Source organism: Stenotrophomonas sp. Br8 (assembly GCF_014763005.1).
Taxonomy (GTDB): Bacteria; Pseudomonadota; Gammaproteobacteria; order Xanthomonadales; family Xanthomonadaceae; genus Stenotrophomonas; species Stenotrophomonas lactitubi.
In genome coordinates, this window is record NZ_JACGTN010000014.1 from 1 (window position 1) to 57,531 (window position 57,531).

The window sequence follows — 57,531 nt, forward strand, 5'->3', positions numbered from 1 at the left end:
CGCCCCACCTCTGACAGTTTCCCGGTGTCTGGTAGATCCACGCCATGCGTGGATGAATCTCCATCGAAATCGAATATTTCGAATATTTCGAATTGGGATCGAAGAGCATCCACGCATGGCGTGGATCTACGTGTCGACCAAGGTCGACACCCACCAACAGCAGCGTGGTCGACACCCACCAAGAGCAGGCCATGCCATCCCGACAGATCGCGGAAATCTGTCGAAGGCGGGGTGGGTCCGGTTGCGGGGGTGTCCGCGGCATGGGCCCGAGGCATGCCTCGGGCGGGTTGGGCAGGATGCCCAACCCCGGTCTTGCCGTGTGCGCAGGACAGCGCACACGTGCAAGCCGCGGCCAAGCCCCCAGGGATGGGTTCACGGCGTCCCCCGCAACCGGACCCACCCCGCCATCCCACCGAATGCCAGCTGTTGCTGTTGCTGTTGCTGTTGCTTCTGAGGTTGCCGGCCAGCGGCCGGCACTACAGCGGGTGCAGGGCGCAGCCCTGCCGATAGACCCGTCAGTACAGCGTGCGCTCCGGCGCACCGGCCGGTGGCGGGGTGTACTGGTACAGCCAGGTTTCGGTGAGGGTCTTGCCGCCACTGCGCAGGTACAGGCGGATGTCGATCTGCTCGGTGCTGCCCTCCGGCGGCACCAGGTCGAACATCGCACGGTAGCCCTTGATCTCGCGCAACGGCCGCGCCGAGACGATCTCCACCCGGCCACGGCTGGTTTCGACAACCGCTTCGACGTCGGCCTTGTCGATCAGGCTGGCCAGTTCGCCGCCTTCGAAGTCCACCGCGAAACGCCACGAGAAATACTCCCGCTTCTTGCCGATCACCCCACCCAGGCCGGTGCGGCTGGCCACGCAGTGGGCCAGCGGCGTATGCGCCGGCGGCTGTGCGCCCCAGTACAGCCGGTAGCCGACCAGCAGTTCCTGGCCCGGCTGCGGCTTTTCCTTCGGGTTCCAGAAGGCCACGATGTTGTCGAAGGTTTCATCGACGGTGGGAATCTCCACCAGCTGCACCGAGCCCTCGCCCCAGTCACCCTTCGGCTCCACCCACAGGCACGGGCGCTTCTCGTAGAACACGCCGTCGTCCTGGTAGTGATCGAAGTTGCGGTCACGCTGCAGCAGGCCGAAGCCACGCGGATTGCGGTCGACGAACATGTTGAAGCGCAGGTTGCGCGGGTTCAGCAGCGGCCGCCAGATCCATTCGCCAGCGCCGGTCCACAGCGACAGGCCGTCGGTATCGTGGATCTCCGGCCGCCAGTCCCAGCCCATGCGGCGGTCGTTCTCGCCCACCTGGTACATGCTGGTGCAGGGCGCGATGCCCAGCCGCTCGATGGTCTTGCGCGGGTACAGCGCGCTGTCGATGTCCATCAGCAGCACATCGCCGTTGGTGACGGCGAAACGGTAGGCACCGGCCACGCTGGGCGAATCCAGCAGCGCGTAGACGATGATCGTGTCCGAGTCGGCCGCAGGCTGTTCCAGGTAATAGGCGATGAAGTCCGGGAATTCCTCGGGCTTGCCCATGCCGGTGTCGATGGCCAGGCCACGCGCGGACTGGCCGTACTGGCCTTCCTTGCCCACTGCGCGGAAGTAGCTGGCCCCCAGGAACGCGGCGAAATCGCGGTCGGTGTCCTTGCGCGTGTTCAACCGGAACCCGGCAAAGCCGAGGTCGGCCGGCAGCTCACCGTTCTTCAACCCGCTCTTGCCGTAGTTGAACGCGGCGCCGTCATAGGCCAGTTCCTGCGCCTTGCCGTCGACCACGTCGTACATGCGCACGGGCGAATGGAAGTACAGGCCCAGATGGAAGAACTTGGCCTGGAATTTTCCCGGCTGGTCGGCCCACAAAGCATGGTCCTGGCGGTAGCCGATCGACTGGTACTGATCCCAGTCCAGCGCTTCCAGCTTGCCCGGCAGTACCCGCTTGTGGCTCTGGTACGGCGCCTGTGCCAGCGCGCGCGCCTGACCCTTCAGAGTGGCGAAATCGAACGGCTGCGGCTGGCCAAGCCGGCGCAGCCCGAGCTGGCCACTCTTGCTGGCCGCACAGGCCGGCAGTGACGGCAGGCCGAAGGCGGCCAGGGCCAGGGAGGCATTGCGGATGAAGTCGCGTCGTTGCATGCAGGCGCGGGAGCAAAGGGAAGGTCGGCCATCATAGGCAGACAAACGTTAACGGGCAGCGGTGGAATCGATGCGCTGTTCAGCCTGCGCCAATGCCGCGATGCGTGCGTCGAGCTCCTGCAGGGCCGGCGCCTGTGGCCCGCGCTGGGCCAGCAGCAGCTGTCGTGCCTCGGCCAGCACGCTGCGGGCCTGCGCGGTCTGGCCGGCCTCCTGCAGGGCCTGCCCCTGTGCCAGCAGCGCCTGCGGCAGCAATGCGATGTGATCGGGCTGGCGCCAGATCGCCACCGCACGGGCATAGTGCGCCGCCGCTGCCGAGGGGTCGTCGCTGGCGCTGGCCCATTTCCCCAGGGCGAACTCGCCGTAGCCGATCTCACGATGATCCGGGCCCAGCGCGCCGAGCAGCTGTGCCTGCACCTGCCGCAGTTCCTGGCCGGCCGATGCGTGCTGGCCACGCTGCAGGGCCAGCAGCGCGCGTGCGCGGCGTACCACCAGCGCCTCCGGGTGGCGAGGGCCCCATGCATCCTGCGCGGCCTGCCAGGCCTGCTCCAGCTCGGCCGCTGCCGCCTTCGTGTCGCCCTGGCGGGCCAGCACATCGCCCAGTTGCCGATGCAGGCTGATCACCTGCGGGCTGCTGGCATCGGCGCGCTGGCCGAGCAGGGCCAGCGCCTGCCGGTAGCCGGCCAGCGCGGCCGGCAGGCGTCCGGCGGTGGCGTCCAGCGCAGCGAGGTCGGCCAGTGATTCAGCACGCCCGAAGCGCTCGACGAGCCCTTGGTGGCGCAGCGCCAGCGCCTGCTGGAACGACCGGCGCGCCGCATCGGTGTCACCCAGCTGGGCCTGGCACCGTCCGAGCTGGCTGTGGAATTCGGCTACGGCCGCCGGCAGGGCCGCCGCCTCGCTGGCCGCCAGCGGTTGCAGCGGCTGCAGGTGCGCCAGGCACTCGCGCCCGCGGCCGAGCATGCGCAACGCGCGCCCGCGCTGGGTCACTGCCTCGATCTGCAGCGCCGGCGGCACCTCGCCCACCTCCTGCAGCAGCCGGCGCTGCTGGTCCAGGGTCTGCAGCGCCAACTGGTAGTCGCCCAGGCCGATGCGCAGGCGGCCGATCACCCCTTGCAGCTCGGCCAGCGCCAGCGGCTGGTCAGCCAGTTCGGCTTCTCCCCGTTGCTGGCCGGTGGCCAGCAGCTGCGGCACGTCGAAATGGCCGTGGCGCTGGCTGGCCGCCTTGTCGAACAGGCCGACGGTGAAATCCTGCATGGCCTGCGCACGTGCCATTTCCACCCGCGCCTGGCGCGCCTGCCACAGAGCGATGGACGTGGTCAGCAGCAGCGCCAACACCGACAGCGTCGCCAAGGCCACGCCCCAGCGATGGCGGCCAATGTACTTGCGCACCCGATAACCCACGCCCGGCGGTCGCGCCTGGATCGGCTGCCCCTGCAGGTAGCGGCGCAGGTCGCCGGCCAGCGCTTCGGCCGAGCTGTAGCGCTGCTGCGGATCCTTCTGCAGGGCTTTTTCCAACAACACGTCCAGATCGCCACGCATTCGCCTCGCCTGCCGCTGCAGGGCCCGTTTCGGCGCTCCCGGCTCGGCGGCCAGCCGTTGCAGCAGCGCCGACGCGCGCGGTGCCTGCACATCCAGGATCGAGCGCTCCCATTCCGCGTCGCTGTGCCGTCGCAGGCGATAGGGCTTGTGCCCGGTGACCACCTCGAACAGCACCACGCCAAGCGAATAGACGTCGGTCAAGGTCGTCACCGCCTCGCCACGCACCTGCTCCGGCGCGGCGTAGTGCAGGGTGAACGCGCGGATTTCGGTGGCCGGATGGGCTGCGTTGGGATCGTCGTGGTCGAGCAGCTTGGCGATACCGAAGTCGAGCAGTTTCACCGTGCCATCGGCGCGTACCAGGATATTGGAAGGCTTCAGATCCCGGTGCACCACCAGGTTGGCATGCGCATGGCTGACCACCGCGCAGACCTGCAGCATCAGCTGCAGACGCGTTTCCAGCGGCGGTTGCAGGCGCCGGCAGTAGTCGCTGATCGGCTCGCCTTCCACGTAGTCCAGCGCCAGATAAGGCTGCCCGTGCTGATCCACCCCGGCGTCCAGCAGTTGCGCCAGATGCGGGTGCTGCAGGCGGGCCAGGATCTGCCGCTCGCGGCCGAAGCGCTGGCGCAGGCCGGGATCGGCGACGCCGCTGCGCAGCAGCTTCAGTGCAACCTGGCGCTGGTACAGGCCATCACAGCGCTCGGCCAACCATACCTCGCCCATGCCACCTTCGCCGAGCGGGTGCAGCAACCTGTAGGGACCGACCTCGCTGCCGGCCCGGCCCGGCGGTGTGGTGGTCCACAGCGGCTGTGCCATGAACTCGTGGCTGTCGGCCTCCTGCTGCAGCAGGTGTTCCAGCTCGCGTCCCAGCGTCGGGTCCTGCGCGCTCAAGCGCTGCAGGCGCAGCTGGCGGGCGGCGGGTGCCAGCTCCAGCAGCTGGTCCAGCCAGGACGACAATTGCTGCCAGCGGGCGGTATCCATGATGTGGGTCGCGGCGACTCAGTCGCTGCGCATCGCGGCCAGCAGGAACAGCCGCGCTTTCTGCCAGTCGCGGCGGATGCTGCGTTCGGAGCGCTGGCTCAGCTCGGCGATCTCCAGCTCGGACAGGCCCGCGAAGTAGCGCAGCTCCACCACCTTGGCCAGGTGCGCATCGACGGCCTGCAGGCGTTCCAACGCAACATCGAGGGCCAGCAGGTCCTCGTCCAGGCGCACGCCGCTGCTGCTGTTCTCGGGAATCTCGGCCACCCGCTTGAGGTCGCCACCGCGCTTGCGCGCCAAGCGGTTGCGCGCGTAATCGACGACCACGCTGCGCATCGCCGAGGCTGCATAGGCGAAGAAGTGCGCACGGTCCTCGAAGCGCGCCGCACCGCGGCTGCCCAGCAGCTTCAGGTAGGACTCGTGGACCAGCGAGGTGGCATCCAGGGTCCGCCCCTGCTGCCCGGCCAGCTGCCGCCGGGCCATGCTGTGCAGCTCCTGGTACAGGGTGGTCAGCACGCGGTCGAGCGCGGCGCGATCGCCACCGCGCGCAGCATCCAGCCAGACGGTGATATCCGGTCCTTCATCCATCGCCAACGCCCCCGCAGCGGATGTTGGCTGGACTATAGCGCTGCGCGTGTGCAGCGCATGAAGACGTTCAGCGCTGGCAGCGGCTGCACCACACGCTGGCCCGCTGGCCGATCATCGCGTGCTTGAGCGGGCGGCCGCAGCTGGGGCACGGCAGGCCATCGCGGCCGTACACCAGCAGCTCCTGCTCGAAGTAGCCCGGCGCGCCGTCGGGGCTGATGAAATCACGCAGGGTGGTGCCACCACGGGTGATCGCGTAGTCCAGCGTTTCCTTCACTGCCGTGGCCAGCCGCCGGTAGCGCTCGCGGGTGACCTTGCCAGCTTCGCGCAGCGGGCTGATGCCGGCCTTGAACAGGCTTTCGGCCGCGTAGATGTTGCCCACGCCGACCACCACCGCCTGGTCCATCAGGAAGGTCTTCACCGGCGCGCTGCGGCCCCCGCTGCGCGCGAACAGGTAGTCACCGTCGAAGGCTTCATCCAGCGGTTCCGGGCCCAGCCCCTGCAGCAACGGATGGATCTCGCCGGCCGGCTGCCAGAGCAGGCTGCCGAAGCGGCGCGGGTCGTTGAAGCGCAGCAGGCGGCCGTTGTCCAGACTGATGTCCACATGGTCGTGGGCGCGCAGCGGGGTGTCGCCGGGCAGCACGCGCAGGCTGCCGGACATGCCCAGGTGCAGTACGGCACTGCCGATGGCGGTATCCAGCAGCAGGTACTTGGCGCGGCGGCGCACGTCTTCGATGCGCTGGCCGGGCAGCAGCTCGGCCACTTCCGGCGGGATCGGCCAGCGCAGGTCGGCACGGCGCAGGATCACCCCATGCACGCGGCGGCCCTGCAGGTGCGGCGCCAAGCCGCGGCGGGTGGTTTCTACTTCGGGCAGTTCGGGCATGGGACGATTCTATGCCCGCTCAGCGTGGTGGTGCAGCCAGTTCCCGCGCATCCAGGAACCCATCACCGTTGGCGTCCTGCTTGTGGAAGCGCTGCACGATCGTCTGCCGCTGCTGTTCGCGGGTAATGGCCCTGCCCTTGCCGCCGGGCAGTTCATCGGCGCTCAGCACGCCATCGCCATTGCGGTCCATGCGATCGAAGGCGTACAGCATCCACTGCAGGTACTCGGCTTCACTGACCTTGCCATCTCCGTCGCTGTCCATGCGCTGCAGGTAGCTGGCGGTATCGCTGACCTGGGCCTGCACGGCAGGCGCCCACACTGCGACCAGCAACAACACCGTCAGCGCAGCCTTCATCCGCCCACCAGGGTGTAACCCTTCAGTCGCGCGGCATAGGCCTGCAGCGCGGCAATGCCGCTTTCCTCGGCCTCGCGGCACCAGGCCTGCAGTTGACGCAGGCGCTCGGCGGCATCGTGACCACGCGCTTCCAGCAGCGTTGCCAGGCGCGCGCGATATTCCACCAGGGTACGGATGCGCGGGCGCTGGGCGACCCATTCGCTGAGCTGCGCGCGGCTGTCCGGCTTCAACCAGCGGCCGTCGTTGACCAGGCCACGACGCAGCCTGCGCGGCAGCAACCGCCGCAGCTTGGCACCGGCGTGTCGTGCTTCCTCGCGCAATGCCGGCATGAACACGTTGCGCTGGTAGTCGGTCATCGCCTGGAAGCGATGCGACAACAGGGCTTTCAGGGTGTCGGCGTCGGGCACGGCGATGTTCGGGCGCACGTCCATGGCCGGCGCCACCCGCAATACCTTGGCCAGGCGCAGGGCCTGCAGCAGGCGGATCGCGCTCCAGCCGATGTCGAACTCCCAGCGCCGCATCGCAAAGCGCGCCGAGCTGGGGAACGCATGGTGGTTGTTGTGCAGTTCCTCGCCACCAATCCAGAACGCCCACGGCGTCAGGTTGGTGGAGGTGTCGGCCGACTCGTAGTTGCGGTAGCCCCACCAGTGGCCCAGGCCATTGACCACGCCGGCGGCCCAGAACGGAATCCACGCCATCTGGATCGCCCACAGGGCGATGCCCGGCAGGCCGAACAGCACCGTGTTGATCGCAAACAGCAGCACCGGGCCGAAGGTGGCATAGGGGGTGTACAGGCGGCGCTCGATGGCGTCGTCCGGCGTGCCGCGACCGTACTGTTCGATGTCCGCGCGCATGCCGCGTGCTTCGCGGTAGAGCTCCACGCCGCGCCAGAACACCTGGCCGATGCCACGGGTGACCGGGCTGTGCGGGTCGTCCTCGGTTTCCACCTTGGCGTGGTGCTTGCGATGGATCGCCACCCATTCCTTGGTGATCATCGAGGTGGTCAGCCAGGTCCAGAAGCGGAAGAAGTGCGCGACCACCGGGTGGAAGTCCACGCCCCTGTGCGCCTGGCTGCGGTGCAGGTAGAGGGTGACCGAGAAGATCGTGAGCTGGGTGAAGACCAGCAGCACCAGGGCCAGCTGCCACCAGCCCAGGCCCAGCACGCCACCGGTCAGCAGGGACATCAGGGCATCAGGCATGGCGGCTCTCCAGAGCGACACAGGTATGGAAGACATCATGGGCGCTTGCGTTGCAAACTGCACCTTGCACCGCTGGATTGGCAGCGCCATTCCGTGGCTTCGTTCACAGTTGGGGACCCGTGTTGTCGAGCCTTGATCCGCGCATCCGCGCCGTAGACCCTGCCCCATCCGCCGGGGACCTGCCGCCCTTGATCGAACTGGACCGCGCCAGCGTGATGCGCGGCCAGGTGAAGGTCCTGCACGGGCTGAGCCTGCGCATCGCGCAGGGCCAGCACACCGCCCTGCTCGGCCCCAATGGCTGTGGCAAGTCCACCTTCATCAAGCTGATCACCCGCGAGCTGTACCCGCTGGCGCAGGCCGACGGCACGGTGGCGGTGAAGGTGCTGGGGCAGAACCGCTGGCAGGTCGACCGGCTGCGCTCGCAGCTGGGCATCGTCACCGGCGACCTCAGCAGCAACCTGGCCGACATGCCGGGGCTGACGGTGGAGCAGGCAGTGCTGTCGGGGTTCTTCGCCAGTTACATGGTGCCGGCGTTCCGCGAGGTCACCGCCGACATGCGCGTGCGGGTGGGCGAGACCCTGGCGATGACCGGCGCATCGGGCCTGCGTGAGCGTGCCTACGCCGAACTGTCGGCCGGCGAGACCCGCCGCGTGCTGATCGCCCGTGCGCTGGTCAACCGGCCGCAGGCGCTGCTGCTGGATGAACCCTCCACCGGGCTGGACCTGGTGGCCCGCCAGCAGTTGATCGCCACCATGCGCGTGCTCGCCCAGCAGGGCATCACCCTGGTGCTGGTCACCCACCACATCGAGGAAGTGATTCCCGAGATCGAGCGGGTGGTGCTGCTGCGCGACGGCCGCGTGCTGGCCGATGGCGCGCGCGCCGAGCTGCTGCGCGACGAACCGCTGTCGGCCGTGTTCGGCGGTGCGATCACGGTGGTGGAACAGGAAGGACGGCTGACCGCCTACGCGGGGTGATCGACATGCCACTGTAGAGCCGAGCCTATGCTCGGCTGCTCTTGGCCGCGGGAACGGCAGCCGAGCATAGGCTCGGCTCTACAGAAGACGGTGCAGCGGGCCGGACATCCGGCCCGCCACGCCTTGCTTCAGAACCGCAACGCCAGCGCGCGCGACTCGATCGGTGCCATCCGGCTCTGGTCCTGCAGCTGCAGGTCGCGCAGTTCATAGGGCGCACCGAAGCCGGCAGGCAACGCGGCCTGGTCGAAGGGCAGCACCAGCGCGCCGCGGCCCGGGCCATCGAACCACGCTGCCGCATGGGCCTGCGCCACAGGCTGCAGCTGGCCGTTGGCTGCGGTGGCATACAGCGTGCCGCGCGCCTCGTAGCGGCCAGCGGCGGCCACCTGCAGCGGCAGGCTGACCTGGCGGCTGCCCGGATCGGGCATGGCCTGGCCGACGAAGCGGGCGGTCGGCCTGGCCACCGCGAAGGCAACCTTGCCATCGCGCAGCACGCCGTCGGCCTGGGCAAACACCTGCAGCTCCCACAGGCCCTGTGCGTTGCTGGCCTCGGCCGGAATCCTCACCTGTGCCCGCAGGCTGCCATCGGTGGTGCGCAGCAGCCGCTGCGGCCAGCTGCGGCCATCGGGTGCAACCAGCAGCGCTTCACCGCCAAGGCTGCCGCGCCGTGTGCGCAACGTCGCCGCGCTGGCCCCGTCTTCCAGCAGACGCGCCTGCAGCTGCACGTTGCCACCGGCCAGCACCTGCGCCTGGCTGGCCTGCACTTCCAACCGCAGCGGGCTGTTGGGCTCCAGCACCTGCACCACGTAGCGGCCCTGCGCCTGCGCGCTCTGCAGCCGGTAAGCGCCAGCTGCGCTGGTGGTACCGGTGCGCAGCATGCTGCTGCCATCGCTGACCGGCATGCCCGCATCCTGCAGCTGGCGTGCATCGACACTGCGCGCAACGCTGCTGCGCCCCGCCGGATCACGCACCTGCAGCGCGCTGGCCGGCAGCGCGCGGGCGCCCGGCGCCGGGCTGAGCTGGATCACCGCATCGGGTGCGCTCAGCGGCAGTTCCAGGCCGCGCTGCAGCTCGGCACCGTCGACCTGCTGCCAGTAGCTGCGGCTGATCGCGGCCTGGGGGCCGGGGGCCTGCAGTGGCTGCGCCGGGTCCAGCGCCCAGGCGAAGGCCAGCGGCGCGTGCTCGCTTTCGTCGGCCGGCAGCGGCGCGGCAACCAGGCCAGCGGGAATCTGGTCGCCAGCGGCGACGCGCAGCGGCTGCGCGGCCTGCGCCGATGCGGTGGAAAGGACCGCAAACACGGCGGTAGCCAGCAAGGTGGAATGGATCGTCATGGTCATCTCCCTCACTGGGTCAGGTCGTTGCGCAGGATGCCGCCGAGGCCGAAGCACTCGCGGCGGCTCTGGTTGTGGCTGAGCGGCTCGGCGCCCTGGGTGCGCGCCTTGTCGGTGAACCACAGGGTGCCGGCCGCCTTCTGGCTGCTGCATTCCAGGAAACCGTCCGAGCACGACGACAGCCAGTTCTGGGTGAACTCCAGGCCGACGTTGGCGGCATAGCCACCGCAGTAGCTGTTGCTGTCCCACACCGCCGATTCGACATCGCTGCCGACCACGGCGCGGAACGGCTTGGGCAGGGCCGGGCGGCCGGCGGTGCCGTACAGGTTCTGCGCGTTGTAGGTGGCCATGTGTCCCACCTGCTGCATGCGCACGGCATCGCTCTTGTAGCCCAGCAGCCAACCCAGCGAGGTCTCGAAGGTATTGCCGTTGAGCACGGCGTCGGCCAGCGGCGTACCTGCCGACGAGGGCGCCAGCGCAGTGACCTTGCGCACCCGGTTGATGATCTTCGGGTAGCGGCTGTCGTAGGTGGGGTTGGACAGGATCCAGCGCATCACGTTGCCGCCGTTGGAGTGGGTGATCACCACCAGCTGGGTGATGCCACGGCTGTCGATGAAGCCGGTGAGCTGGTTGGCCAGGCAACCGGCCGCTTCCGGCTTCCACATGTACTGGGTGAAGTCGCAGTTGATGACCACGTAATTGCTGCTGTTCGGCAGGCCCTGGCGGACGGTGTCGATGATCGCCGGCTGCCAGTAGTCCTGCGTGGCATTGGTCTGCGCGCCGGTGCCATGCACGAAGGCCACGCCGTAGACGTCGGCGGCCTGCGCCGGGGCGGCGGCCAACCCCAGGACGAGGGCCAGAACGGTACTTCCTGTTGCGGTGCTGCGCATCGCTTCTCTCCCTTTCAGCGGATCCCCCCGGCCCGGCTGTGACCTGATGCTCATGGCGGCAGCGCGTGAAAGTCCGTGCGCTGCGCCCGGATTCAGGAGATTGCCGACAATTGATGACTGTTTTCATCGCCCAGCGTCTGACCATGCCGGGTCTGGCCGTATGACTGATGGACGCTGCGGCCGGCAATCGAGGCTGCGATCATGGCCAGCGAGTTCCCAGCCCGAGTCTGCCCATGTCGTCGATCCTCCCCCCTGCCCGTCCGTTGCTCGGCCTGGCCATCGCGCTGTCGCTGGCCGGCTGTGCCGCCACCGCCAGCAAGCCGACCGCGGTCGAAGCCAACATCACCACCAAGGCCGTGGGCTACCTGGACAAGACCGCAGTGCCGGCCAGCATCGATCTGGTGCCTGCGCCACCGGCCGCCGGCTCGGCCGCCTTCGCGCTGGATGAGCAGGTCAGCCGCGAGGCACGTGCGCTGCGCGGCAGCCCGCGTTTCGCCCAGGCAAGTGTCGATGCCGAATTGGGCTTCCCGGAAGGCGCCAACCACTTTTCCTGCGCCGCCGACATCGACGTCGATGCAGTGAAGACCCCGGCCCTGTACCGCCTGCTGGAGCGCAGCCGCATCGACGCCAGTGCTGCCACCAAGGCCGCCAAGAACAAGTACCAGCGCCCGCGTCCGTTCATGGTCAACGGCGAGCCGACCTGCTCGCCGAAGGATGAGGAGGGTCTGCGCAGCAACGGTTCCTACCCGTCCGGCCACACCTCGATCGGCTGGGCATGGGCATTGATCCTGTCGGAGATCGCACCGGACCGCGCCGATGCCATCCAGGCACGTGGCCGCAACTACGGCGAGAGCCGCCTGGTGTGCAACGTGCACTGGCAGAGTGACATCCTCGAAGGCCGCTTCATGGGCGCAACCGCCGTTGCCCGCCTGCATGACAACGCCGCGTTCAACAAGGATCTGCTGGCCGCACGCAGGGAAATCGCTGCCGCGCGCAAGGCCGGCCTGCATTCCAGCCGTGACTGCGCCACCGAAAACGCGGTGCTGAAGGTGCGCCCGCAGAGCGCGCTGTAAGCCATGCCTCTGTAGAGCCGAGCCATGCTCGGCTCAGAGCAGCCGAGCGCAGGCTCGGCTCTACAGGAAGCAAAAAACAGAAGGGCCGGCGTTGCGCCGGCCCTTCTTCATTGCATTACCGCAGCAACCGCATCAGAACTTCGCGGTGAACTCCACGCCCCAGGTACGCGGCTCGTTGAGGAAGCCGGTCAGGTTGTTGAAGTCGATCGCGCCGACCACGCGGGTCTGGTTGGTCAGGTTGCGGCCGAACACGGCCACGTCGTACTGGCCGTAATCCCAGTTGTAGCCCAGGCGCAGGCCACCTTCCAGCGAGCTGCGGCCACGGAACTCCGGCGACTCGTAGATGAAGAAATTGACCGCGCTGCGGTAGGCCCAGTCGGTGTAGGCATACAGCTCGCTGCCATCGCTGAGCGGGAAGCCCACGCGCAGGGTTGCGTTGTGGATCCACTTCGGCGCCTGCGGCAGCGGATTGCCGTTGACCAGGGCGTAGGTGCCGCCATTGATGATCGTGGTCGGGTCGGTGATGGTGCAGCCGCCACCGCAGACCGCCACCGCCAGGTTCTTGTCCTTGATCTCGGTGTCGTTGTAGCTGCTGCCGAAGGTCAGCAGGACGTTGTCGGCCAGATAGGCCTCCAGGTCCAGCTCGACGCCCTGGCCGATGGTCTTGTCGGCGTTGAGCAGGGTGGCGGTGTTGTTGGTGCCGCCGACGGCGATCAGCTGCTGGCCGTCCACGTCGTAGCGGAACACGCTGAAGCCCAGGCGCGCGCGACGCTCGAACAGGTCGGCCTTGATGCCGGCTTCGTACGAAATCACTTTCTCCGAATCGGCCTGCGACAGACCCGGCGCGAACGCCAGGCGACCCTGGATCGACGGTGCACGGAAGCCCTTGGCCACGCGTGCATAGGCATTGACGTTGTCGGTCAGCTTGTACACGCCGCTGACATCCCAGCTGACGTCGTTGACGTCGGTGTTGGCCAGGTACGGGCCACTGACCGGGGTACCGAACGGCACGGCCTGCAGCACGCTGGCGCTGAAGTCCTTCTTGTCCTGCGTGTAGCGCACACCGGCCCGCAGCTTGAAGCGGTCGGTGACATCGAAGTCGCCCGACGCGAACACCGCCCACGCCTTGTTGCGCTGCTGCTGCACCACGTGGCCGGTCTGCGGATTGCCCGGCGTCAGCGAGTCATAGTTGAAGTTGTTGATGGTGACGTCTTCATCGAAGTAGAAGACGCCGGCCTGCCAGTCGAAGCGGCCCCATTCGTTGGATTCCACGCGGAATTCCTGGGTCCACTGGCGGTGGTGCGGCAGGCCGTCGGCCGACTCGGACGAGAACGGAATCAGGCCCGGGCCGGAGTTGCCCGCGCCGAGGAACGCTGCGCCGTAGCCACCGTCGATGTCGCCACGGTTGAGCGATTCGGCGGTCTCATAGCCGGTGATCGAATGCAGGGTCACCGAACCGAGGTTCCACTGCAGGCGCGCGCTGCCGCCCCAGGTTTCCAGGTCGGAGAAGTTGACGCCGTCATTGGCGACCTTGTCGCGGTCGAAATTCTCGACCAGCGAATTGCCGCCCTTCTCGATGATGTTGGCGCGGAACAGGCGGGCGGTGCCGTTGAGCTTGCGCTTGTGCAGGTTGAACAGCGCTTCGAAATCATCGCCTTCGTACAGGAACTGCACGCGGCCGGCGGCTTCGTCATAGCCTTCGAAGCCGCTGTTGGGCGCACCGGCACGGGTGTTGTCGACCCAGTCGTCGCGCCGCTGGTAGATGGCCGACACGCGTGCGGACCAGCGGTCGGTCAGCGGGCCGCCGTAGGCGCCCTGCACATTCCAGCTGTTGTAGGTGCCATAGCCCACGCGCACGTAGCCATCGGCATCCTGCGACGGACGCGCCGAATCGAACTTGACCACGCCGGCCGGGGTGTTGCGCCCGAACAGGGTGCCCTGCGGACCGCGCAGCACTTCCACACCGGCCAGGTCGAACAGCGGGAAGCCCTTCAGCAGCGGGCTTTCCTGCACCACATCGTCGTACACCAGCGAGACCGGCTGCGAAGCGTTGAGGTCGAAATCGGTGTTGCCCAGGCCGCGGATGTAGAAGCGCGGGAAGGCACGGCCGTAGGAAGACTCGATGTTGAGGCTCGGCACGCGCGCAGCAAGGAAGCGGATGTCATCGCCCGCCGAACCGAGCACGTCGAGCTTTTCGCCCTGGATCGCGCTGATCGCAACCGGTACGTCCTTGGCGTTCTCGACGCGACGCTGTGCAGTCACCTGCAGCGCATCGAGGGCGACCGGATCCTTGGCGGCGGGGGTTTCCTGGGCGGCTGCTACCAGCGGCAGCAGGACGGAAAGAGCGACAACGAGCGGGCGCGCGACCGGAGAGCGGCCACGGGAAGTACGGGTCGGAGACATGGCGGTAGGCTGTGTTTGGAGGGGTGGTAAAACGGCGCTACCAGATAATTGTTGCAATACAGCACCTCCCCCGCAAATGCCGATCGTTCATGGCCGCCTCCCGCGCCGCCGGAAGCTGCCGCTAGACTCGGGGTTTTCCCCCGCAACGGACCTGCTGCGATGACCCAGTGGTACTTCCATGCTCCCGGCCAGGCCGACCGTGTCGGTCCGTTCGACGAGGAGGCCGCGCGCCGCTTCGCACAGGCCAATCCACGCGCGTTGGCCTGGTGCCAGGGCATGACAGGGTGGACACCGGTGTCCGAAATCGTCGACCTGCATCAGGCCGGCGCCGTCACGGCAGTTCCGCCGCCGATGCCCGCAGCCGCAACAGCATCAACCGGCGGCCGTGCCGACCGCATCGATTTCCGCATCGTCGGCCATGAAATGCAGTTCGTGGAAATCGAACTGGACCCTGGCGAAGGTGCGGTGGCCGAGGCCGGCGCGTTGATGTTCAAGGACGCTTCGGTGCAGATGGATACCGTCTTCGGCGGCGGCGCACGCGGTGGCCAGGGCAGCGGTTTCATGGACAAGGTGATGGCCGCCGGCAAGCGCGTGCTGACCGGTGAGAGCCTGTTTGCCACCGTCTACACGCAGACCGGCCAGGGCCGCGGCAAGGTCGCCTTCGCCGCGCCCTATCCCGGCACGGTGCTGGCGATGAAGCTGGACCAGCACGGCGGTCGCCTGATCTGCCAGAAGGACAGCTTCCTGGCGGGTGCGCGCGGCGTGCAGATCGGCGTGCAGTTCCAGCGCAAGATCATGACCGGCCTGTTCGGCGGCGAAGGTTTCATCATGCAGAAGCTGGAAGGCGACGGCTGGGTGTTCATCCATGCCGGCGGCTGCGTGGTCGAGCGTGAGCTGGCCGCCGGCGAACGCCTGGATGTCGATACCGGCTGCATCGTCGCCTATCACCCGACCGTGGACATGGACGTGCGCCGGGTCAAAGGCATCCGAAGCGTGCTGTTCGGTGGCGAAGGCGTGTTCCTGGCCACCCTGACCGGGCCGGGCAAGGTCTGGCTGCAGTCGCTGCCGTTCTCGCGCCTGGCCGGGCGCATGTGGATGGCCGCGCCGCAGGGCGGCGGCAAGAGCCGCGGCGAGAGTTCGCTGCTGGGCTGAGCGGGCCGGAGGCTGGACACCGCGCCGGTTCTGACCGCGGGATATCGGTAGGTGCCGACCTTGGTCGGCACTGGATTGTGCAAGCGCCGGCCAAGGTCGGCATCTACCGCCAGCATTTCATGAATGGGGAGTCGCCCCACCCTGCCCGCTCCGCCACGCCTTCGGTATGCTGGCGCCCTTTCCTGAATCCGGCGCCGCGAGCGCACTGCCGATGAGCCTGTTCCGCCCCCGTGTGCTGCTGTCCGTCGCCCTGCTCGGCCTGCTGGCCGGCTGCGGTGGTGAAGAGGTCCGCCCCACCCCGCCCGCGCAGCCCACCCTGGTGCCGCAGGCCAAGCCGGTGAAGATCGGCATCGCGCTCGGCGGCGGCGCGGCCAAGGGTTTTGCGCATATCGGCGTGATCAAGATGCTCGAGGCCAACGGCTTCGAACCGGTGGTGGTGTCCGGCACCAGTGCCGGCAGCGTGGTCGGCGCCCTGTATGCCAGCGGCATGGACGCCTTCCAGATGCAGAGCAAGGCGGTGGCGCTGGATGAAGCCAGCATCCGCGACGTACGCCTGTTCTCCGGTGGCCTGGTGCAGGGCCAGAAGCTGCAGGACTACGTCAACGAACAGGTGGCCAACCGCCCGGCCGAGCGCCTGAAGAAGCCGTTCGCTGCCGTCGCCACCCAGCTGGAAACCGGCGAGCGTTCGATCTTCGTGCGCGGCAACGTCGGTCAGGCGGTGCGCGCGTCCAGCAGCATCCCGGGCGTGTTCGAGCCGGTGAAGATCGGTGGCCGCAACTACATCGACGGCGGCGTGGTCAGCCCGGTGCCGGTGGATGCCGCGCGCCAGCTCGGCGCCGAATTCGTGATCGCCGTGGACATCTCCAGCAAGGCCAGCGGCAAGGCGCCGACCGGCATGCTCGGCATCGTCAACCAGTCGATCTCGATCATGGGCCAGCGCCTGGGCGAGCAGGAACTGGCACGCGCGGACATCGTGATCCGGCCGAAGGTGCTGGACATCGGCGCTGCCGATTTCAGCCAGCGTGGCACTGCCATCCTGGAGGGCGAGAAGGCCGCGATGGCGGCGATGCCGCAGATCCGCGCCAAGATCCAGCAGCTGCAGAAGGCCCGCGCCGCCGCATTGGCGCCGGCACCGGTGGCTGCGCCGAAGTGCGACGAGCCTTCGCGCCTGGGCAAGCTGATGGGCCGCAAGGAAAAGTGCTGAAGCACGCGGATTGATCGACCGTGGCGCTCAGCGCCGCGGCGGTGGGTAGCCACTGGCCAGGCGTCGCTGCCGGCGCCGCTCATCGACCGCCCGGTCGTGCCGCTGTGCGCTCAGCTGCAACTGTTCCATCGCGTCGCCCGGCAGCCACAGCTGCTGCTGGGCACGGGTGATCGCCACGTAGGCTGCGCGCACCGGGCTGTGCAGCGCGCGCGCATCATGGCCGCTGTCGAAGCAGCACGGCGCCATGGACACCGTGGCGAACTGCAGGTTCTTGGCATGCTGGGCCAGGCACAGCACGATGCTGGCCTCGCCCGCATCGACCAGCTGCCCGAGCAGGCGCTGCAACGCTGCAGCATCGAAGCCACCGGCAAACAGCGCGGGGATATCCGCCTGTCCACGCTTGGCGCAGACCTGCACGAAGCTTTCCCAGCGTTGCCCCGGGCCGCCACCGGCGGCGCTGCGCCATGCGTCGATCGGACCCTCCACCTCTTTCAACAGCGCCTGCCGCGATGCCGGGTGCAGATGCACGCGCGCGCCGCGGGCAACCAGCTGGTTGGCTTCCAACAGCATCCGCCACAGGCTGCCGTACACGCGGGCGCCGGTGCTGGGTACCACCGACCAGTCGTCATAGCGGCGCAGGCCGGTGGCGCGGTCGCTGGCCCCCATGAACGGTGCCGGCTCGCCGAGGTCGTCCAGCACCAGCGACTGGTTGACCAGCGCATCGACCTGGCGTCCCTGGCGCACCGACTGGTGCATCTCCAGCGTTTTCGCCGATGACCAGCGCTGTACACGTCCGCTCAACCGCTGATGCGGATCGCCCAGGCTGACCACGCCGGGCGCGTGGGTAGCCAGCAGCTGTTTCCATGCCGGGCTGAGATCGTGCGCCTCATCGACCAGCACCATTCCCAGCGACACCGGCAGCGGCACGCCACGCAGCGCCAGCCATTTGCCGATATGCCCGGCATCCAGCCGCAGGCAGCCGCCCTTCTGAACGACCGCATCGAACATGCAGCGCCAGACGAACTCCGTGGCCGCAATGAACGGCGTGGCTTCCAGCTGCGCTGCGGCCAGCGAACGCTGGAAATGCCAGGCCTGCAGGTTCGGCGCTGACGATGCGCACCAGCGGTTGATGGCGTCCAGGGCGATCATCAGCACCTGGTCCGGCCGGCGCGCGCCGATGGCTGGCAGACCGAGGCGGGCAGCCGCTTCGCGCAGGGTCAGCGTGCTCTGCCGGTAGGTGGGTACGAAGCCGCCGGTCAGGCCGTTGGCGGCGGCGTGGCGGGCGATCGTGTTGGCGAACTCGATCTGGGTCAGCAGGCGCGTGCCGGCGTCAGCCGGCAGCCGCGCGCGGAATGCCTCCACCTGGCCACGCGTAGGCGCCACGTAGGTGTAGCGGCCCGGGCGTGCCTGCAGCAGCGCCAGCACCAGATGGCCCTTGCCGGTGCCGGCGTAGGCCTGCAGGTCGATCAGCTCATCGGGATTGGCCGCGATCGCACGCAGCACGCGTGCCTGTTCGGAGGTGAACAGGCCGTTGTGCTGGGTCGCGTGCGCTGTCTGTCCGTCATCGCCGGCGTCTTCGTCATCGCCTTCGGCGAGCGATGTCGCCGGGAAATGGATGGTGTGCTCTTCCAGGGTGATCCTGCAGGCCGCCTGGAAGTCCGCGCCGGGATACGCGTGCGGCGACGCTGCCAGCACTGTCTCCATCACTTCGTCCGGTGCCAACAGCACGTCCTGCGCGGCCAGCACGCCCAGCCACGCTTCCAGCGCCCGCGCATCCTGTCCAGCGCTGGCCGCCAGCTGCGCCTGCGCAGCATGGCCATCATCCGCAGCGAACAACGCACAGGCATCGTGCAGCACGCGCTGCAGCTGGGCGGCCTGTTGCTTCTGCCGGCGACACAGCATGGCCACCAGCAGGCCGGCCTGCTCCAGCGGGGTGTCCGGCGGCGTGCCGTCGGTCAGGTGCCGCAGCAGGCTCTGCTCGCGCAGCGGAAGGAACACCAGGGAAGACGTCGAGGATGGGGTATCAGACATGCCGGAGCCAGAAGGAATCACTGCGCTGCCTGCATGTTGACGGCCGCTGCGGGGCACGATGCTCGGCCAGCGCGCGCGCGCCGTCAAACATCACGGCGCCCCGCTCATTCAAGCTGCGACAACGGCAATGCCTGGAAACCCTTCACCGTGCGCAGCACGAAGCTGGAATTGGCATCGGCCACACCGCCGGCGTTGAGCAGCCTGTCCAGCAGGAAGCGCGAGAAGTGCTCCAGATCGCGCACATAGACGTGCAGCAGGTAGTCCATGTCGCCGGTCAGGGCGTGGCAGGCCACCACCTCGTCCCAGCCTTTCACGCTGTCGACGAAATGCGCGATCGCGGCCTGGTCATGCTTTTCCAGCTGCACGCGCACGAAGGCCTGCAGTCCCAGCCCCAGCTGGCGCGGCTCCAGCCGTGCGCCATAGCCGGTGATCACACCCTCGCTTTCCAGCCGCTGCATGCGCCGCAGGCAGGCCGAGGGCGACAGGTTCACTCGGGCCGCCAGCTCGGCGTTGGTGACGCGTCCATCGCGCTGGATTTCGTCCAGCAGGCGTATATCCGTGCGATCGAAGTGGACTTCTCCAGCCATTGCTGCCCCGCAACATGGTGAGTACGCAATGATATTGCGCCAAGGGCACTGAATCGCGCAACTTTTGCAACCCTGTTGCGCGCCCCCTGCCCTAGCATCGTGGGTATCCCGTCAAGGAGTCTTCCATGGACCTCGCCCAGCCCCGCCGCGTCGAACACCAGCAGACCGACAAGGGCTACGTGCCGGTGTACACCACCGCGCTCGTCGAGCAGCCGTGGGACACCTATACCGCCGACGACCACGCCACCTGGAGCACGCTGTACCAGCGCCAGCGCGAACTGCTGGTCGGCCGCGCCTGCCAGGAGTTCCTGGATGCGCAGGACGAAATGGGCATGAGCGCGCACATGATCCCGCGCTTCGACCAGCTCAACGAGGTGCTCGGTGCGGCCACGGGCTGGACCCTGGTGGGCGTGGAAGGCCTGCTGCCAGAGCTGGATTTCTTCGATCACCTGGCCAACCGCCGTTTCCCGGTCACCTGGTGGATCCGCCGTCCCGACCAGATCGACTACATCGCCGAACCGGATCTGTTCCACGACCTGTTCGGTCACGTGCCGCTGCTGATGAACCCGGTGTTCGCCAACTACATGGAGGCGTACGGCCGTGGTGGCGTCAAAGCGCACGCGATCGGCCCCGAGGCGCTGCAGAACCTGACCCGCCTGTACTGGTACACGGTGGAGTTCGGCCTGATCGACACGCCCGACGGCATGCGCATCTACGGTGCCGGCATCGTCTCGTCGAAGGGCGAATCGCTGTACTCGCTGGAGTCGGGCGCACCGAACCGCATCGGTTTCGACCTGCAGCGGATCATGCGCACGCGCTACCGCATCGACACTTTCCAGAAGACCTACTTCGTCATCGACAGCTTCGAACAGCTGATGCAGGCGACATCGCCGGACTTCACCCCGATCTACGCCGCACTGGCCGACCAGGCGCACCTGCCGGCGGGCGATGTGCAGGCTGAGGACCGCGTGTTCCAGGCCGGTACGGGCGAAGGCTGGGCTGATGGTGGGGATGTGTGAGTAGGCAGCAGAGGTCCGGCTGAACTTCAAAAGCGTCTGCAGCTTTTGAAGTTTAAGGGGCCTGGTTCAGGCCTCCGGTATCCTGCAGGCCATGACCGATGTGTTTACCGACCTGCGGGTTACCGACGTTGCCTTCAACGACGACTTCGTCCTGTTGACCCTGGCCGATGGCCGCCACACCCGGCAGCCGCTGCGCTGGGCGCCAGCCCTGTTCGAAGCCAATGCCGAACAACGTGCGCAGTGGGTCACCACCGCCGACGGACTGGGCGTGAACTGGCCGGCGCTGCTGCCGGCGCAGGAGCGCGGCGTGGTCGATGTTCCGAACCAGGTGTGGGATGACCGCTATGAAGCCGCCCTCGCCCGCCTGCAATCGCATGCCTGGTCGCTCGATGCGCTGTCTGACGAAGACCAGCAGCTGGTCGCGCTGTGGCGCATGGAAGCAGACATCAACAACGGCGGCTTCATGCAGTTCCTGTGCAACTGGGGCGACCCCACCTGCCAGCTGGCGCTGCGCGCATTGCAGGCGATGGGCGCAACACAGACGCACACGATCCTGGCGGGCATGCGCGGGCTGCTGGATCGTCTGGAAGACGACCCGGCGATCAAGGAACTGACCGACCTGTACGGCGCGATGAGCGAAGACGAGCAGCAGGCGCTGGAGGCGTTCGAGGACGACTACTACGCCCGCCCGGAAGACCTTGCGCGATTGGGCCTGAAGCATTTCGGCGCGGAACCGTTGTAGAGCCAAGCCGAGCATGGGCTCGGCTCTACAGATAAGCGCAGACCCGTGTAGAGCCGAGCCCACGCTCGGCTGCTTTTCAGCTACCGCGGATACGCCAGCAGCACCACCAGATCCTCTTCGCCCACCTGTTGCAGCGCATGCGTGCTGCCCGTGCGGGTCAGCAGCGCATGGCCGGCTTGCACATCATGCTGCTTCCCATCCAGCACGTAACTGCCCCGCCCGCTCACGATGTAATAGATCTCGTCCTTGTGCTGCGGGTGCAGGCCGATGCCCGCGCCCTTGTGCAGCACACGCTTGCGCAGCACGAATGGCAGGCCCTGCGCATCGGCGAAGAACGGATACGCCGTGGTCGGCCCGGCGCCGCCGTGCGGGCCCGCTTGCGCGCGCGCCAGCGTGTCTTCGTGCACCACCTGCGAGCGTCGCGCAGGATCGCCGCCCTGCCCTGCACCCATCACATCGCAGTCGATGTCGCGTACCAGCGCCGGTTGCAGCGTCGGTAACACCTGCACCGCCTCGCGCAGCACCAGGCACGCCACCGCAGTGGCACCGGCCGCGCTGAAGTGCGTGCCATCGGCCTTGTTCTGCTCCGGCACGAACAGGAAGTACGGGCGTGCGCCCTGCTCGCCCAGCGCGCGGATCCATCGTGTGCTGCGGTCGTTGAGGTCGATCAGCGCGACGTGTTCGCGTGCGGCCAGCTGCTGCATCGCCAGCGTGTAGCGTGCGTGCGTATCCAGCAGCGAACCGAAGTCGTACAGCAGCCGCGCCACCGGCGTGACCAGCACCGGTGTGGCGCCCTTGTCACGCGCCACCTGCACGTAACGCATCAGCAGCTGTGGATAGTCGCTGTCCGGGTCGGTGTAGCGCGTGGGATCTTCAAACTTCGCGTCGTTGTGGCCGAACTGGATCAGCAACACATCGCCACGACGTAGTTCGGCGGCAATCGCATCCAGGCGCCCTTCGTCGATGAAGCTGCGCGTGCTGCGCCCGCCCTTGGCGTGGTTGTGCACTTCGAAACGCGCCGGGTCCAGATAGCTCTGCAGCATCTGTCCCCAGCCGGCCTGCGGCGCGCGATCGGGGCCGTATTCGGCAGCGGTGGAATCACCGGCAATGAACAGCCGCACCGGCGCCGCATGCACGGCGCTGCACGACAGCAACAGCAGCAACAACAGCCTTCGCATCGCCAGCCCCCTGTAGAGCCGAGCCACGCTCGGCTGTTTTTTGATCAGAGCGCGACAGCCGAGCATGGGCTCGGCTCTACAGATCCGTGCGCGTCAGCGCGCCAACCAGCCACCATCGACCGGCAGCACTGCGCCGTTGACGTAGTCCGACGCCGACGAGGCCAGGAACACCGCCGCACCGGCCAGATCTTCCGGGTTGCCCCAGCGACCGGCCGGAATGCGCTCCAGAATCGCCTTGTTGCGGTCTGCATCGGCGCGCAGCGCGGCGGTGTTGTCAGTAGCCATGTAGCCCGGCGCGATCGCGTTGATGTTCACGCCCTTGCCAGCCCACTCGTTGGCCAGCAAGCGGGTGATGCCGGCGATGCCGCTCTTGCTGGCGGTGTACGACGGCACGCGGACGCCGCCCTGGAACGACAGCATCGAGGCGATGTTGATGATCTTGCCGCTGCCCTGGGCGATGAAATGGCGGCCGGCGGCCTGCGAGATGAAGAAGGCGGACTTGATGTTGACGTTCATCACGTCGTCCCAGTCCTGCTCGCTGAAGTCCACTGCATCGGCGCGACGGATCAGGCCGGCGTTGTTGACCAGGATGTCCAGCCTGCCGAGGCCCTCGATGGTTTCGCGCACCACGCGCTCGACCGGCTCGATGCTGATCAGGTTGGCTTCGATGGCCAGGCAGCGGCGGCCCAGCGCGGTGATCTTCTCGATGGTTTCAGTGGGCGGGGCGATGCCGGCCACCGCGACATTGGCGCCGGCGGCAGCCAGTGCCACCGCGATACCCTGGCCCAGGCCGGTATTGCCACCGGTTACCAGAGCGACTTTTCCTTCCAGGCTGAAGGGATTGGTCATTGCGTATGCGTTCCTTGGTAGAGGCGTGCGTGATGCAGGCAAGCAGCCACCGCACAGCGTGCGCGGCGGCCTGTCAGTGCTTACTTGAGCTGGCAGATGTCCAGCACGTGCATGTCGGTGTAATCCAGGTTCTCGCCACCCATCGCCCAGATGAAGGCGTAGTTGCTGGTACCGGCACCCATGTGGATCGACCACGGCGGCGATACCACCGCTTCGTTGTTCTGGATGACGATGTGGCGCTGTGCGTCCGGCTCGCCCATGAAGTGGTAGACGCGGTCGCTGTCGCCCAGGTCGAAGTAGAAGTAGACCTCGCTGCGGCGGTCGTGCAGGTGCGGCGGCATGGTGTTCCACACGCTGCCCGGCTTGAGCACGGTCAGGCCCAGCAGCAGCTGCGAGGACTGGCAGGTGGCCGGCACGATGTACTGGTAGATGGTGCGCTCGTTGCTGGTTTCCAGCGCGCCGCGATCGAGTGCAACCGCGTCCTTGATCGACAGCTGCTTGGTTTCAAAGCGCGCATGGGCCGGGGTCGAGGCCAGGTAGAACTGCGCCGGGTTGGCGGCATCCTGCGAAGCGAAGACGACGTCCTTGCTGCCCATCGCCACGTACAGGCCATCCTTCGGCCCCAGCGTGTACACGGTGCCATCGACGGTGACCGTACCGGTGCCGCTGCCGACGTTGATGATGCCCAGCTCGCGGCGCTCCAGGAACGGATGGCCGGCGGCGGAGGCCGGTTCGGTCTGCGCGGGCAGGGCCAGCGGGCCGTTGACCGGCGCGGCGCCGCCTAGCACGAAGCGCTCGTAGTGGGTGTACTTCAGGGTCACCGCATCGGCGTTGAACAGGCCATCGAGCAGGTACAGCTCGCGCAGCTGATCGTTGCTGGCGCCCTTGATGGCATCGGGATGGGTGGCGTAATGGGTCTTGCAGTACATGGCTTCTCCAGAGCAGGGGGCGGGCCGATGGTTCGGCCCCGGCACGGTTCACGGTCGATTCTAGCCAGACAGGAAACCGGTGTCATTTTGCGCCGCACGATACCGGTCAGACGGCATCGGCGGGGTGGGGCGGGTTGAAAGGTGTCGCGAGCAAGCTGGCGACCTACCGGACTGATTCTTCTGGACGCGTCGCAAGCAAGCTGGCGACCTACAGGATTGATCCCTGCGGGATCAATCCTCTGGCGGTTGGCAGGAATCGCGCACGATCAGGTGCGGACGCACGCTGGCGATCTGCAGCGCAGGCTGGCCATCGGGCTGGATCAGCATCGCCGCGGCGGTGCGGCCGGTATCGCGGGTATGCCGGCGCACCGAGGTCAGCGACGGCCACAGGCGCGAGGCCAGCGGGCTGTCGTCGTAGCCGACGATGGACAGCTGGCGCGGAATGTTGATGCCGGCGCGCAGCGCGACCTTGTAGACACCGGCCGCCATTTCATCGTTGCCGGTGAAGATGGCGGTCGGCCGACGCTTGCCCAGCAGCAGTTTCTCGGCGGCGGCCACACCGGATTCGAAGGTGTAGCCGGCCTCGATGATGCGATCCTTCGGCAGCTCGATGCCACGCTGCGACAGCGCCTCGATGAAGCCGGCGGTGCGTTCGTGCGCCGAGCGGTAGGCACTCGGGCCGGTTACCAGGGCGATATCGCGGTGGCCCAGCGAAAGCAGGTAATCGGCTGCTTCGGCAGCACCATCGCGGTCGTGGGTGACCACCATCTGCGAGGTTTCATCCAGTGGCAGCGCGGCCACGCGGGTGAAGCGGCAGCCGATCTCGTCCAGCATGTCCGCCAGCGCCTGGTCTTCGGACGCACGCGGCACCAGGATCACCCCATGCAGCTTCTGCTGCTGGGCGAAGCGGCGCACGCCGTCGATGTAACCCGGGCTGCGGCTGTCGCAGGGGTGCACCACCAGTTCGAAGCTGGAGCCACGCAGCGCATCCAGCGCGCCGTACTGCATGTCCACGATGTACTGCGCGGTGGGATTGTCGTAGACCATGCCGATCAGGAACGAGCGGCGGAAGGCCAGGCCACGGGCCAGCGGGTCGGGGGTGTAACCGACCTCGCGCATCAACGCTTCCACCTTGTCGCGCGTGTCCTTGCGCACCAGCGGCGAGTTGTTGATGATCCTTGAAACCGTTTTCTTGGATACACCCGACAGTCGCGCGATGTCATTGATCGTGGCTGCCTTGCCCTTTGCCAATGCCGGCGTAGCGGCATCGTTCTTGTTGCGCACTGACATGTAGTGAACCCGATAAGCCTGGGGATTCCAGCGCGCGCTCAGTCCAGCGCGCGATAGCGGAAGCTGCGGAAGGTTACCGCACCGTTGCCGGCCGCATACAGCGCCGGTTTCAGTGCCAGGAACTTGCCGGCCACATTGTGATGGTAACCGGACACTTCCATCTGAACCGGATACTTCTGCCAGCGCTGGCCATCGGCGCTGGAGTGGATGGTGACGATGTGGCGGTTGTTGGTCACCCGCAGCCAGAGCCGGCCGCCCTTGGCACTGGCCGCCAGCCGGGTGGGGCGCTCCTCGCCGTAGCGGTGCATGACGAACTGCTCGCCATTGCTGCCCACGCCCACGTACAGGCGGTCGCTGTAGAACAGCAGGGCACCGCCGACCGCGCCGGGGGCGATCTCCATCTCCACCTCGAACTGGTACGCCGGGTCGCCGGCGATGGTGGTCAGTGGCGAGGCATCGCGCGGCGTGCTGCCCTTGCCCTGCAGCACCAGGCCGTCGCCGCTGAAGCGCAGGCGCCGGTATTCATCCACCGCCGGGTTGAAGAACGCCCACTGCGGGCCGAGCGTGCGGCCGGTGAAATCATCGGACAGGGCCATCCCGTGCGGCGTCAGCGCGCTGCCCGATGGCTTGCGCAGCGGCTGCCCAAGATCACCGCCCTTGGCCACGAACCAGCCATCGGCGGTCCACTCGATCGGCTCCAGCAGGGCTTGTCGACCCAGCGTCCAGAAGCCGTTCTCGTAGCCGTGGTACATCATCCACCAGCGGCCGTCGGTGCCTTCGATCACCGTGGCGTGGCCGCGCGACCACCACGGTTCGGCAGCCGACTGCGTGCGCATGATCGGGTTGTTCGGCGCGTTCACCCACGGGCCGTGGATCGAGCGCGAGCGCGCGGTGATCACCATGTGCCCGGTCGGCGGGCCGGCGGTGCCACCCACCGCAGTGGTCATGTAGTACCAGCCATCGCGGAAGTGGATCTTCGGCCCTTCCTGCGCATAGGCCTCCACGTCCCAGCTTTCCGGGTAACGCCAGCCGTCGTACACGTGTTTCGGCGTACCCACCACGCTCAGGCCATCATCGGCCAGCTGCACGTAGTCGCCACCGCTGAGGAACAGGTAACGCTTGCCGTCTTCACCGACCGCGTGGCCGGGGTCGATGTAGCCGCCCAGGCCGATGTCGATCGGCGCGCTCCAAGGGCCCGTGATGTCATCGGCCCAGACCACGAAGTTGCTGCGGCGCTCACCAGTGCGCGCCGGGAAGTAGATGAAGTAGCGGCCCTGGTGCTTGACGATGTCCGGCGCCCAGATCGCGCCCACGTTCTGCGTGATCGCATGACCGAGCGGCTGCCAGTTCACCAGGTCGCGCGAGTGCCAGATCGGCAGGCCGGGGTAGGCATCGAACGAGGACAGGGTGAGGTAGTAGTCCTCGCCGTCCTTCAGCACCGACGGATCGGGCCTGTCGCCGGCCAGCACCGGATTCAGGAAGGTGCCATTGCCAAGGTCAGCCTGGCGCTGCTGCTCGATGCCGCGCTTCCACTGCGCGGGCGCGGGATCGGCAGCCAGTGCGGGCAGCGCAGCCAGCAGCAGGCCGAGCAGGGCAGTTGCAGCAGCGCGGTGCAGGGTCTGTGTCATGGGAGCGCCTCCGCTCATCAGGCGCGCAGCGCGGCGGGCAGCCACAGCGACAGCGATGGGAAGAAGGTGACGATCAGCAGCACGCCCAGCGCGGCGAACCAGAACGGCCAGATCGTGCGCATGCTCTGGCCGACGCTGATCTTGCCGATGGCGGTGCCGATGAACAGCACCGAGCCCACCGGCGGGGTGACCAGGCCGAGGCCACCGGTCAGCACCAGCACCAGGCCGAAGTGGATCGGATCGATGCCATAGGCCTTGGCCACCGGCAGGAAGATCGGCGTGCAGATCAGGATCATCGGTGCCAGGTCCATGAAGGTGCCCAGCAGCAACAGCATCACCACGATCATCAGCAGCACCATGAACTGGCTGTGCGCGAACGACTGCAGGAAGTCCACCGCCGCCGCGGGCACCTGCAGGTAGGCCAGCAGCCAGCCGAACACCGCCGCGGTGGCGATCACGAACAGGATCACGCCGGTGCTGCGTGCGGCATGGATGACGGTGTCGAAGAACTCGCGCCAGCGCAGTTGCCGGTACAGCACGGTGGTGACCAGCAGGGCGTAGACCACGGCGATGGCCGCGCTCTCCACCGCGGTGAAGATGCCGGCGCGGATACCCACGAAGATCAGCGCCACCAGGCCCAGGCCGGGCAGGGCGGAGACGATGCGCAGCAGTACCGCGCGCCAGCCCGGGAACACTTCCACGCCATAGCCACGGCGACGCGCGACCACGTAGCCGGTGATCATCAACGCCAGCGTCATCAGCAGCGCCGGCACGATGCCTGCGGCGAACAGGTCGGCGATCGACAGGCCACCGCCGGCAGCGGCCGAGAACAGGATCAGGTTGTGCGATGGCGGCACCAGCAGCGCCACCAGCGCGGCGGTGATGCTGACGTTCACCGCGAAGTCGCGGTCGTAGCCGCGCTTGACCATCTGCGGAATCATCGTGCCACCCACGGCCGAAACATCGGCGATGGCCGAGCCGGACACACCGCCGAAGAACAGCGAGGACAGGATCGAGACCTGGCCCAGGCCGCCGCGCATGCGCCCCACCAGCGATGACGCCAGGGCGATCAGGCGTTCGGAGATGCCGCCGCGCATCATGATCTCGCCAGCGAAGATGAACAGTGGAATGGCGATCAGCGAGGCCGAACCGGTGCCGGCGGAGATCTGCTGGACCAGCACGATGCTGGGGATGTCCAGGTAGAGCAGGGTGGCCAGCGCAGCAGCAGCCAACGCGTAGGCGACCGGCACGCCCAGCAGCAGCAGTGCGGCAAAAACAGCGAACAGGATGGTGATGCCCATGGATCAACGATCTCCTTCAGCGTCGACGGCGTCGGCGTCGGCATCAGCTGCCGTGGCATGCAGCGCCTTCCACGCACGGTTCAGTGCGAACAGCAGCATCAGCGCACCGCCCACGGCCAGCGGCAGGTAGTTGATGCTCTGCGGCAGGTTGGCGCCGGCAGTCTTGATGTCCATGCCATCGAGCAGCAGGTCGGCCGACCAGAACGCGATGAAGCCACCCAGCACGGCCACCACCAGTTGGGTGAACACATCCACCGCCCGGCGCAGGCCGGACCCCATGTAGGCGTGCAGCAGGAAGAAGCCGAAGTGGCGGTTGGTGTGCACGCCGCAGGCCGCGCCCAGGCTCATCGCCGTGGCCAGCAGCAGCAGCGTCACCGGCTCGGTCCAGCTGGGCGAATCGTTGATCACATAGCGGGCGAACACCTGCCAGCCCTGCACCACCACCAGGCCCAGCAGCGCAGCCACGGCGATGTAGATGGCGATGTCGGCGATGCGGTCCAGCAGGCGCTGGCCGGGGCCGGCGGCGGCAATCGTCGTCTCGGTCATGGCAGTGTCCTCAGGCGGCAGCGCGGATGCGGGCGACCAGCGCGGCCAGCTCGGGTTGCTGCAGGTACTGCTGCAGCAGCGGCTGGGCGGCGGCGCGGAACGCGGGAAGGTCCACCTCGTTGGCTTTCACGCCAGAGGCCAGCACCGCGCGGCGCGCGGCATCTTCGGAGGCATCCCATTGCTCGCGCATCACCTTCACCGAGGCGCGTGCGGTCTCCAGCAACAGCTGGCGGTCAGCCGGCTGCAGGCGCTCGAAGCTGGCGCGCGACATCAGCAGCACGTCCGGCGCATACGAGTGATCGCTCTGCGACCAGTAATGCGCCGCCTCGAAGTGTCGGCTGGAATGGAAGCTGCGCATGTTGTTCTCGGCGCCATCGATCATGTGCGTCTCCATGCCGGAGAACGTATCGCCCAGCGACATCGGCGTCGGGTTGGCGCCGAGCAGGCGCATCAGCTGGATGAAGATGTCCGAGGACGCCACGCGCAGTTTCAACCCATGCAGATCATTGGGCTGCACGATGGGATGCTTGGTGTTGTAGAAGCAGCGCGCGCCGGAATCGTAGATCGCCAGGCCGACCAGGTCGCGACTCTCGAAACCCCGCAGCACCGCCTCGGCGATGCCGCCATCGAGTGCGGCGCGCTGGTGCGCCACCGACTCGAACACATACGGCAGGCACAGTGCCTGGGTCAGCGGGAATGCGTTGTTCAGCGCACCGGCATACACGCGGGTGATGTCGATGGCACCGAAACGGGCCATGTCGATCGCTTCCGACTCGCGACCAAGCTGGCCGGAATGGTATTGCCGCAGGCGCAGGCGGCCGTTGCTTTCGCGCTGCAGCGTTTCGCCGATCCACTTCACCGCGGTCACGGTGGGGTAGTCGGCCACGTGCACATCAGTGGCGGTCAGCAGCTGGCCACCGTCGATGGCCTCGGCCGGCCCACGGCCACAGGCCGCGAGCATCGGGGTGGCCAGCGCAGCAGCGCCACCGGCCAGGAAGTGTCGTCGTGTGATCATCTGCGCCCTCCCGCGCGTGTTCACCGGATCGTGCGGCGGTTACCCGGCCGGCACGGCCCTGCAGGCAATCTCGCCGAAGCCGGCAAACCGCACCAGCGCCGTCTGTCCTGCGGTGATGTCATGGATGCCGGTGGCGTTGCCGGTTGCGATCAGGTCGCCGCGCTGCAACGGCCGGCCGCGCAATGCCGAACGGGACAGCGCGAACGCGTACGCCGCGCGCAGACCACCGGGCAGGCGCGTCGCTCCGCCGGTGCCGACCACCTCGCCCTCGATCAGGGTTTCGGCGCGCAGCTCGGTCTCGTCGCGGGCGGTCCAGTCGGCGATCTCCGGCCCCAGCACCAGGCCGTTGTTGTTGCCGAAGTCGGACACCACCACGCGCGGGCCGAGTTGGTTGATCGTCGCCAGCGGGCTGCTGGCCACTTCCACACCGATGTACAGCCGCGCCGGCAGCGCTTCAGCCTGCTCGGGTGACCAGTGCAGCTGTGCGGCCGGAGCGTCCTCCAACAGCTCCAGCACGTACTCCGCCTCGACCGCGCCGAAGCCGCCGACGAACACCGGAATGTCCACTGTTCCACCGGTGGCATTTTTCAGCTGACGCGAGAAAACCGGGCCCAGCAGACGGTCGTCGCCGGATGCATCACGGCGCTCGGCGGCGATGTAGCCGACCTTCCAGCCGACCACATGGTCGTCCCAGCTGGCGATGGCCAGATCCTGCACCTGGTAGGCAGCCACCAGGTCAGGCGGGACAAGGCCCGGGAAGCCGGGCAGGGCCTGGCCCGCGCGGCGCGCGGTGGTGAAGGCGTGGGCGATCGCGGCCGCATCGTCCGGCGGCGGCGTCTGCCCATGTATGCCGTGTTCGTTGCTCAAGAACGGTCTCCCTCTGGCGTTGTTGCACTGCCCATCGACAGCGTCTGCAGGAGGTGTATATGGTAAACCGGTGTCATCGCGCAAGCCGCAGCGCATCACGAGCGCTTGCCGGTGACCTCGGCCACTCTGTTGCATCCCGTTGGAGCCCTGCCCACCATGCGTTTTCCCCGTGTGCTGTTGTTGCTGACCGGCCTGCTGTTGGCCATCCCTGCGTCCGCCGTCGATGCGCCGCTGCGCGCGGGCGAGCGGTTGGGCAAGGAGCTGGCTGGTGAACAGATACCCCTGTGGCCAGCCGGCCAGGTGCCCGGTGAAACCGGCACTGCGCGACCGCCGCGCGTGGTCGAGCGCAGCGATGATCCGGCCCACCCTGATCGCTTCATCGACCAGGTCGATGCGCCCTACCTGCTGGTGCATACACCCGCCCACGGCAACGGCCGCGCGCTGCTGGTGATTCCCGGTGGCGGCTACCAGCGCGTGGTGATCGACAAGGAGGACAGCGCGCTGGTGCCCGAGTGGGTGGAGCGTGCCGGCTATACCCTGTTCGTGCTGCGCTACCGCCTGCCGCAGGCCGGCCGCGACCGCCAGGCGGCGCTGGCAGACGCGCAGCGCGCACTGCGCGTGGTGCGCGACCAGGCCGCACGGCGCAGGCTGGATGCCGACAGCGTGTCGGTGATGGGCTTCTCCGCCGGTGGCCACGTCGCCGCACGGCTGGCCACCGGCTTCGATGCGCCGGTCTACCCACCGCGCGATGCCATCGACCGCCTCAGCGCGCGTCCCGCCCGCGCGGTGCTGGTGTATCCGGTGATCGACATGGGCCCGCATGCACACAGCGGCTCACGCGGACGCCTGCTGGGCGAGCAGGCCGATGCGGCGCTGGCTGCGCAGTATTCGATGCAGCAGCACGTACGCGCGGACATGCCGCCGACGCTGCTGATCCACGCCAACGACGACCGCGTGGTCAGCGTGCACAACAGCGAGGTGATGGCGCAGGCGCTGGCCAAGGCGGGCGTCGAGCACGAACTGCATCTGTTCGCCCACGGCGGCCATGGCTTCGGCATGCGCATGCCGCCTGATTCAACGCTGGCCGTGTGGCCGCTGCTGGCACAACGCTGGCTGCAGGCGACGGAGGCCGCACCTTGAACGCAGGGACGACCGACCTGCAGCGCCGTCGTTTCCTGCGCGACAGTGCACGCTGGGCGCTGGCCACGGCCACCCTCGCAGCGCTTCCTGCATCCGCACTGCCTGGACCACGTGCTGACACACAGGTGGTGGCACGCCTGCGTGGCGGCCGCGTGCGTGGCCAGCGCGAGCACGGCGTGCACGTGTTCCGTGGCCTGCGCTATGGCGCCGACACCTCCGCCTACCGTTTCCAGCCACCACGCCGCGAGACAGGTTGGCGAGGCATCGCCGACGCCCTGGAATACGCCGCCTCTGCACCACAGACGGGGGGGGATGGTCCGGGCAGCGAAGATTGCCTGTTCCTCAACGTATGGACGCCAGCGCTCGGCGACGGCGGCAAGCGGCCGATCCTGGTGTACCTGCATGGCGGCGGCTTCAACAACGGTTCCGGCAGCGACCCGCTGTACGACGGCAGCGCGTTGTGCCGGCGCGGTGACGTGGTGATGGTCACCGTCAATCACCGCCTGAACACCTTCGGCTACCTGTACCTGGGCGCGCTGGGCGACCCGCGTTATGCGGCCTCCGGCAACGTCGGCCAGCTCGACCTGGTGCAGGCGCTGCAGTGGGTGCGGGAGCACGCCGCGGTGTTCGGTGGCGATGCCGGCAACATCACCGTGTTCGGGCAGTCCGGTGGCGGCGCCAAGATCGCCACGCTGATGGCGATGCCCGCAGCGAAGGGCCTGTTCCAGCGCGCGTGGACGATGAGCGGGCAGCAGGTCACCGCGGCCGGTCCACGTGCGGCGGCGCAACGCGCTTCGATTGCGATGGACGCGGTTGGCGCGCGCGACCTGCAGGCACTGCTGCGCTTGCCGACGGCCGAGCTGCTGGCCGCCACCCGCGCACGCGATCCTTCGCGGGTGGAAAGCAGCGCGCTGTATTTCGGCCCGGTGCTGGATGAGGTGGTGCTGCCGGTGCATCCGTTCTGGCCACAGGCACCGGCGCAGTCCGCGTCGATTCCGATGGTGATCGGCAACACCCGCGATGAGACGCGCGCGTTTCTTGGCAACGACCCGGCCAACTTCACGCTGACCTGGGAGAGCCTGCCGGCGCAACTGGAGAAGCAGCAGTTCGTCGATCTGCTGCCTTCGGTGGTGATCGCAGAATATCGACGCCTGTACCCGCACTACACGCCGTCAGAGGTGTTCTTCGCCGCCACTACGGCCGGCCGTTCATGGCGTGGTGCAGTGGAAGAACTGGAGGCCCGCGCCCGGCAGACATCGGGTGCCGCACCGACCTGGGCCTACCAGCTCGATTGGCCGTCACCGGTGGAAGAGGGACGTCTGCGTGCGTTCCACACGCTGGATATTCCGCTGGTGTTTGACAACGCGGGTCTGCCCGGTGCGCGCACCGGCGGCGGTGAAGACGCCATTGCACTGGCGGTGACGATGAGCGATGCCCTGATTGCGTTTGCGCGTTCCGGTGATCCGAATCACGCGGGAATGTCGCAATGGGCCCCCTATTCACTGCCACAACGGCAGACGATGCTGTTCGATCGTCACAGCCGCATGGTTGACGATCCACGCGCGGGAGAGCGTGCGCTCTATGCAAAAGTGCCGTTCGTGCAGCGCGGCACGCAGTGATGACACCGCGATGCAAACATTCTGTTAACCCGCCTCGGCTAGAGTCGGTTCATGGAAGCGATGTTCACGCCACCGCCGTTTACCGGCCGCGAACGCTTGATTGCAGGGATCGACGGCGCCGTCTGCCTGGTTGATCCGAAGGCGATCACCGATGCGCTGCAGCGGGTGCTGCGTGAGGCCATCATCGATCCGCTGATCGAACTGCCCCCCTGCGTACGCCGTCCGGTGGATGGTCATTACGCACGCCGTGAACTGCACCGCAGCCCTACGCTGGGCTACAGCGTGATTGCGATGTGCTGGGGCCCGGGGCAGGGCACGCCACTGCACGACCACGATGCGATGTGGTGCGTGGAGGGGGTCTGGCAGGGCGAGTTGATCGTGACCCCGTATGCGCTGCTGGAACAGCGTGGCGAGCGTCACCGCTTCGCCGCGCAGGACACGCTGTACGGGCACCGCGGCAGCGCCGGCAGCCTGATTCCGCCGCACGAGTACCACACGCTGCGCAACGCCAGCGACGAGGACATAGCCGTATCCGTCCACGTCTACCAGGGCGTGATGGAGCGCAGCGCGGTGTTCGATCCGCTGGATGACGGCTGGTACCAGCGCCGGGTGAAGGTGATGGAGACCGAGGCGTCCTGATCGCATTCCGCCGGGCATGGCCCGGCGCTACCAGGGCTTGTGGGCAACCGATTCATCGGTAGCGGCGGCCATGCCCGGCGGAACGCGGAATTCATCGCGGCACGTCCACCACATTGTTGAGGCGCGTCACTTCCTCACCGCCGTCGGCCAGCGCAACGCGCACGCGCAGGTTACTTCGGTCACCGGCCGGCAACGGCAACGACACCACCGTCGTCTTCGGCAACAGGTCAGTCGGTGCAGCCATCGCCGGCACTTCGGTGCGTGCGATCTCGCGGCCCCGCGCATCTTCCAGCACCGCCACACCCACACCGCTGGCCACATGCCCAAGGCCGTGCACCGTCACGTGTACCTGGCGCCCGTCCACCCGTACATCACCACGGCCCACACCCAGGTCCGGGCGTGTTTCCACCGGCGTCCCCGCAGACACACGCTCGAACTCGAATACCTCGGTGCGCCCAGGCTGGAACTGCATCGGAACCGACGCACTCGTTTCCAACTGCACCACGCGTTCGCGCGGCGTGCCGTCGATGCGGCCATCGCCGTCGGCATCCACGCCACTACGCACGCGCCATGACCCGCTGGCCACGTTCCAACCGGTCATGTCAGCGGTGATCACGCGCGCGCCGAGGTTGTGGCTGGTGACCGTGAAGTGCTCGCGCGAGGGCGCATGCACCAGCAGCGCCACCTGTTCGGCGGCACCCTCGCGATCGAAGCGCCAGCTGACGGTGTGCCCGGGCCAACTCTGGTTGCGCTTCAGGGCGATGCCACCCAGCCGTGCACGCTGCAGGAACTCGCTCGGCGCTTCCACCCGGTCGGACCACCAATGGCCTTCGGTGTTCATGTACGCGCGTTGTGCCTTGGCTTGCAGGCCATCGGCATGCAGTGCATCGATGTACTTCCGTTCCCCGCTGGCCTGCCAGGCCATCAGGCTGGCGAAGCCGGTCTTCCCGGCGTCGGCCTCGGCGGTCAGCAGCGGGTACCAGTCCTGCTGCCGGCCGAGCGCCTCCACGTAGTTCTCGCCGAGGTTGGCCAGCGCGCCGGGCCCGCCGCGCTGCACGCGGTAGTCCAGCGCCTGCAGGTACTTCGCGTCGCCGGTCCAGCGCCATGCCGCCCAGAACGTATGCATGGTGTCGCCGCTGCCGGAGCCGTTGTTGAGTTCGCCGCCGCGGGTCTCGCCGGTCGCCCAGTTGATCTCGTTGGGCAGGGTGAAGCGGCCCTTGTCGTCGGTACCGGCGTGGGCCAGATAGCCATCGGCCAGGCCGATCACCAGCCGGCGCCCGGTCGCGTCGGCGTTGTACTGGCCCAGCAGGAACGCCGGATGCAGCACCGGGAACGAGTACGGCTTCTGCCACTGCCAGTTCGGTTCGCGGTAGACCTTGTTGCCACCGAACCAGTTGCTGGAGAACAGCAGATGGCCCTGCGGGTTGCGCAGGATGATGCGCTCGTCGAACGCCTTCACCGTTTCCATCAGTCGTTCCAGGGTCAGCGGATCGCCCCAGTTGAGGTAGAGCATCGCGCTGTTGGTGTTGATGCCTTCCTCGTAGGCATGCAGCTCGTCGGTCTCGATGGTGCTGAGGCCATTGCTGAACATGCCATTGCGGTACACCGCGTCTGACAATGCGGTCAGCGAGGCATTCAGGCGGTCCGGCTGCACGCCCATCAGGGCCAGCCCCGGCCATTGCTGGGTCAGGTCGGAATCGTCGGAGATGCCGCCACCGAAATCGCCGTAGGCCACCTGCCGCTGATCGATCCACCAGTCGACGAACTGCCGCACCTGGGCCAGATCCTGCACCTGATGGAATGCCCACGCCGGTACACCGTTTGGCACCTCCGGCGCGGTGTACGGTGGTCGGCCCTGGCTGTTGTAGCTGATGTAGTTCCAGTACAACCGGCCCAGTTCGTGGTCCGGGTCGACCCGCAGCAGGTCGCTCAGGTCCGCGTATACGCGCGCATACAGGCGCTGGCGCTTGGAGGTGGTGTGTTCCTCCACCAGGAAGCCCCAGTTGTCGCGCACCTGGTTGAAGCGGTCGGCCACGTGCTCCTTGATCGCCTCGGCGCGTGGCTTGAACACCAGCCGCACCTGCGCACCGTCGAGTGCCTTGGCGTCGAAGCCGGGCGCAGCCGAGGCGATGCTCAGCCACAGGCTGTCGGGCGTAAGGATGCGGTCGCGCAGGTCCAGCCACAGCGTGCGCTTCTGCCCGGGTTGCACCGAGACCGAAGCATCGATCATGTCGCGCGCCGGCCAGATCGGATCCTTGATGCGGATGTTCAGCGGGATCAGGCCGTCGTGCGTGGCCGGCAGGTCCAGCGCGGGGATGTCGATGGCCACGCCGTCCAGCCCGTCATGCATGTTTTCCCAGCTGTAGGCCCAGCTGCGGATCAACGGCTGGTTGGCCGGCGCATCGCCCACGCCCGAGGGAATCAACACGTGCACGATCGGTTCCGGCTCGGCCGGCAGCGTGTCGGCGCTGCGGCGCCGCGAGCCTGCGCCCTTCGGCAGCGCCATCACCGTGCTGCGTTCGGCCAGCGGATAGCGGCCGTCGATGTAACGGCGCAGGGTGTCCAGGTTGGTGTAATCGGGCAGCGCCTGGCTGTCGATGACATAGGTCTGTTTGACCGTGCCATCGGGCTCGGCGCCTTCGCTCACGTCGTACGCCCAGATCTCCTGGATCGGCGTTTCCTGTTCAACGTTGCTGAAACGCAGCACGCCCCCGGTCTGTGCCGGAATGTCGTCGACGCTGCGCACCACGCCTTGGGGACGCGTTGCCAGCACCTGCGTGGCGTGCGCCGCATCGCGGCCATGGGCCAGCGTGCCGAACGCCGCACCACGGATCTCCACGCGGTTGACGGTCTCGCCGGCCGGAACGGTGAGGTCCAGGTGCTGGCCGCTTTCCACATAGGTGTTCCAGTCCGGCAACTGGAAATAGTCGCTGCGGCCGGGCAGGCGCGAGCGGTTGTAGACGCCGGGCCACGTGGTCTCGGCGATGCCGTCGGTGGCCTTCCACATCCATGCCTTCAGATCACGGGCATCGGCAAACTCGATCTTGCGGATGCGCGTGCCGGCGGCGCTCAATGCCGGTGGCGGTGCGCCGTCCCAGCCGAAGCGATGGCGCCAGGCGCGATCATCGCTGGCACCGGCAACGGCGCTGGTGACGGCCTTGCCACGCGCGAGCGCACTGACGGCCGCAGCATCAAGCATGCGGTCGTACACGCGGATGTGCTGGAAATCACTGCCGCGCAGGAAGTTGTAGCGGCTCTGCACCTGGTAGGGCGCCATCACCCGTCCGGCCAGGCCGAGCTGGTCCAGCGCTGCATCGTAGTCACCGCTGGCCTGCACACGCGCCACTTCGCGACCATCGACGAACAGGCGCACGCTCTGGTCTTCATCCCAGGCGAAGGCCAGGTGCAGCCATTGGTCCGCGCGTGGCGGCGTGTCCATGCGGAACGACACGCGCGTGCGGGCGAGGTTGGCATCGGTGACGAACGCATCGAAGCCGTGCCCGTTCCAGTCGATGCGCAGCCAGGCCATGTCCCAGCTGCTGTGGTCGGCATAGCCGACGCGGAAGATCACGAACGGTGCTTCGCCCACCGCATAGCGCGCGCGCCAGTCGAAGGCGACGGTGCCGCGCTGGGCAAGGATGTTGCCGGGCGCATCCCAGGCCAGCACACCGTCGTCCTGCCATTGGATTGCCTTGCCGCGCGCTCCGTCGTCGACGATGTCGACCTTGTCGCGGAAGTTCGGCACCGCCTCACCCTGCGCCACCACGGCCTCAAGGCCTTTGCCGGCATCGACATGGAACAGCAGCGTGGGTGCATCGGTGGCGGCCATCGCGGGGCCGGCAGCCAGGGCCACCGCCAGCAACAGGCAGCGGGACAGGGTCGAGCGGTGCGGCATCAGGCGTTTCCTTTCAACGGGCGACGGCCGGCAAGGGCCGCCGGACCGTAGCAAGGCCACGCCGCGACGGCACCTTGCGGCGCAGCAGCGGTCGTGGCGAACGACGGCGTGCCGGGTGGCACGCCGTCGGCGTTGCTCAGAACTTGTAGCGCAGCCCCAGCAGGTACTGGCGGCCGGTCTCGGTGTACTGCAGCGGCAGGCGACCGGTCAGCGGCGAGTACACCCACTCGTCGGAGGCTTCGTTGGTCAGGTTGATGCCTTCCAGGCTCAGTTCCAGCTTGTCGCTGATCTTGTAGCGGATGGACGCATCGAACACCGTGGTACCGGTCATGCCGTGGTAGCCATCGAGGTTGAAGCCGGTCTCCTGGCCCGGTGCCTGGGTCAGGTAGTCATCGCGGTTGGTGGCCGAGATGCGCCCGGCGAACTTCTCGCCTTCATAGAACAGCGTGGCGTTCCACGACGACTTCGACAGGCCGGTCAGGTCGGTCTTCATCACCGGCTGCCCGGCCGCGTTGATGTACTGGATCTTCGATTCCACCCAGGTGTAGTTCAACTGCACGCCCAGGTTCGCCCACTTGCCGGGCAGGAAGGTGAAGGGCTGGGTGTAGTTGGCTTCCACGCCGTGCAGTTCGCCGCCCGGGGTGTTGACCGGCTTGCTGTAGGTGAAGTCATCGGTGGCCGAGGCGCCGGTGCCGACCAGCAGCGACGCCGGCAGGCCGCTGTCGCTGTACGGGCGCACTTCGCGGGTGGTCTGCACGAAGCTCTCGATGTCCTTGTAGAACAGGCCGATGCCGGCCATCGCACCTTCGGCGAAGTACCACTCGAAGCCGAGGTCGACATTGGTCGCACGGATCGGATCCAGTACCGGGTTGCCACTGGAGATGGTGCGTGCACCACCGGCCACCGCCACCGTCGCGCCCGGCGTCAGGCTGCCCAGCCCCGGACGGCTCATCACCTTGGCCGCACCCAGGCGGATCAGGAAGTCCGGAGTGACTTCAGCCACCAGGTTGAACGAGGGCAGGGTGTCGTCGTAGGTGCGGCTGACCGTGGTTTCGACGGTGCCGTTGGCCAGCGTCGACTGCCCGGTGGACGACTGCTTGGTACGCACGTAGCGCACGCCGAAATTGCCCGACAACGGCAACGAGCCCAGTTCGGTGGAGAACTCGCCCATCAGGTAGGCGCCACGGTCCTTCTCTTCGACGCTGCGCACGTTGTTGGCACGCGGGGCGACGGCGAAGGTGCCGCTGTTGCTGTAGATGTCCAGCTGTTCGGCGATCGCGTCCAGGTTCGGCACGACCCAGTTCGACGGACTGCCGCTGATGCCCTTCAGTCCGGCCTGCTCGGTCAGGTCCACCGGCACGATCTTGCTGCCGTCGGCGAAGTTGGGCACGGCCAGTTCGCTGGCGCGGCGCAGTTCGACGGTCTTGAACGTGTAGTCCTTGGCCAGCACGCCGCCCTTCAGGCGGAAGCCCGGGCTGATATTCCAGTTGAAATCGATCTGGCCGGTGTCGAAGTCGTTGTCCACGTACTGCGGACGCAGGCGGATCTCGGCCAGTTCCCAGCCGTTGGGATTGGTCGGGTCGATGCCGTAGTTGAGCACCGGCGCACGGCTGTTGCCACGGTAGTCGTAGCTGTAACCCTTGACGTCGTACTTGTCCATGATGACGGTGGTCTGCACCGGGTTCTCGTGCTTGGAACGCGAGATGCCGAGCTTGCCGGACAGGGTGAAGTCATCGCCGAAGCGGTGCTGGCCGTTCAGCGCGATCTGCTTGAACTCGGTGCTCCACTCGTCGTGGCGGTTCTCGGTGCGGATGTCGACGTTGTCGAATTCGCCGTAGAGCAGTGCGTTGTCGCGTATCTCGCCATTCTTGACGATGGTGGTCGGCTTGCCCGACAGGCGTGCGCTCGCGTTGGCGCCGCGGCTGAAGGAGATCGCTTCGATGTAGTGCTCGTCGCGCGTCGCATCGATCTTCGAGTACAGCGCATCCAGCGAGATCTCGGTGGCGTCGTTCGGCTTCCACTGCAGCGAACCGGTTACGCCCAGCCGCTTCTGTTCGTGTTCCATCTGCACGTAGCGCGGGAAGCGCGGATGGAACACGTTGGCGCCACGCGCGGCGGCGAACGGCGAGGACGCGGCGAAGTTGCCGTTGCTCGGGCCGTTGGCCCAGCGGCCGGTGTTGGAACCCTCCTCCAGCGCCTGGCGCTCGGAATAGGCCACCGACAGCAAGGCGCCGAAGGTGCCATCGGCGAAGGTGTTGGAGACCAGCGCGGCGATGCGCGGGTCGGCCTTCTCGGCCATCGCGTTGTAGCTGGCCTGGCCACTGGCGGCGAAGGTGAAGCCGTCGTAGTCGAACGGACGCGCGGTGCGCAGATCGACAGTGGCGCCCAGCGAGCCCTCCTCGACGTCGGCCGAGGCGGTCTTGCGCACCAGCAGCTGCGAGAACAGGTCCGAGGCGAACACGTTGAAGTCGAAGCCACGGCCGCGGTTGGTGCCGCCGCTCTGGTCACCGGCGCCGACGGTGGTCAGCGCTTCCATGCCGTTGATGCGCACGCGGGTGAATTCCGGGCCGAGGCCACGCACCGAGATGTTGCGGCCTTCGCCGGCCTCACGGGTGATGACCACGCCGGGGATGCGCTGCAGCGACTCGGCCAGGTTCAGGTCGGGGAACTTGCCGATGTCTTCGGCAACGATGGCATCGACCACGCCGGCTTCGCCACGCTTGATGTCCAGCGCCTTCTCCACGCTGGCGCGGTAGCCGGTGACGGTGACCGTATCCAGGTCGGTGGCGTTCGGGTTGGCGCTCTGCTGCTGCGCGCTGGCGTTGCCTGCCAGGGCCAGCGCTACGGCCAACGCGAGCAAGGTAACCGGTGTCTTTTTTTCATGGTTCCGAGAATGCATGCCTTTCCCCTCTCCCAAAGGTCTGGTATCGCGGCTGTTTCAGCGTGATGACACCGCTGGTCAGGCCGGACGTTAACAGCACGTTCCCGATCCGGCATCTTGCACCGCAACAGATCTGAAATGTCTCCAAGACGCTTGCAGGACAATGCTTCCAACAGTTTGGTAGGCTTAGGGCAAGGCCGGGCGGGATTGAAATGACACCGCTAGCCAATTCCACGCCCCACGCGTGGTCCACAACCACGCCGCCCAGTGTCACATGCTGGCGGCACGCGTGAAGGAGCAGAAATGGGTCGTATCGTGTGTTTCGGGGAATTGCTGCTGCGCCTGGGTGCGCCCGGTCGCGAGCTGCTGCTGCAGTCGCCGCAGTTGCAGGTGCACGTCGGCGGCGCCGAGGCGAACGTGGCTGTCTCGCTGTCCCGCTTTGGACATGACGTGGCCATGGTCAGCACCGTCGCCGGCAACGCGCTCGGCGCGCATGCGCTGGCCGAACTGCGCCGGCATGGCGTCGATACGCGCGGCGTGCGCGAAGATGCCGAGGGCCGCATGGGCCTGTATTTCCTGACCACCGGCGCGGTGCAGCGGGCCAGTGAAGTAGTCTACGACCGTGCCGATTCCGCATTCGCCAACAGCACTGCCGCCGACTACGACTGGCCGGCGCTGCTGCAGGGCGCGCAGTGGCTCCACCTGTCCGGGGTCAGCCCGGCGCTGGGCCCGGACGTGGCCCAGGCCACGCTGGCTGCAGCGCGCGCCGCCCGTGCGCTGGGCGTGCGTGTGTCCTTCGATGGCAACTTCCGGCCGAAGCTGTGGCAACGTTGGGGCGGCGATGCGCAGGCGATCCTGCACGAACTGTTCGCGCAGGCCGACATCGTCTTTGCCGATTACCGCGATATCGAAGTCATCCTCGGCCAGCGCTTCGAACAGGCCGACGTGGTCGCGCGGGTGGAAGCGGCAGCCGCCGCGGCATTCGACGCATTCCCGCAGCTGCAGTGGCTGGCCTGCACCCAGCGGCAGACGCTGAGCGTGGACCACCATGCGCTGGGCGCGCTGCTGCTGGGCCGCGATGGCACCCGTGCGCAGGCACCGGTGCGCCAGCTGCAGGGCATCGTCGATCGCATCGGCGGCGGTGATGCCTTCGCGGCAGGCATCCTGCATGGCATCCTGTCCGCCTTCGATGCCGACGCCACCGTGCGCTTCGGCCTGGCCGCCGGGGGCCTGAAGCACTCCATTCCCGGCGATTTCAATCCCGTCAGCGAAGCTGATGTGTTGGCCCTGATGGGCGAGGAGCGATTCGATGTCCGGCGCTGATCCACGCGTTCGTGCGGTACTGAAACTGGCACCGGTGATTCCGGTGTTCACCCCCGATGACATCGACGATGCGGTGCAGGTCGCGCATGCGCTGTTCCGTGGTGGCCTGCCGGTGATCGAGGTGACCCTGCGCACGCCGCGTGCGCTGGAGGCCATCAAGGCCATGGTCGAAGCGGTGCCGGATGCGGTGATCGGTGCCGGCACCGTGCTCGATGCCGCGCAGATGCAGGCCGTGAAGGAAGCCGGCGGCCGCTTCGCGGTATCGCCCGGGGCGACGCCACGGCTGTACGCCGCCGCACGCGATGCCGATCTGCCCTACCTGCCGGGTGTGGCCACCGGTTCGGAGCTGATCGTCGGCCTGGAGCATGGCCTGGATACCTTCAAGTTCTTCCCCGCCGTGCAGGCCGGGGGGGCCGCGATGCTGTCGGCGTGGCACGGCCCGTTCGCTGATGTGCGCTTCTGCCCGACCGGCGGCATCAGCGCGCAGACCGCCAGCCAGTTCCTGCACCTGCCCAACGTGCTGTGCGTGGGCGGCTCCTGGCTGACCACCGCCGCGCTGATGCAGACCCGCGACTGGGACAGTGTCGAGCGCATGGCGCGCGAGGCCGCGGTGCTGGCCAGCTGACCGTTCGGCCGCTGGTGGAGCCGGGCACAGACCCGGCGCTACCGGCATCCGCTCAGCCGCGTGGCGCACCCAGCCGCCGGTACAGGGTGCTGCGATTGATCCCCAGCCGCTTGGCCGCCGCGCTGACGTTGCCCTGGCAATCAGCCAGCGCCTGGCGCATGGCCGCCTCGGTGATCTCCTCCAGCGCACCGCTGGCAGGCAGTGCTGGCGCGGCCACCGTGCCAGCACGCACATCCACCGGCAGCAGCTGCGGATCCACCGCTTGACCGGGCTCAGCCAGTGCGGCCAGCGTGCGCAGGCAGGCGCTCAGCTGCCGCAGGTTGCCGGGCCAGGCATGGGCCACCAGTGCCGCCCGCGTCTGCGCAGACAACACATGGCCGTGTCCCAGCTGCTGCCACAGCGCATCCACCACGGCAGCGCGATCGGGATGCTGCCGCAACGGCGCCAAGGTCACCACGTGGTCGGCGATGCGGTAATACAGATCCGCACGGAAGCGGCCTGCGTCCACCGCCTGCGGCAGTTCGCAGTGGCTGGCGCAGACCAGCGCGAAATCCAGTTTTACCGGCTTGCCACCGCCCAGCGGTGACAGCTCGCGCTCCTGCAGCACGCGCAGCAGACGTGGTTGCAGCGCCAGCGGCATGTCGCCGATCTCATCGAGGAACAAGGTACCGCCCTCGGCCTGCCGCAGCAGGCCCGGGCTGCCCTGGCGGCGCGCACCGGTGAAGGCACCGTCCTCGTAGCCGAACAGTTCTGCTTCGATCAGGCCTTCCGGCAACGCCGCGCAGTTCACCGCGACGAAGGGCTTACCGGCACGCGCGCTGCGCGTATGCAGTTCACGCGCGAAGACTTCCTTGCCGGTGCCGGTCTCGCCCTGCAGCAGCACCGGCAACCCGGCCTGCAGCACACGCCCGGCGGTGGCCAGCTGCTGTTGCTGTGCGGTATCGAACAGCGGCCCCTGCGCGCGCGCCGGCAACGGCGCGGTCGCCACCGGCGTGGCCACACTGCGTCGCGACGCGCGTGCTTCGCGCACGCCATACAGACGACGACCCTGGCGATCAAGCAGCACGCCGTCATCGGCCAGCCGCGACAGCGGTTGTTCGAACAGTGCTTCGTACGGCGTGCGGCCGATGTCCTGCCGATCGAGCCCGAACAGGGACAGGCCAGCACGATTGGCTGCGACCAGGCGACCGCCGCGGAAGCCGAGCACACCCTCGCGCGCACTGCCGAGCAGCGCGGGTTGATGATGCAGGCGCAGCAGCTCGCAGTCGGCCAGGCCGTCGGCGAAACCGCGGTGCTCGATCTGCGCTACCGCCTGCCGCACCAGCGCCAGCGCGTGCACGTGTGGCAGCCGCGCGTCGCCCGAAACATCGAGCACACCCAGGCACTGCCCGTAGGGATCGAGGATCGGCACCGCCGAACAGGTGAGGATGCCGTGCGGGGCGAAGTAGTGCTCGCCGCCACGCACCTGCAGCGCACGTCCGTCGACCAGCGCGGTGCCGATCGCGTTGGTGCCGACCGTGCCTTCGTCCCAGCGCATGCCGGGCATCAGCGCGACACGACCGGCCTTGTCGAGGAAACCGGTGCTGCCTTCGGCATCGAGGATCCAGCCGTCTTCATCGGTCAGCAGCACGATGCTGCCGCTGTGGGTCATTTCCGCCGCCAGTCCATCCAGCTCCGGGCGCGCCTGTCGCCACAGGCGCTCGCGGCGCTGGCGCAGTTCGCGCAGGCGGTGGTCGGTCAGTGGTTCGGCGGCCGGCTGCGCATCCACCAGCAGGCCATGCCGCTGGCAGCGTTGCCAGGAATGCAGGATCGCCTCGGGCACCGCGCCAACCGGAGCAGCGCCGCGCTCGAAGAAACTGCGCCGGGCACTGCCCAGGCGGGGATCGGGAGCAAGCGGGGACACCGACAGCCTCCTGTGTCGCACATTGCGACAGTTGTTGCGGGACCTGTCCCGATTAACAGCACACCCCGCGCCGGCCTGCAACGGCCGCACCTGCTGCACTGCCGCAGCCTGCGCGACACGATGACCGATGGCCGGGCGATGAAGGCGTGATGCAGCGCAGCAGGCCAGGGTTGGCATCGTCCTTGCGCCTGTGGATACACCACGCCCATCACAGGAGCCGCCATGAACGCCGTACCGTCCGCCCGCCCGCATGCCACCGATCCGCGTTCCCTGTTCAAGCCGCGCTATGGCAACTACATCGGTGGCGAATGGATCGCCCCGCGCAGCGGCCAGTACTTCGACAACATCTCGCCGGTGAACGGCCAGGTGTTCACTGAAGTGGCCCGCTCCAACGCCGAGGACATCGACGCCGCACTCGATGCCGCGCACGCCGCCAAGGACGCCTGGGGCCGCACATCGGCCGCACACCGTGCGCTGCTGCTCAACCGCATCGCCGATCGCATCGAGCAGAACCTGGAACTGCTGGCCCACGCCGAGACCTGGGACAACGGCAAGCCGATCCGCGAGACGCTCAACGCCGACGTGCCGCTGATGGCCGACCACTTCCGCTATTTCGCCGGCTGCCTGCGCGCGCAGGAAGGCAGCCTGTCGCAGATCGACGACGACACCGTGGCCTACCATTTCCACGAACCGCTGGGCGTGGTCGGGCAGATCATTCCGTGGAACTTCCCGCTGTTGATGGCGGCCTGGAAACTGGCGCCGGCACTGGCCGCCGGCAACTGCGTGGTGCTGAAGCCGGCTGAGCAGACTCCCGCGTCGATCCTGGTGCTGATGGAGGTGATCGGCGACCTGCTGCCGCCGGGCGTGCTCAACGTGGTCAACGGCTTCGGCCTGGAGGCGGGCAAGCCGCTGGCAAGCAGCCCGCGCATCGCCAAGATCGCCTTCACCGGCGAGACCTCCACCGGCCGCCTGATCATGCAGTACGCCAGCCAGAACCTGATTCCGGTGACGCTGGAACTGGGCGGCAAATCGCCGAACCTGTTCTTCGCCGACGTGATGGCCGAGGACGATGATTTCCTCGACAAGGCGGTGGAAGGTTTCGTCATGTTCGCCTTCAACCAGGGCGAGGTCTGCACCTGCCCGTCGCGCGCGCTGGTACAGGAATCGATCTACGAACGCTTCATGGAGCGCGTGCTCGAACGCGTGGCAGCGATCCGGCAGGGCAATCCGCTGGACCCGAACACCATGGTGGGGGCGCAGGCATCGGGCGAACAGCTGGAGAAGATCCTGTCCTATATCGCCATCGGCCGCGAGGAAGGCGCCGAGGTGCTGATTGGTGGCGACAAGGCCGCGCTCGGTGGCGACCTGGCCGGCGGCTTCTATGTGCAGCCGACCGTGTTCAAGGGCCACAACGGCATGCGTGTGTTCCAGGAGGAGATCTTCGGGCCGGTGGTGTCGGTGACCACGTTCAAGACCGAGGAAGAAGCGCTGCAGATCGCCAACGACACGCTGTACGGGCTGGGTGCCGGCGTCTGGAGCCGCGATGCCGCGCGCCTGTACCGGGTGGGCCGCGCGATCCAGGCCGGGCGGGTATGGACCAACTGCTATCACGCCTACCCGGCACACGCCGCGTTCGGCGGCTACAAACAGTCGGGCATCGGCCGCGAGAACCACCGGATGATGCTCGACCACTACCAGCAGACCAAGAACCTGCTGGTCAGCTACGCACCGAAGAAGCTCGGCTTCTTCTGAGGATTGATCGGGATCAAGGCGCGGGCATGGGGCCGGCGCCATCCTGTCTGCAAGCGCACTACGGAGAAGCACGCATGAATAGAACCATGAAGGCCGCCGTTGTCCGTGAGTTCGGCAAGCCGCTGGTCATCGAGGAAGTCGTGGTACCGCGCCCGGGGGCGGGCGAGGTGCTGGTCAAGATCGAGGCCTGTGGCGTCTGCCACACCGACCTGCACGCCGCCGAGGGCGACTGGCCGGTGAGACCGAACCCGCCGTTCATCCCCGGCCACGAGGGCGTGGGGCACGTCGTGGCCGTGGGAGGCGGGGTAGGGCACATCAAGGAAGGTGACAGGGTCGGCATCCCCTGGTTGTACTCGGCGTGTGGCCATTGCGAACACTGCCTGGGCGGCTGGGAAACGCTGTGCGAAACGCAGCGCAATACCGGCTACTCGGTCAACGGCGGCTTCGCCGAGTACGCACTGGCCGATGCCAACTATGTCGGCCTGCTTCCGAAGGAAGTGGGCTTCGTGGAGATCGCGCCAGTGCTGTGCGCGGGCGTCACCGTGTACAAGGGCCTGAAGGTCACCGACACCAAGCCCGGTGACTGGGTGGCGATCTCCGGCATCGGCGGCCTCGGCCACATGGCCGTGCAGTACGCCCGCGCGATGGGCCTGAACGTTGCAGCGGTGGACGTGGACGACGCCAAGCTGGCCCTGGCCAAGCGCCTGGGCGCGCAGGTCACCGTCAACGCGCGCACCACCGATCCGGCCGCGTTCCTGAAGAAGGAGATCGGCGGCGCGCATGGTGCGCTGGTCACCGCGGTTTCGCCCAAGGCGTTCGAACAGGCGCTGGGGATGGTCCGTCGCGGCGGCACGGTCTCGCTCAACGGCCTGCCACCGGGCAACTTCCCGCTGGACATCTTCGGCATGGTGCTCAACGGCGTCACCGTGCGCGGCTCGATCGTCGGCACCCGCCTGGACCTGCAGGAATCGCTGCAGTTCGCCGCCGAAGGCAAGGTTGCCGCCACGGTCAGCACCGACCGCCTGGAGAACGTCAACGATGTGTTCGCGCGCATGCATGCCGGCACCATCGAAGGCCGCGTGGTGATCGACTTCGCTGCCTGACCCCCTGTGCATGGCCGCCGTGCCCGTTTCCCTCTCCCACGGGTGCGGCGGCCATGCCGATCTGCCGGCAGCGCCGGGCAGCCTGGCGGCCGTACAATGCGCGCATGCCCGCCACGCTCAAGACCATCTTTTTCTCCCTGCTCGCCCTGATCGGCGCGTTGCTCGCGCTGACCCTGGTCAGCAGTGCGGCAGGCTGGCTGCCATCGCTGCTGGGCCTGACGCCGGGAAGCGAGGCGCAGCTCGGCTGGGACCTGGCATTCACCGTGCTCGGCGGCATCGCCGCCATCGCCTTTGCCACCTACTACGCACCGTGCTGGCCACGTGCGCATGGCACCTCGATCTGGTCGTTGCTGGTACTCGGCGCGGGCTATGGCCTGTGGATGATGGGGGGCGATTTCCCACAGTGGTTCGTCATCGGCCTGCTGGTTTCGCTGCCGGTGCAGTTGTTGTTGGGCTGGTGGTTCGGCCGCCGCGCGTCGCGCGATCCGCGCTGAGCGCGCATGGTCAATACTGGCCGCTTCTGCTTCAACGCGTCGATGCCCGTATACGGGTAGTGCCGGCCGCTGGCCGGCAACCTCGATGATCCTGCAGCTGCCGGCCAGCGGCCGGCACTACCGCTTCGACGTCGGCAACGTCTGCTTCAGCGCGTCGATGCCCTGCCACGGATCCGCCTTCAATCGCTTCGCCCGTGCCAACGCCTTGTCCATCGGAAACGCATCGGCAGCGCCGACCCTCGCCAGCTCTTCCCAGCGCAGCGGCACCGCCACGCCCGCGCTCTCGCGCGCACGCAGCGACCACGAACACACGCTTGTCGCACCGCGTGTATTGCGCAGCCAGTCGATGAAGATCACGCCGCTGCGCTTGGCCTTGCTCATCGTCGCCACGTAGCGGTCCGGCGCCTGTTCGGCCATCGCCTGCGCGAACGCCTCGCAGAACGCTTTCGCGTCCTCCCAGTCCGCCTTGGGCAGCAGCGGCACCACCACATGCACGCCCTTGCCACCGGACAACCGCACGAAGCTCTGCAGCCCGGTCTCCTGCAGTCGATCGCGCACATCGCGCGCGCCGCGCTTCACGTCGGCCCAGCTCACGCCCTCACCCGGATCAAGATCGAACACCAGCCGGTCGGGATGTTCGGGATCGGCCACCGTCGCCCCCCAGGGATGCAGCTCCAGGGTGTTCATCTGCACCAATTGCAGCAGCCCGCGTTCGTCATCGATGTAGACGTAGTCCTCGCGCCCGCTCTTCTGCTGCAGCGGCACTGCATGCACGGCGTCGCCCAGGCCTTGGCCGTGGTGCTTCTGGAAGAAGCACGCCTTGCCCACGCCATCGGGACAGCGCAGCAGCGACAGCGGTCGTCCACTGATTTCCGGCAGGATCCAGCGCGCCATCTGCCGGTAGTAGTCGGCGACGTCGCCCTTGCTGAGCTTCTTCTTCGCAAACACCACGCGCTCGGGATGGGTGATGGCAACGTCGTCGCCGTCATCGGCCGATGTTGCACTCATCGCCAGGTCCTCCTTCTTCTTGTCACTGCGCAGTCGCTTGAAACTGGCCTGGCGCAGCAATCCTTCCTTGCCCCAGCCGCGGAACGCGACCTCGGCCACCGTCACCGGCTTCACCCAGCGCACGCTGTCCGCACGGAACGGCACGTGCGACGGCAGCTGCAGCACCGCTGCTTTCACCGCCAACGGTGCAAGCACCGCCGACAGCGCGCGCAGACTTTCATCATCGAAGCCGGTACCAACCCGACCGACATAGCGCAGGCCGCCCTTGTCCGGCGTGGCCAGCAGCAGCGAGCCGAATCCCACCCGCGAGCCCTTTGGCGCGGTGTGGCCGATGATCAGGAATTCATCGGTGTCCTCGTGCTTCACCTTCACCCAGCTGCGTGCGCGGGCGTTCACATAGGGCGCGTCGATCTGCTTGCTGACGATGCCTTCGAAGCCCGCCTTGCCGCTGGCGTCGAACACCGCCGGGCCGTGATCGATGACGTGCTCACTGAAGGCCAGCGTGCCAACAGCATCGCCGATCAGTTCCTTCAGCAGTGCCTTGCGTTCCAGCAGCGGCGCGCGGCTGATGTCGACCCCCGCCACGCCCGGCAGATCGAACACGATGTAGCGCAGCGGTTGTTTCGAGCTGCCGTCGATCACCCGCTGCAGCGCGGCGAAGTCGCTGCGGCCGTTGTCGTCCAGCACCACCAGTTCTCCATCCAGGCGTGCATCGCGCACGGGCAGCGCCTGTACGGCCTGCACCACTTCGGGAAAATCCGCCGTCCAGTCCAGGCCATTGCGCGAGCGCAGTTTTACCTCGCCCTCATGCAGATCGGCCAGCATCCGGTAGCCATCCCACTTGATCTCGTGCAGCCAGCGCTCGCCGTCCGGTGCGCTGTCGCGATGATCGGTGAGCTGTGGTTTGAACTGACGCGGGTAGTCCTTGTCACGCGCTCCGTCCAGCTTCAGCGCGCGCGCACGCCAGCGTGCATCGGCCTTGCGTGGGTGTGCGGTACGCGGCGCTGACGCTGCCTTCTTCGTAGAGGCGCGGGCCGCCTTCGCAGATTTGGTTGCCGGCGCGTGCAGCAGATCATCCGCTTCGGCATCCCGCGCCTGCTCGTCGTCGCGCTTGATCAGCAGCCACTGCACCTGGCGCCCCTTCATCGCCGTGCGTACCAGCTTCCAGCCACCGGCCAGACGCTGCCCATGCAGCACGAAGTCGATTTTGCCGGCCGCCAGTGCCTGCAGCGGATCACCTTCGCAGGCCCAACTGCCGTGGTCGAACACATCGACGTGGCCGGCGCCATAGTGTCCTTCGGGAATATCACCTTCGAAGCCGGCATAGGACAGCGGGTGGTCTTCCACCTCCACCGCCAGGCGCTTCTCACCCACCCGCAGCGACGGCCCCTTCGGCACCGCCCAGCTCTTCAGCACGCCATCCATTTCCAGGCGGAAATCGTAGTGTCGGCTGCTGGCGTGGTGCAGTTGAACCACGAAGATCGGCCGTCGCTTCGGGTTGCCCCGTGCAGGCGCCTCATCCGGCTCGGGGGTCTGCCCGCTGCCTCCGCCCAGTCGACGCTTGCGCCGGTACTGATGCAACGACATGGCTCAACCTGCCTTGCGTCGCGCGGCGGTCTTCTTTGCAGCCTTCTTCGCAGGGGCCTTTTTTGCCGGTGCCTTCTTCGCCGCTGTCTTCCTGGCCGGTGCCTTGCGAGCTGCTGCCTTCTTTGCCGGCGTGCGCTTGTTGGCATCCAGGCTCTTCTGCAGCAATGCCATGAAGTCCACCACGTTGGTGCTGGCGTCCTCGCGCGGTGCCGGCTCGTCCTCCACCTTGGTGGTCCCACCCTTGGACTTGATGCGCTTGTTCAGCACCTGCTGCAGGCGCTCGCGGAATTCATCGTGGTACTGCGACGGATCCCAGTCGCCCGCCATCGACTCGATCAGCTGCTCGGCCATCGCCGTTTCCTTGCTGGTGATGCGATAGTCGGCGAGCTTTCCACTGGGCAGCTTGTAGTCGTCAGGCTCGACCAGTTCCTGCGGATAGCGCAGGATCATCAGCACCAGTGCGTCGTCGTTGGGCATCACCGCGCACAGGTACTCGCGCGTGCGCACCACCACCCGTGCGATACCGACCTTGCCGGTGCTGCGCAGTGTTTCCCGCAGCAGCACGTAGCCTTTCTCGGCTTTTTTACCCGGCACCAGCAGATAGGGTTTTTCGTAGTAGCGTGGATCGATCTGCGTGGCGTCGACGAAGGTCTCCACCTCCACCGTCTCATGGCTCTCCGGGGCCGCCGAACGGATATCGTCTTCCTCCAGCACAACGTAGCTGCCTTTGTCGTACTCGTAGGCTTTGACGATGTCCTTCCACGGCACTTCTTCGCCGGTGTCCGCGTTGACCCGTTCGAAGCGGATCGGTTTGCGGTCGCGCGAATCCAGCATGCGGAAGTGCAGGTCGACCTTGCGTTCACCGGACATCAGCGAGACCGGTACGTTGAGCAGGCCGAAGGAAAGTGTGCCGGTCCAGATCGGGCGGGCCATGATGCGCACCTGGGTTTCAGCAGGGGTAGCCAGCTTCAGCCGGCCGCCGTGAAACGCTCGTGTCGACAACGTGCACGCCGTGCGGGTAGTGCCGGCCGCTGGCCGGCATCCCACGCATCATCGAGCTGCCGGCCAGCGGCCGGCACTACTGCAGCAGCGGCCTCACCGCAGCGGCCGGGATATGGTCCAGCGCGCGCCAGGCATCTTCCACCACCGGCTGCGCTTGTGCCCAGTTCAGGCGCGACTGTCCGCGCATCTGGTCCCAGTGCTCGGCCAATTCGCCACAGGTATCGGCGCCACCGCCACGCGGCCAGTCGGCGGCGTGCGTGGTCAGCGCGAAGGCATATACCGGGCACAGGTCGCGCCAGTTGCGATGCCCCTGTGCGCGGCGTTCTTCGTAGTCGCTCAGCATGTACTGCAGGTAATCCTGCGCCACCGCTTGGGGATCCTCCGTGCGGCGGGTCCGGCGCTGCGCGCTGCGCTGGCCCAGCGGATCCAGCAGGGCGTTGAACACGGACGGGGCGGGGCGTTCAAGACGGGGCATGGCCGGCTCCTGCAGCAGGGCGGGTGGGCAGGAATACGCGCGGTGCCGTTATCCAGTCGTGACAAAGATGTTCATGACGCCAGGTTCGCAGTGGCTTTACTTCGTCCGCGCTGTAGTGGAGGCCTACCGGAGGAATGCCCCATGACCACCACCCGTGACCCCCTGCGTGAGAACCACACCCCCGAGCCGGGCGAGCAGCGCGGCAAACACGATCTGGCCGACGCCGAGGACCGCGGCGCGGGCATGTCGACACCAGACGAGGGCGCCTTGCCCGTCGTGCGTCGACCTGAACAGGCCGCACAGGACCGCAAGGACTGTGGCGATCGCAATCGCGGCGGCCAGGAAAGCCCGCTGAAGCGGCGCGAGCGCAAGCAGCATGCCAGCGACAACCAGGACGAGGCGCTGGAAGAGACCTTCCCGGCCAGCGACCCGACCTCGCCGTTCGTGCCAGCCAAGGCCCCGGATTGATCGCCACGCCGGCCAGGGCCTCCGTTTGACGGGTAGTGCCGGCCGCTGGCCGGCAACCTTATCCCCTGCACGGAGCGTTGCCGGCCAGCGGCCGGCACTACCGCTTCAGCGCCATGACCACTGCAGCCCCACGCTGGCGCGGCGGTCCGGCCCCGGTTCGAAGAACCGGCCGTTGCCGTCGTTCACGATCACCGAGCCGATGTAGCGCTGGTCCAGCGCGTTGTCGATACGCGCGAATGCACGCAGCTCACCGGCCTGCAGCCTCCAGCTGCGGCCGGCCTCCAGGTCCAGCAGCGCGTATCCCGGCGCGCGCTCGGTGGCGATGTCGTTCACCACCACGTCGCTGCTGGCGGCAGCTTCCAGCGCCCACTGCCAGTCCCCCGGCGACCACTGCAGGCGCGCATACGCCTGCTGCCGGGGCACGCCGGGCAGGCGGCTGCCGGCGGCAACCACGGTATCGGGCACTGCGCAGTTGCTGGCCGCGCAGGCCAGGTAGGGCGAGCGCACCTGCGCCTGCAGCCAGGTCCAGGCCAGCTGCAGCTCCAGCTGCTCGGCCAGCGGTTGCCGGTACTGCAGCTCCACACCTTGGCGGCGGGTACGGCCGATGTTGCGGTACGTGCTGCGACCGTTGGTATTGCTGGCAACGGCCAGCTCATCGTCTGTATCTGCGCGGAACAGGCTTACATCGAGCTGCCTTCCATCCTGTGCGTGCCACTTGCTGCCCACTTCCAGGCTGCGGCTGCGGGCAGCCGCGAGATCCAGCGCCAGCCCGGCCTGGCCATCGGCGCGGTAGCCCAGCTCATTGAACGTCGGGGTTTCAAATCCACGGCCCACGGCCGCGTGCAGGCGCCACTGCGGGCTGGCCTCGAAGCTGACTCCCGCCACCGGCGTGGTGGCCTGGTAGCGGCGGCGGCCGCTGTCGTCCGGGTTGCGCCCGGCGATGTAGCGATCATCCGATTCGAAGCGCACCGTGCTGTGGCGCACTCCGGCCAACAGCGACCAGCGCGGGCTCCATTGCCACCACGCCTGGGCGAACTGGTCCACGTTCTGCACGATGTCGATCTGGTCGCGGCGCAGGCGCCCGCGCACGCCCAGGGAGGTGCCGATGAAGTTCTCGTAGCCAGTGCGGTGCTGGCGCTGACGATCGGCATTCACGCCCACCACCAGATCCAGCGGGCGGCCCCACAGATCGCCGTTCCAGCCCCAGCGTGCGTCCAGCCCGCCATAGCCGCCATCCAGGTCGATCACGCCACCGGCATGCAATGGGTTGGCCTGCGGTCCTGGCGGAATCGGCAGGTACTGGGTCACCGCGCGCTGCCCGGCATAGCCCATCAGCTGCCAGCGCTGCGCGCCGGCTTCCCGCGTCCAACGCAGGCCGGCCTGCTGCTGGCGCACCGATTTGCGGGTGTTGTACTGGTGGGCCACCGCCGTCGCCTGACGCGGGTCGGCCGCCACCTGCGCGCGGCTCAGTCCCAGCGGGTCCTGCGCGTTGGGCGCGTGCAGCGCGTTGAGCAGCAGTTCCAGGCGGCCGCCAGCGAACTCGGTGCCCAGCCGCGCGTTCAACGACTCGCGGCGCGCACGGCTGTGGTCACGCCAACCATCGGTGCTGAAATGGTTGGCGGCCACGTTGTAGTCGATGCTCTTGCCGGCCCCGCGCAGCTGCGCGCCGACGCTGAGCGTGTTGTCGGCACCGGCATTCACGCGCAGCCGCCAAGGGTCACCGGCCTGGCCCTGCGCACTCCACACCTGCAGTACGCCCCCGGACGAGTTGCCGTACAGGGCCGAGAACGGCCCGCGCAGCACCTCGATGCGCTCGGCACCGAGCAGGCTGGCGTGCGACAGCTGGCCCTGCCCATCGGGCATGGTCGCCGGTACGCCGTCGATCAGCACACGCACCCCGCGCACGCCGAAGGTCGAGCGTGCGCCGAAGCCTCGGATCGACAGCTGGGTGTCCTGCGCGAAGTTCTGCCGGTCGCGGGCCAGGAGGCCCGGCACCCCGCCCAGCGCCTCGGACAGCTGCGCGTTGGGGCCGGCACGGTCAGCATCGATCCACACCGTATCCAGGCTGGCGGGCAGGGCGAAGGGATCCACGCCTGGCACCCGCGCGGCCTGCACCTGCACAGCCGGCAGCGCGGTGGGCGAGGGCTCGGCCCCCACCGCCAAAGGCGACAGCAGCAGGGCGGACAGCGGCAGGCAATGACGTCGTGCGGCGGGATTCATGATTCAGGTTGATGGATCGGGCGGCAACGCACGCCATGGTACGGGCAGGCGGATGACGATGGCGGCGGCCAGCCCCGGCAGGCTTTGTTACGATGGGTCGGTTTCGGCCGACAGGCCGCAAGCCGCGTGGCGCAATTCCTCCCCCTTTCCGTCTACCGAACGAGTACCGCCGTGTCCTTCTTTGCAAACGTGGAACTGGTCCCAGGCGACCCGATCCTGGGCCTGACCGAGGCGTACAACGCCGACAGCCGCCCGACCAAGGTCAACCTGGGTGTGGGCATCTACTACGACGAGAGCGGCCGCATTCCGCTGCTGCGCGCCGTCAAGCAGATCGAGCAGCAGCTCGCCAACGAAGCCAAACCGCGCGGCTACCTGCCGATCGATGGCCTGCCGGCGTACACCCAGGCTACCCGTGAGCTGGTGTTCGGCAAGGATTCGCCGCTGCTGGCCGCCGGCCGCGTCACCACCGCACAGACCGTCGGTGGCAGCGGTGCGCTGCGCGTCGGCGCCGACGTGCTGAAAAAGCTGCTGCCGCACGCCACCGTCGCGCTGAGCAACCCGAGCTGGGAAAACCACCGCGCCGTGTTCAGCGCCGCTGGTTTCGAGGTGGTCGATTACACCTACTTCGACCCGGCCACCCATGGCGTGAACTTCGACGGCCTGCTGGCCGACCTGGGCAAGCTGGAAGCGGGCACCGTGGTGCTGCTGCATGCCTGCTGCCACAACCCCACCGGCGCCGACCTCACCGTCAGCCAGTGGAAGCAGGTCGCGCAGCTGCTGAAGGACCGCCAGCTGTTCCCCTTCATCGACATGGCCTACCAGGGCTTCGACAAGGGCATCGAGCAGGACGGCGCCGCGGTGCGCATCATCGCCGAGGCCGGCATCGACAGCTTCATCGTCGCCAACTCGTACTCCAAGTCGTTCTCGCTGTATGGCGAGCGCGTGGGTGCGCTGTCGATGGTGGCGCCGACCGCCGCTGACGCCAAGGCCGTGCAGTCGCAGGTCAAGCGCGTGATCCGCACGATCTACTCCAGCCCGTCCACGCACGGTGCTGCACTGGTTGCCGGCGTGCTGACCAACCCGGAACTGCGCGCGATGTGGGAGCAGGAACTGACCGAGATGCGCGAGCGCATCCACGCCCTGCGCCAGGGCCTGGTCGAGAAGCTGGCCGCCGCCGGTGCCCCGCAGTTCGGTTTCATCAACGAGCAGGCCGGCATGTTCTCGTACTCCGGCCTGAGCCGCGAACAGGTCGAGCGCCTGCGCGACGAGTTCGGCATCTACGCCGTCGGCACCGGCCGCATCTGCGTGGCCGCGCTGAACCAGAACAACCTGGAATACGTCGCCAAGGCCGTGGCCACCGTCGCCAAGGGCTGAAGCACCACTCCAGTGGTTTGAAAACAAAGGCGCCGCAAGGCGCCTTTGTTTTTGCTCCTGCCTTGCCACACCCTCCGCGCGCGCAGCCAACCCTGAAGCACGCGGGAGGGGGAGGCAATGCAGGACCGTTGGCGCCATGGATGGCGCCATCGAGCTTACATGGACGTACTTGCAGCGTGTCCTGCATTGTCTCCCCCTCCTGCGTGCCTCGACGAAAGGGAAGCGCCACACAGCGCAACGCATCTGGAAACGATTACGCCCTCCCCGCTCACCCACGCGCAAGTCAGACCAGCGACAATAGTCGTTTCCCCGTTGCCGAGACCTGCCCGCCCATGTCCCGTACCTCGTTGACCCGCTTCCTGATCCAGCAGCAGCACGCCGGCCGCATCAACGCCGACCTGCGCCAGCTGATCGCGGTCGTCGCCCGCGCCTGCACCAGCATCTCCATCGCCGTCAGCAAGGGCGCCCTCGGTGGCGTGCTCGGCGAAGCCGGCACCGGCAACGTGCAGGGCGAAGCGCAGAAGAAGCTGGATGTCATCAGCAACGAGATCCTGCTGGAAGCCAACGCCTGGGGCGGTCACCTCGCTGCCTGCGCATCGGAGGAAATGGACCACAGCCAGCCGGTGCCGGACATCTACCCGCGCGGCGATTTCCTGCTGCTGTTCGATCCCCTCGATGGCAGCTCCAACATCGACGTCAACGTCTCCGTCGGCACCATCTTCTCGGTGCTGCGTTGCCCGACCAACGTCGAACTGCCTGGCGATGACGCCTTCCTGCAGCCGGGCAGCAAGCAGATCGCCGCCGGCTACTGCATCTACGGTCCCAGCACGCAGCTGGTGCTGACCGTCGGCCACGGTACCCACGCCTTCACCCTCGACCGCGAAACCGGCGAGTTCCTGCTGACCACCGAGAACATGCAGATCCCGGCGGCCACCCAGGAGTTCGCCATTAACATGTCCAACCAGCGCCACTGGGAAGCGCCGATGCAGGCCTATGTGGAAGATCTGCTGGCCGGCAAGGAAGGCCCGCGCGGCAAGAACTTCAACATGCGCTGGATCGCCAGCATGGTCGCCGACGTGCATCGCATCCTGACCCGCGGCGGCATCTTCATCTACCCGTGGGACAAGAAGGAACCGGGCAAGGCCGGCAAGCTGCGCCTGATGTACGAAGCCAACCCGATGGGGCTGCTGGTGGAGCAGGCGGGCGGTACGGCCTGGACTGGTCGCGAACGCATCATCGACCTGCAACCCGACCAGCTGCACCAACGCGTGCCGGTGTTCCTCGGTTCGCGCGAAGAGGTCGCCGAGGCCGTGCGTTATCACCAGGAGCATGACGCGAAGAGCGTCTGACAGCGGCCATCCCTA

44 protein-coding genes are annotated in these 57,531 nt (G+C 67.5%); 17 read left to right on the forward strand and 27 right to left on the reverse strand.

Annotation, left to right across the window (positions count from 1 at the left end):
- Positions 1 to 515 precede the first annotated feature (515 nt).
- The 6 genes from H3005_RS12250 to H3005_RS12275 form a co-directional block, all read right to left on the reverse strand.
- On the reverse strand, positions 516 to 2,120 hold the full coding sequence (locus H3005_RS12250; RefSeq protein ID WP_100461745.1) for a glucan biosynthesis protein D: 1,605 nt from the start codon (positions 2,118 to 2,120) through the stop codon (positions 516 to 518).
- Between the two features lie 48 nt (positions 2,121 to 2,168).
- Positions 2,169 to 4,634 carry a serine/threonine-protein kinase gene (locus H3005_RS12255; protein WP_191078300.1) on the reverse strand — a complete coding sequence of 822 codons (2,466 nt, stop codon included), beginning with the start codon at positions 4,632 to 4,634 and terminating at the stop codon, positions 2,169 to 2,171.
- Positions 4,635 to 4,652: 18 nt separating this feature from the next.
- Positions 4,653 to 5,219 carry an ECF-type sigma factor gene (locus tag H3005_RS12260; RefSeq protein ID WP_025875449.1) on the reverse strand — a complete coding sequence of 189 codons (567 nt, stop codon included), beginning with the start codon at positions 5,217 to 5,219 and terminating at the stop codon, positions 4,653 to 4,655.
- Positions 5,220 to 5,286: 67 nt separating this feature from the next.
- Positions 5,287 to 6,099 (reverse strand): bifunctional DNA-formamidopyrimidine glycosylase/DNA-(apurinic or apyrimidinic site) lyase, encoded by an 813-nt coding sequence (gene mutM / locus H3005_RS12265; protein WP_191078301.1) that lies wholly within the window; start codon positions 6,097 to 6,099, stop codon positions 5,287 to 5,289.
- A gap of 19 nt (positions 6,100 to 6,118) precedes the next feature.
- The gene (locus H3005_RS12270) at positions 6,119 to 6,454 is read right to left on the reverse strand and encodes an EF-hand domain-containing protein (RefSeq protein WP_191078302.1); all 336 of its coding nucleotides are present in this window, start codon (positions 6,452 to 6,454) and stop codon (positions 6,119 to 6,121) included.
- Positions 6,451 to 7,653: a fatty acid desaturase gene (locus tag H3005_RS12275; protein WP_191078303.1), complete on the reverse strand. Its 1,203-nt coding sequence runs from the start codon at positions 7,651 to 7,653 to the stop codon at positions 6,451 to 6,453. The genes H3005_RS12270 and H3005_RS12275 overlap by 4 nt, the downstream gene beginning before the upstream one ends.
- Positions 7,654 to 7,868: 215 nt before the next feature.
- Between H3005_RS12275 and H3005_RS12280 the strand changes: the two genes are divergently transcribed.
- Positions 7,869 to 8,627 (forward strand): ATP-binding cassette domain-containing protein, encoded by a 759-nt coding sequence (locus H3005_RS12280; RefSeq protein WP_223880226.1) that lies wholly within the window; start codon positions 7,869 to 7,871, stop codon positions 8,625 to 8,627.
- A gap of 128 nt (positions 8,628 to 8,755) precedes the next feature.
- Here H3005_RS12280 and H3005_RS12285 read toward each other — a convergent pair whose 3' ends face one another.
- Both H3005_RS12285 and H3005_RS12290 read right to left on the reverse strand, forming a co-directional pair.
- On the reverse strand, positions 8,756 to 9,955 hold the full coding sequence (locus H3005_RS12285) for a DUF4785 domain-containing protein (protein WP_191078304.1): 1,200 nt from the start codon (positions 9,953 to 9,955) through the stop codon (positions 8,756 to 8,758).
- An 11-nt stretch (positions 9,956 to 9,966) separates the two neighbouring features.
- Entirely contained in the window at positions 9,967 to 10,845 is an 879-nt protein-coding gene (locus tag H3005_RS12290) for a hypothetical protein (RefSeq protein WP_100554307.1), read from the reverse strand.
- 233 nt (positions 10,846 to 11,078) lie between these two features.
- Between H3005_RS12290 and H3005_RS12295 the strand changes: the two genes are divergently transcribed.
- A complete protein-coding gene (locus H3005_RS12295; protein WP_100554306.1) occupies positions 11,079 to 11,918 on the forward strand; it encodes a phosphatase PAP2 family protein in 840 nt (279 codons plus the stop codon).
- Between the two features lie 132 nt (positions 11,919 to 12,050).
- Here the strand turns inward: H3005_RS12295 and H3005_RS12300 are convergent, their stop codons facing one another.
- Positions 12,051 to 14,321, reverse strand: coding sequence for a TonB-dependent receptor (locus tag H3005_RS12300; protein WP_191078305.1), 2,271 nt, complete (start codon positions 14,319 to 14,321; stop codon positions 12,051 to 12,053).
- Positions 14,322 to 14,480: 159 nt separating this feature from the next.
- Here H3005_RS12300 and H3005_RS12305 point away from each other — a divergent pair, with 159 nt between their 5' ends.
- Both H3005_RS12305 and H3005_RS12310 read left to right on the forward strand, forming a co-directional pair.
- Positions 14,481 to 15,473 carry a TIGR00266 family protein gene (locus tag H3005_RS12305; protein ID WP_191078306.1) on the forward strand — a complete coding sequence of 331 codons (993 nt, stop codon included), beginning with the start codon at positions 14,481 to 14,483 and terminating at the stop codon, positions 15,471 to 15,473.
- A gap of 211 nt (positions 15,474 to 15,684) precedes the next feature.
- On the forward strand, positions 15,685 to 16,677 hold the full coding sequence (locus H3005_RS12310; protein ID WP_100554303.1) for a patatin-like phospholipase family protein: 993 nt from the start codon (positions 15,685 to 15,687) through the stop codon (positions 16,675 to 16,677).
- A 27-nt stretch (positions 16,678 to 16,704) separates the two neighbouring features.
- Here H3005_RS12310 and H3005_RS12315 read toward each other — a convergent pair whose 3' ends face one another.
- Positions 16,705 to 18,708 (reverse strand): hypothetical protein, encoded by a 2,004-nt coding sequence (locus tag H3005_RS12315; RefSeq protein WP_191078307.1) that lies wholly within the window; start codon positions 18,706 to 18,708, stop codon positions 16,705 to 16,707.
- Between the two features lie 104 nt (positions 18,709 to 18,812).
- Positions 18,813 to 19,295, reverse strand: coding sequence for an Lrp/AsnC family transcriptional regulator (locus tag H3005_RS12320; protein ID WP_089241843.1), 483 nt, complete (start codon positions 19,293 to 19,295; stop codon positions 18,813 to 18,815).
- A gap of 125 nt (positions 19,296 to 19,420) precedes the next feature.
- Between H3005_RS12320 and phhA the strand changes: the two genes are divergently transcribed.
- Both phhA and H3005_RS12330 read left to right on the forward strand, forming a co-directional pair.
- Positions 19,421 to 20,314, forward strand: coding sequence for a phenylalanine 4-monooxygenase (phhA, locus tag H3005_RS12325; protein WP_100554301.1), 894 nt, complete (start codon positions 19,421 to 19,423; stop codon positions 20,312 to 20,314).
- Between the two features lie 91 nt (positions 20,315 to 20,405).
- Positions 20,406 to 21,056: a DUF4375 domain-containing protein gene (locus H3005_RS12330; protein ID WP_100554300.1), complete on the forward strand. Its 651-nt coding sequence runs from the start codon at positions 20,406 to 20,408 to the stop codon at positions 21,054 to 21,056.
- An 80-nt stretch (positions 21,057 to 21,136) separates the two neighbouring features.
- Here H3005_RS12330 and H3005_RS12335 read toward each other — a convergent pair whose 3' ends face one another.
- The 9 genes from H3005_RS12335 to H3005_RS12375 form a co-directional block, all read right to left on the reverse strand.
- Positions 21,137 to 22,234 carry a GDSL-type esterase/lipase family protein gene (locus tag H3005_RS12335; RefSeq protein ID WP_100554299.1) on the reverse strand — a complete coding sequence of 366 codons (1,098 nt, stop codon included), beginning with the start codon at positions 22,232 to 22,234 and terminating at the stop codon, positions 21,137 to 21,139.
- Between the two features lie 93 nt (positions 22,235 to 22,327).
- Positions 22,328 to 23,083 (reverse strand): 2-dehydro-3-deoxy-D-gluconate 5-dehydrogenase KduD, encoded by a 756-nt coding sequence (kduD, locus tag H3005_RS12340; protein WP_100554298.1) that lies wholly within the window; start codon positions 23,081 to 23,083, stop codon positions 22,328 to 22,330.
- Between the two features lie 80 nt (positions 23,084 to 23,163).
- A complete protein-coding gene (gene kduI / locus H3005_RS12345) occupies positions 23,164 to 24,012 on the reverse strand; it encodes a 5-dehydro-4-deoxy-D-glucuronate isomerase (protein WP_089241851.1) in 849 nt (282 codons plus the stop codon).
- A 231-nt stretch (positions 24,013 to 24,243) separates the two neighbouring features.
- The gene (locus H3005_RS12350) at positions 24,244 to 25,302 is read right to left on the reverse strand and encodes a LacI family DNA-binding transcriptional regulator (RefSeq protein ID WP_089241853.1); all 1,059 of its coding nucleotides are present in this window, start codon (positions 25,300 to 25,302) and stop codon (positions 24,244 to 24,246) included.
- A gap of 38 nt (positions 25,303 to 25,340) precedes the next feature.
- Positions 25,341 to 26,930, reverse strand: a complete 1,590-nt coding sequence (locus tag H3005_RS12355; RefSeq protein ID WP_100554297.1) for a family 43 glycosylhydrolase — start codon at positions 26,928 to 26,930, stop codon at positions 25,341 to 25,343.
- 17 nt (positions 26,931 to 26,947) lie between these two features.
- Positions 26,948 to 28,231, reverse strand: a complete 1,284-nt coding sequence (locus H3005_RS12360; RefSeq protein ID WP_099819446.1) for a TRAP transporter large permease — start codon at positions 28,229 to 28,231, stop codon at positions 26,948 to 26,950.
- A 3-nt stretch (positions 28,232 to 28,234) separates the two neighbouring features.
- Positions 28,235 to 28,777 carry a TRAP transporter small permease gene (locus H3005_RS12365; RefSeq protein ID WP_100554296.1) on the reverse strand — a complete coding sequence of 181 codons (543 nt, stop codon included), beginning with the start codon at positions 28,775 to 28,777 and terminating at the stop codon, positions 28,235 to 28,237.
- A 10-nt stretch (positions 28,778 to 28,787) separates the two neighbouring features.
- Positions 28,788 to 29,792 carry a TRAP transporter substrate-binding protein gene (locus H3005_RS12370; protein WP_100554295.1) on the reverse strand — a complete coding sequence of 335 codons (1,005 nt, stop codon included), beginning with the start codon at positions 29,790 to 29,792 and terminating at the stop codon, positions 28,788 to 28,790.
- 39 nt (positions 29,793 to 29,831) lie between these two features.
- The gene (locus tag H3005_RS12375) at positions 29,832 to 30,641 is read right to left on the reverse strand and encodes a 2-keto-4-pentenoate hydratase (RefSeq protein WP_191078338.1); all 810 of its coding nucleotides are present in this window, start codon (positions 30,639 to 30,641) and stop codon (positions 29,832 to 29,834) included.
- 174 nt (positions 30,642 to 30,815) lie between these two features.
- On the opposite strand from H3005_RS12375, the gene H3005_RS12380 reads away from it, so the two are divergent.
- Genes H3005_RS12380 through H3005_RS12390 form a run of 3 tightly spaced genes read left to right on the forward strand, consistent with a single transcriptional unit; the run spans position 30,816 to position 34,057 of the window.
- Positions 30,816 to 31,799: an alpha/beta hydrolase gene (locus tag H3005_RS12380; protein WP_100554293.1), complete on the forward strand. Its 984-nt coding sequence runs from the start codon at positions 30,816 to 30,818 to the stop codon at positions 31,797 to 31,799.
- Complete coding sequence (locus H3005_RS12385) at positions 31,796 to 33,418, forward strand: carboxylesterase family protein (RefSeq protein WP_100554292.1); 1,623 nt, start codon at positions 31,796 to 31,798, stop codon at positions 33,416 to 33,418. The genes H3005_RS12380 and H3005_RS12385 overlap by 4 nt, the downstream gene beginning before the upstream one ends.
- 51 nt (positions 33,419 to 33,469) lie before the next feature.
- Positions 33,470 to 34,057, forward strand: a complete 588-nt coding sequence (locus H3005_RS12390; protein WP_099819440.1) for a cysteine dioxygenase family protein — start codon at positions 33,470 to 33,472, stop codon at positions 34,055 to 34,057.
- 91 nt (positions 34,058 to 34,148) lie between these two features.
- Here the strand turns inward: H3005_RS12390 and H3005_RS12395 are convergent, their stop codons facing one another.
- Both H3005_RS12395 and H3005_RS12400 read right to left on the reverse strand, forming a co-directional pair.
- Positions 34,149 to 37,952, reverse strand: coding sequence for a LamG-like jellyroll fold domain-containing protein (locus tag H3005_RS12395; RefSeq protein ID WP_191078308.1), 3,804 nt, complete (start codon positions 37,950 to 37,952; stop codon positions 34,149 to 34,151).
- Between the two features lie 136 nt (positions 37,953 to 38,088).
- Positions 38,089 to 40,851, reverse strand: a complete 2,763-nt coding sequence (locus tag H3005_RS12400; RefSeq protein ID WP_100554290.1) for a TonB-dependent receptor — start codon at positions 40,849 to 40,851, stop codon at positions 38,089 to 38,091.
- 285 nt (positions 40,852 to 41,136) lie between these two features.
- Here H3005_RS12400 and H3005_RS12405 point away from each other — a divergent pair, with 285 nt between their 5' ends.
- Entirely contained in the window at positions 41,137 to 42,156 is a 1,020-nt protein-coding gene (locus tag H3005_RS12405) for a sugar kinase (RefSeq protein ID WP_100554289.1), read from the forward strand.
- Positions 42,143 to 42,781, forward strand: coding sequence for a bifunctional 4-hydroxy-2-oxoglutarate aldolase/2-dehydro-3-deoxy-phosphogluconate aldolase (gene eda / locus H3005_RS12410; protein ID WP_100554288.1), 639 nt, complete (start codon positions 42,143 to 42,145; stop codon positions 42,779 to 42,781). The genes H3005_RS12405 and eda overlap by 14 nt, the downstream gene beginning before the upstream one ends.
- Before the next feature lie 52 nt (positions 42,782 to 42,833).
- On the opposite strand, the gene H3005_RS12415 is transcribed toward eda, so the two are convergent.
- A complete protein-coding gene (locus H3005_RS12415; RefSeq protein ID WP_243382148.1) occupies positions 42,834 to 44,684 on the reverse strand; it encodes a sigma-54-dependent Fis family transcriptional regulator in 1,851 nt (616 codons plus the stop codon).
- A gap of 222 nt (positions 44,685 to 44,906) precedes the next feature.
- Between H3005_RS12415 and adh the strand changes: the two genes are divergently transcribed.
- The 3 genes from adh (at position 44,907) to H3005_RS12430 (ending at position 48,033) form a co-directional block, all read left to right on the forward strand.
- Positions 44,907 to 46,436 carry an aldehyde dehydrogenase gene (gene adh, locus H3005_RS12420; protein WP_089241881.1) on the forward strand — a complete coding sequence of 510 codons (1,530 nt, stop codon included), beginning with the start codon at positions 44,907 to 44,909 and terminating at the stop codon, positions 46,434 to 46,436.
- 74 nt (positions 46,437 to 46,510) lie between these two features.
- Entirely contained in the window at positions 46,511 to 47,539 is a 1,029-nt protein-coding gene (gene adhP / locus H3005_RS12425; RefSeq protein WP_089241883.1) for an alcohol dehydrogenase AdhP, read from the forward strand.
- Between the two features lie 104 nt (positions 47,540 to 47,643).
- Positions 47,644 to 48,033, forward strand: coding sequence for a hypothetical protein (locus H3005_RS12430; RefSeq protein WP_100554286.1), 390 nt, complete (start codon positions 47,644 to 47,646; stop codon positions 48,031 to 48,033).
- 117 nt (positions 48,034 to 48,150) lie between these two features.
- On the opposite strand, the gene ligD is transcribed toward H3005_RS12430, so the two are convergent.
- The 3 genes from ligD to H3005_RS12445 form a co-directional block, all read right to left on the reverse strand.
- Positions 48,151 to 50,628, reverse strand: a complete 2,478-nt coding sequence (gene ligD / locus H3005_RS12435; RefSeq protein ID WP_100554285.1) for a DNA ligase D — start codon at positions 50,626 to 50,628, stop codon at positions 48,151 to 48,153.
- Between the two features lie 3 nt (positions 50,629 to 50,631).
- Positions 50,632 to 51,561: a Ku protein gene (locus H3005_RS12440; protein ID WP_100554509.1), complete on the reverse strand. Its 930-nt coding sequence runs from the start codon at positions 51,559 to 51,561 to the stop codon at positions 50,632 to 50,634.
- 145 nt (positions 51,562 to 51,706) lie between these two features.
- Positions 51,707 to 52,105: a hypothetical protein gene (locus tag H3005_RS12445; protein ID WP_100554284.1), complete on the reverse strand. Its 399-nt coding sequence runs from the start codon at positions 52,103 to 52,105 to the stop codon at positions 51,707 to 51,709.
- 141 nt (positions 52,106 to 52,246) lie between these two features.
- Between H3005_RS12445 and H3005_RS12450 the strand changes: the two genes are divergently transcribed.
- On the forward strand, positions 52,247 to 52,573 hold the full coding sequence (locus H3005_RS12450) for a hypothetical protein (RefSeq protein ID WP_089241889.1): 327 nt from the start codon (positions 52,247 to 52,249) through the stop codon (positions 52,571 to 52,573).
- Between the two features lie 105 nt (positions 52,574 to 52,678).
- Here H3005_RS12450 and H3005_RS12455 read toward each other — a convergent pair whose 3' ends face one another.
- Positions 52,679 to 54,793, reverse strand: a complete 2,115-nt coding sequence (locus H3005_RS12455) for a TonB-dependent receptor (protein WP_100554283.1) — start codon at positions 54,791 to 54,793, stop codon at positions 52,679 to 52,681.
- A 171-nt stretch (positions 54,794 to 54,964) separates the two neighbouring features.
- Between H3005_RS12455 and H3005_RS12460 the strand changes: the two genes are divergently transcribed.
- Both H3005_RS12460 and H3005_RS12465 read left to right on the forward strand, forming a co-directional pair.
- Positions 54,965 to 56,167, forward strand: a complete 1,203-nt coding sequence (locus H3005_RS12460; RefSeq protein ID WP_100554282.1) for an amino acid aminotransferase — start codon at positions 54,965 to 54,967, stop codon at positions 56,165 to 56,167.
- 332 nt (positions 56,168 to 56,499) lie between these two features.
- The gene (locus H3005_RS12465) at positions 56,500 to 57,516 is read left to right on the forward strand and encodes a class 1 fructose-bisphosphatase (RefSeq protein ID WP_100554281.1); all 1,017 of its coding nucleotides are present in this window, start codon (positions 56,500 to 56,502) and stop codon (positions 57,514 to 57,516) included.
- Positions 57,517 to 57,531 lie beyond the last annotated feature (15 nt).

What these genes read in the sequence shown, in the direction of transcription:
- H3005_RS12355 (WP_100554297.1), bottom strand. Translation starts at nt 26,930, where the DNA reads ATGACACAGACCCTGCACCGCGCTGCTGCAACTGCCCTGCTCGGCCTG.
- H3005_RS12330 (WP_100554300.1), top strand. Translation starts at nt 20,406, where the DNA reads ATGACCGATGTGTTTACCGACCTGCGGGTTACCGACGTTGCCTTCAAC.
- H3005_RS12400 (WP_100554290.1), bottom strand. Translation starts at nt 40,851, where the DNA reads ATGCATTCTCGGAACCATGAAAAAAAGACACCGGTTACCTTGCTCGCG.
- H3005_RS12300 (WP_191078305.1), bottom strand. Translation starts at nt 14,321, where the DNA reads ATGTCTCCGACCCGTACTTCCCGTGGCCGCTCTCCGGTCGCGCGCCCG.
- H3005_RS12335 (WP_100554299.1), bottom strand. Translation starts at nt 22,234, where the DNA reads ATGCGAAGGCTGTTGTTGCTGCTGTTGCTGTCGTGCAGCGCCGTGCAT.
- H3005_RS12315 (WP_191078307.1), bottom strand. Translation starts at nt 18,708, where the DNA reads ATGTCTGATACCCCATCCTCGACGTCTTCCCTGGTGTTCCTTCCGCTG.
- H3005_RS12450 (WP_089241889.1), top strand. Translation starts at nt 52,247, where the DNA reads ATGACCACCACCCGTGACCCCCTGCGTGAGAACCACACCCCCGAGCCG.
- H3005_RS12320 (WP_089241843.1), bottom strand. Translation starts at nt 19,295, where the DNA reads ATGGCTGGAGAAGTCCACTTCGATCGCACGGATATACGCCTGCTGGAC.
- H3005_RS12445 (WP_100554284.1), bottom strand. Translation starts at nt 52,105, where the DNA reads ATGCCCCGTCTTGAACGCCCCGCCCCGTCCGTGTTCAACGCCCTGCTG.
- H3005_RS12295 (WP_100554306.1), top strand. Translation starts at nt 11,079, where the DNA reads ATGTCGTCGATCCTCCCCCCTGCCCGTCCGTTGCTCGGCCTGGCCATC.
- eda (WP_100554288.1), top strand. Translation starts at nt 42,143, where the DNA reads ATGTCCGGCGCTGATCCACGCGTTCGTGCGGTACTGAAACTGGCACCG.
- H3005_RS12465 (WP_100554281.1), top strand. Translation starts at nt 56,500, where the DNA reads ATGTCCCGTACCTCGTTGACCCGCTTCCTGATCCAGCAGCAGCACGCC.
- H3005_RS12390 (WP_099819440.1), top strand. Translation starts at nt 33,470, where the DNA reads ATGGAAGCGATGTTCACGCCACCGCCGTTTACCGGCCGCGAACGCTTG.
- ligD (WP_100554285.1), bottom strand. Translation starts at nt 50,628, where the DNA reads ATGTCGTTGCATCAGTACCGGCGCAAGCGTCGACTGGGCGGAGGCAGC.
- H3005_RS12275 (WP_191078303.1), bottom strand. Translation starts at nt 7,653, where the DNA reads ATGCCTGATGCCCTGATGTCCCTGCTGACCGGTGGCGTGCTGGGCCTG.
- H3005_RS12290 (WP_100554307.1), bottom strand. Translation starts at nt 10,845, where the DNA reads ATGCGCAGCACCGCAACAGGAAGTACCGTTCTGGCCCTCGTCCTGGGG.
- H3005_RS12350 (WP_089241853.1), bottom strand. Translation starts at nt 25,302, where the DNA reads ATGTCAGTGCGCAACAAGAACGATGCCGCTACGCCGGCATTGGCAAAG.
- mutM (WP_191078301.1), bottom strand. Translation starts at nt 6,099, where the DNA reads ATGCCCGAACTGCCCGAAGTAGAAACCACCCGCCGCGGCTTGGCGCCG.
- kduD (WP_100554298.1), bottom strand. Translation starts at nt 23,083, where the DNA reads ATGACCAATCCCTTCAGCCTGGAAGGAAAAGTCGCTCTGGTAACCGGT.
- H3005_RS12255 (WP_191078300.1), bottom strand. Translation starts at nt 4,634, where the DNA reads ATGGATACCGCCCGCTGGCAGCAATTGTCGTCCTGGCTGGACCAGCTG.
- H3005_RS12440 (WP_100554509.1), bottom strand. Translation starts at nt 51,561, where the DNA reads ATGGCCCGCCCGATCTGGACCGGCACACTTTCCTTCGGCCTGCTCAAC.
- H3005_RS12285 (WP_191078304.1), bottom strand. Translation starts at nt 9,955, where the DNA reads ATGACGATCCATTCCACCTTGCTGGCTACCGCCGTGTTTGCGGTCCTT.
- H3005_RS12455 (WP_100554283.1), bottom strand. Translation starts at nt 54,793, where the DNA reads ATGAATCCCGCCGCACGACGTCATTGCCTGCCGCTGTCCGCCCTGCTG.
- H3005_RS12270 (WP_191078302.1), bottom strand. Translation starts at nt 6,454, where the DNA reads ATGAAGGCTGCGCTGACGGTGTTGTTGCTGGTCGCAGTGTGGGCGCCT.
- H3005_RS12280 (WP_223880226.1), top strand. Translation starts at nt 7,869, where the DNA reads ATGCGCGGCCAGGTGAAGGTCCTGCACGGGCTGAGCCTGCGCATCGCG.
- H3005_RS12365 (WP_100554296.1), bottom strand. Translation starts at nt 28,777, where the DNA reads ATGACCGAGACGACGATTGCCGCCGCCGGCCCCGGCCAGCGCCTGCTG.
- adh (WP_089241881.1), top strand. Translation starts at nt 44,907, where the DNA reads ATGAACGCCGTACCGTCCGCCCGCCCGCATGCCACCGATCCGCGTTCC.
- H3005_RS12370 (WP_100554295.1), bottom strand. Translation starts at nt 29,792, where the DNA reads ATGATCACACGACGACACTTCCTGGCCGGTGGCGCTGCTGCGCTGGCC.
- adhP (WP_089241883.1), top strand. Translation starts at nt 46,511, where the DNA reads ATGAATAGAACCATGAAGGCCGCCGTTGTCCGTGAGTTCGGCAAGCCG.
- H3005_RS12430 (WP_100554286.1), top strand. Translation starts at nt 47,644, where the DNA reads ATGCCCGCCACGCTCAAGACCATCTTTTTCTCCCTGCTCGCCCTGATC.
- H3005_RS12310 (WP_100554303.1), top strand. Translation starts at nt 15,685, where the DNA reads ATGAGCCTGTTCCGCCCCCGTGTGCTGCTGTCCGTCGCCCTGCTCGGC.
- H3005_RS12250 (WP_100461745.1), bottom strand. Translation starts at nt 2,120, where the DNA reads ATGCAACGACGCGACTTCATCCGCAATGCCTCCCTGGCCCTGGCCGCC.
- phhA (WP_100554301.1), top strand. Translation starts at nt 19,421, where the DNA reads ATGGACCTCGCCCAGCCCCGCCGCGTCGAACACCAGCAGACCGACAAG.
- H3005_RS12395 (WP_191078308.1), bottom strand. Translation starts at nt 37,952, where the DNA reads ATGCCGCACCGCTCGACCCTGTCCCGCTGCCTGTTGCTGGCGGTGGCC.
- H3005_RS12360 (WP_099819446.1), bottom strand. Translation starts at nt 28,231, where the DNA reads ATGGGCATCACCATCCTGTTCGCTGTTTTTGCCGCACTGCTGCTGCTG.
- H3005_RS12405 (WP_100554289.1), top strand. Translation starts at nt 41,137, where the DNA reads ATGGGTCGTATCGTGTGTTTCGGGGAATTGCTGCTGCGCCTGGGTGCG.
- H3005_RS12380 (WP_100554293.1), top strand. Translation starts at nt 30,816, where the DNA reads ATGCGTTTTCCCCGTGTGCTGTTGTTGCTGACCGGCCTGCTGTTGGCC.
- H3005_RS12305 (WP_191078306.1), top strand. Translation starts at nt 14,481, where the DNA reads ATGACCCAGTGGTACTTCCATGCTCCCGGCCAGGCCGACCGTGTCGGT.
- kduI (WP_089241851.1), bottom strand. Translation starts at nt 24,012, where the DNA reads ATGTACTGCAAGACCCATTACGCCACCCATCCCGATGCCATCAAGGGC.
- H3005_RS12260 (WP_025875449.1), bottom strand. Translation starts at nt 5,219, where the DNA reads ATGGATGAAGGACCGGATATCACCGTCTGGCTGGATGCTGCGCGCGGT.